General features: G+C 57.1%; 45 protein-coding genes and 2 pseudogenes (1 of these 47 only partly in view). 32 read left to right on the forward strand and 15 right to left on the reverse strand.

Features of this window, described 5'->3' with window-relative positions:
• Together ACSG06_RS21790 and ACSG06_RS21795 are read left to right on the forward strand one after the other, a co-directional pair.
• A protein-coding gene (locus tag ACSG06_RS21790) for a hypothetical protein (RefSeq protein ID WP_257300914.1) crosses the window boundary here: on the forward strand, nucleotides 1-138 show its end. 162 nt of this gene lie to the left of the window's left edge; only the last 138 of its 300 coding nucleotides appear in the window; its start codon lies beyond the left edge, outside the window; it ends in the stop codon at nucleotides 136-138.
• A gap of 130 nt (nucleotides 139-268) precedes the next feature.
• The gene (locus tag ACSG06_RS21795; protein WP_081927556.1) at nucleotides 269-634 is read left to right on the forward strand and encodes a DUF7568 family protein; all 366 of its coding nucleotides are present in this window, start codon (nucleotides 269-271) and stop codon (nucleotides 632-634) included.
• 158 nt (nucleotides 635-792) lie between these two features.
• Here ACSG06_RS21795 and ACSG06_RS21800 read toward each other — a convergent pair whose 3' ends face one another.
• The gene (locus ACSG06_RS21800; protein WP_049987714.1) at nucleotides 793-1,413 is read right to left on the reverse strand and encodes an SDR family oxidoreductase; all 621 of its coding nucleotides are present in this window, start codon (nucleotides 1,411-1,413) and stop codon (nucleotides 793-795) included.
• A gap of 165 nt (nucleotides 1,414-1,578) precedes the next feature.
• On the opposite strand from ACSG06_RS21800, the gene ACSG06_RS21805 reads away from it, so the two are divergent.
• From ACSG06_RS21805 to ACSG06_RS21820, 4 genes and pseudogenes are all read left to right on the forward strand, one after another.
• Entirely contained in the window at nucleotides 1,579-1,998 is a 420-nt protein-coding gene (locus ACSG06_RS21805) for a hypothetical protein (protein ID WP_049987713.1), read from the forward strand.
• Between the two features lie 8 nt (nucleotides 1,999-2,006).
• A complete protein-coding gene (locus ACSG06_RS21810) occupies nucleotides 2,007-2,273 on the forward strand; it encodes a hypothetical protein (RefSeq protein ID WP_440992367.1) in 267 nt (88 codons plus the stop codon).
• 123 nt (nucleotides 2,274-2,396) lie between these two features.
• Nucleotides 2,397-2,888 (forward strand): annotated as a pseudogene (locus tag ACSG06_RS21815) (DUF6610 family protein); the annotation flags it as partial.
• Nucleotides 2,848-3,000: pseudogene (locus ACSG06_RS21820) on the forward strand (DJ-1/PfpI family protein); the annotation flags it as partial. The pseudogenes ACSG06_RS21815 and ACSG06_RS21820, both read left to right, overlap by 41 nt.
• Nucleotides 3,001-3,097: 97 nt before the next feature.
• Here the strand turns inward: ACSG06_RS21820 and ACSG06_RS21825 are convergent.
• Both ACSG06_RS21825 and ACSG06_RS21830 read right to left on the reverse strand, forming a co-directional pair.
• Nucleotides 3,098-3,403 (reverse strand): putative quinol monooxygenase, encoded by a 306-nt coding sequence (locus ACSG06_RS21825; RefSeq protein WP_004054295.1) that lies wholly within the window; start codon nucleotides 3,401-3,403, stop codon nucleotides 3,098-3,100.
• Nucleotides 3,404-3,518: 115 nt separating this feature from the next.
• The gene (locus ACSG06_RS21830; protein ID WP_049987710.1) at nucleotides 3,519-4,844 is read right to left on the reverse strand and encodes a hypothetical protein; all 1,326 of its coding nucleotides are present in this window, start codon (nucleotides 4,842-4,844) and stop codon (nucleotides 3,519-3,521) included.
• Nucleotides 4,845-5,056: 212 nt separating this feature from the next.
• Here ACSG06_RS21830 and ACSG06_RS21835 point away from each other — a divergent pair, with 212 nt between their 5' ends.
• Together ACSG06_RS21835 and ACSG06_RS21840 are read left to right on the forward strand one after the other, a co-directional pair.
• Nucleotides 5,057-5,404 (forward strand): DUF8013 domain-containing protein, encoded by a 348-nt coding sequence (locus ACSG06_RS21835; protein WP_440992368.1) that lies wholly within the window; start codon nucleotides 5,057-5,059, stop codon nucleotides 5,402-5,404.
• Nucleotides 5,405-5,812: 408 nt separating this feature from the next.
• Nucleotides 5,813-6,742, forward strand: a complete 930-nt coding sequence (locus ACSG06_RS21840) for an ArdC-like ssDNA-binding domain-containing protein (RefSeq protein WP_440992369.1) — start codon at nucleotides 5,813-5,815, stop codon at nucleotides 6,740-6,742.
• 124 nt (nucleotides 6,743-6,866) lie between these two features.
• Here the strand turns inward: ACSG06_RS21840 and ACSG06_RS21845 are convergent, their stop codons facing one another.
• The gene (locus tag ACSG06_RS21845) at nucleotides 6,867-7,562 is read right to left on the reverse strand and encodes a nucleotidyltransferase domain-containing protein (protein ID WP_222609076.1); all 696 of its coding nucleotides are present in this window, start codon (nucleotides 7,560-7,562) and stop codon (nucleotides 6,867-6,869) included.
• A complete protein-coding gene (locus tag ACSG06_RS21850; protein ID WP_138246855.1) occupies nucleotides 7,559-8,230 on the reverse strand; it encodes a helix-turn-helix domain-containing protein in 672 nt (223 codons plus the stop codon). Before ACSG06_RS21850 ends, ACSG06_RS21845 begins: the two co-directional genes overlap by 4 nt.
• A 228-nt stretch (nucleotides 8,231-8,458) precedes the next feature.
• On the opposite strand from ACSG06_RS21850, the gene ACSG06_RS21855 reads away from it, so the two are divergent.
• The 3 genes from ACSG06_RS21855 to ACSG06_RS21865 all read left to right on the forward strand — a co-directional run bounded on the left by ACSG06_RS21855 (nucleotide 8,459) and on the right by ACSG06_RS21865 (nucleotide 10,041).
• Nucleotides 8,459-9,280: a hypothetical protein gene (locus ACSG06_RS21855; RefSeq protein ID WP_440992370.1), complete on the forward strand. Its 822-nt coding sequence runs from the start codon at nucleotides 8,459-8,461 to the stop codon at nucleotides 9,278-9,280.
• Between the two features lie 74 nt (nucleotides 9,281-9,354).
• Entirely contained in the window at nucleotides 9,355-9,606 is a 252-nt protein-coding gene (locus tag ACSG06_RS21860; protein ID WP_135823146.1) for an AbrB/MazE/SpoVT family DNA-binding domain-containing protein, read from the forward strand.
• Nucleotides 9,607-10,041, forward strand: coding sequence for a PIN domain-containing protein (locus tag ACSG06_RS21865; protein WP_440992371.1), 435 nt, complete (start codon nucleotides 9,607-9,609; stop codon nucleotides 10,039-10,041). It abuts the gene before it with no gap.
• A 37-nt stretch (nucleotides 10,042-10,078) separates the two neighbouring features.
• Here ACSG06_RS21865 and ACSG06_RS21870 read toward each other — a convergent pair whose 3' ends face one another.
• A complete protein-coding gene (locus ACSG06_RS21870; protein WP_440992372.1) occupies nucleotides 10,079-11,002 on the reverse strand; it encodes a helix-turn-helix transcriptional regulator in 924 nt (307 codons plus the stop codon).
• Between the two features lie 138 nt (nucleotides 11,003-11,140).
• Here ACSG06_RS21870 and ACSG06_RS21875 point away from each other — a divergent pair, with 138 nt between their 5' ends.
• Nucleotides 11,141-11,464, forward strand: coding sequence for a DUF6788 family protein (locus tag ACSG06_RS21875; RefSeq protein ID WP_092893735.1), 324 nt, complete (start codon nucleotides 11,141-11,143; stop codon nucleotides 11,462-11,464).
• A 630-nt stretch (nucleotides 11,465-12,094) separates the two neighbouring features.
• Nucleotides 12,095-13,327 carry a DNA replication protein Orc4 gene (gene orc4 / locus ACSG06_RS21880; protein ID WP_049908454.1) on the forward strand — a complete coding sequence of 411 codons (1,233 nt, stop codon included), beginning with the start codon at nucleotides 12,095-12,097 and terminating at the stop codon, nucleotides 13,325-13,327.
• Between the two features lie 166 nt (nucleotides 13,328-13,493).
• Here orc4 and ACSG06_RS21885 read toward each other — a convergent pair whose 3' ends face one another.
• The 4 genes from ACSG06_RS21885 to ACSG06_RS21900 all read right to left on the reverse strand — a co-directional run bounded on the left by ACSG06_RS21885 (nucleotide 13,494) and on the right by ACSG06_RS21900 (nucleotide 17,293).
• Entirely contained in the window at nucleotides 13,494-15,662 is a 2,169-nt protein-coding gene (locus ACSG06_RS21885; RefSeq protein WP_440992373.1) for a type B DNA-directed DNA polymerase, read from the reverse strand.
• 2 nt (nucleotides 15,663-15,664) lie between these two features.
• Nucleotides 15,665-15,970: a DUF8156 family protein gene (locus ACSG06_RS21890; RefSeq protein WP_440992374.1), complete on the reverse strand. Its 306-nt coding sequence runs from the start codon at nucleotides 15,968-15,970 to the stop codon at nucleotides 15,665-15,667.
• Between the two features lie 2 nt (nucleotides 15,971-15,972).
• Nucleotides 15,973-16,923: a P-loop NTPase family protein gene (locus tag ACSG06_RS21895; protein WP_440992375.1), complete on the reverse strand. Its 951-nt coding sequence runs from the start codon at nucleotides 16,921-16,923 to the stop codon at nucleotides 15,973-15,975.
• A gap of 226 nt (nucleotides 16,924-17,149) precedes the next feature.
• Entirely contained in the window at nucleotides 17,150-17,293 is a 144-nt protein-coding gene (locus tag ACSG06_RS21900; protein ID WP_004514842.1) for a hypothetical protein, read from the reverse strand.
• A 38-nt stretch (nucleotides 17,294-17,331) separates the two neighbouring features.
• Here ACSG06_RS21900 and ACSG06_RS21905 point away from each other — a divergent pair, with 38 nt between their 5' ends.
• Both ACSG06_RS21905 and ACSG06_RS21910 read left to right on the forward strand, forming a co-directional pair.
• The gene (locus ACSG06_RS21905; protein WP_440992376.1) at nucleotides 17,332-18,648 is read left to right on the forward strand and encodes an RNA-guided endonuclease InsQ/TnpB family protein; all 1,317 of its coding nucleotides are present in this window, start codon (nucleotides 17,332-17,334) and stop codon (nucleotides 18,646-18,648) included.
• A gap of 312 nt (nucleotides 18,649-18,960) precedes the next feature.
• The gene (locus tag ACSG06_RS21910; protein WP_440992377.1) at nucleotides 18,961-19,647 is read left to right on the forward strand and encodes an SOS response-associated peptidase; all 687 of its coding nucleotides are present in this window, start codon (nucleotides 18,961-18,963) and stop codon (nucleotides 19,645-19,647) included.
• A gap of 18 nt (nucleotides 19,648-19,665) precedes the next feature.
• Here the strand turns inward: ACSG06_RS21910 and ACSG06_RS21915 are convergent, their stop codons facing one another.
• Complete coding sequence (locus tag ACSG06_RS21915) at nucleotides 19,666-20,694, reverse strand: Cdc6/Cdc18 family protein (RefSeq protein ID WP_440992378.1); 1,029 nt, start codon at nucleotides 20,692-20,694, stop codon at nucleotides 19,666-19,668.
• A 338-nt stretch (nucleotides 20,695-21,032) separates the two neighbouring features.
• Between ACSG06_RS21915 and ACSG06_RS21920 the strand changes: the two genes are divergently transcribed.
• The 9 genes from ACSG06_RS21920 to ACSG06_RS21960 all read left to right on the forward strand — a co-directional run bounded on the left by ACSG06_RS21920 (nucleotide 21,033) and on the right by ACSG06_RS21960 (nucleotide 31,584).
• Complete coding sequence (locus tag ACSG06_RS21920; protein ID WP_440992379.1) at nucleotides 21,033-21,458, forward strand: hypothetical protein; 426 nt, start codon at nucleotides 21,033-21,035, stop codon at nucleotides 21,456-21,458.
• 72 nt (nucleotides 21,459-21,530) lie between these two features.
• Nucleotides 21,531-23,012, forward strand: a complete 1,482-nt coding sequence (dndC, locus tag ACSG06_RS21925) for a DNA phosphorothioation system sulfurtransferase DndC (protein ID WP_440992380.1) — start codon at nucleotides 21,531-21,533, stop codon at nucleotides 23,010-23,012.
• A gap of 17 nt (nucleotides 23,013-23,029) precedes the next feature.
• Nucleotides 23,030-25,057, forward strand: a complete 2,028-nt coding sequence (dndD, locus tag ACSG06_RS21930; RefSeq protein ID WP_440992381.1) for a DNA sulfur modification protein DndD — start codon at nucleotides 23,030-23,032, stop codon at nucleotides 25,055-25,057.
• Nucleotides 25,054-25,467, forward strand: a complete 414-nt coding sequence (dndE, locus tag ACSG06_RS21935) for a DNA sulfur modification protein DndE (protein WP_103992759.1) — start codon at nucleotides 25,054-25,056, stop codon at nucleotides 25,465-25,467. The genes dndD and dndE overlap by 4 nt, the downstream gene beginning before the upstream one ends.
• On the forward strand, nucleotides 25,464-26,645 hold the full coding sequence (locus ACSG06_RS21940; RefSeq protein WP_440992382.1) for a cysteine desulfurase family protein: 1,182 nt from the start codon (nucleotides 25,464-25,466) through the stop codon (nucleotides 26,643-26,645). Before dndE ends, ACSG06_RS21940 begins: the two co-directional genes overlap by 4 nt.
• Before the next feature lie 26 nt (nucleotides 26,646-26,671).
• Nucleotides 26,672-28,831 (forward strand): DEAD/DEAH box helicase family protein, encoded by a 2,160-nt coding sequence (locus ACSG06_RS21945; protein ID WP_440992383.1) that lies wholly within the window; start codon nucleotides 26,672-26,674, stop codon nucleotides 28,829-28,831.
• Nucleotides 28,828-29,034, forward strand: coding sequence for a DNA modification system-associated small protein (locus tag ACSG06_RS21950; RefSeq protein WP_440992384.1), 207 nt, complete (start codon nucleotides 28,828-28,830; stop codon nucleotides 29,032-29,034). Before ACSG06_RS21945 ends, ACSG06_RS21950 begins: the two co-directional genes overlap by 4 nt.
• Nucleotides 29,035-29,038: 4 nt before the next feature.
• Nucleotides 29,039-31,102, forward strand: coding sequence for an AAA family ATPase (locus ACSG06_RS21955; protein WP_440992385.1), 2,064 nt, complete (start codon nucleotides 29,039-29,041; stop codon nucleotides 31,100-31,102).
• Entirely contained in the window at nucleotides 31,099-31,584 is a 486-nt protein-coding gene (locus ACSG06_RS21960) for a hypothetical protein (RefSeq protein WP_440992386.1), read from the forward strand. The genes ACSG06_RS21955 and ACSG06_RS21960 overlap by 4 nt, the downstream gene beginning before the upstream one ends.
• Nucleotides 31,585-31,590: 6 nt before the next feature.
• Here ACSG06_RS21960 and ACSG06_RS21965 read toward each other — a convergent pair whose 3' ends face one another.
• Nucleotides 31,591-32,634, reverse strand: a complete 1,044-nt coding sequence (locus ACSG06_RS21965) for a DUF5797 family protein (protein ID WP_440992387.1) — start codon at nucleotides 32,632-32,634, stop codon at nucleotides 31,591-31,593.
• 55 nt (nucleotides 32,635-32,689) lie between these two features.
• Here ACSG06_RS21965 and ACSG06_RS21970 point away from each other — a divergent pair, with 55 nt between their 5' ends.
• Nucleotides 32,690-33,037 carry a hypothetical protein gene (locus ACSG06_RS21970; RefSeq protein ID WP_440992388.1) on the forward strand — a complete coding sequence of 116 codons (348 nt, stop codon included), beginning with the start codon at nucleotides 32,690-32,692 and terminating at the stop codon, nucleotides 33,035-33,037.
• A 45-nt stretch (nucleotides 33,038-33,082) separates the two neighbouring features.
• The gene (locus ACSG06_RS21975; RefSeq protein ID WP_440992389.1) at nucleotides 33,083-33,484 is read left to right on the forward strand and encodes a hypothetical protein; all 402 of its coding nucleotides are present in this window, start codon (nucleotides 33,083-33,085) and stop codon (nucleotides 33,482-33,484) included.
• A gap of 48 nt (nucleotides 33,485-33,532) precedes the next feature.
• Here ACSG06_RS21975 and ACSG06_RS21980 read toward each other — a convergent pair whose 3' ends face one another.
• On the reverse strand, nucleotides 33,533-34,228 hold the full coding sequence (locus ACSG06_RS21980; protein ID WP_440992390.1) for a nucleotidyltransferase domain-containing protein: 696 nt from the start codon (nucleotides 34,226-34,228) through the stop codon (nucleotides 33,533-33,535).
• On the reverse strand, nucleotides 34,225-34,899 hold the full coding sequence (locus tag ACSG06_RS21985) for a helix-turn-helix domain-containing protein (RefSeq protein ID WP_440992391.1): 675 nt from the start codon (nucleotides 34,897-34,899) through the stop codon (nucleotides 34,225-34,227). Before ACSG06_RS21985 ends, ACSG06_RS21980 begins: the two co-directional genes overlap by 4 nt.
• Nucleotides 34,900-35,296: 397 nt before the next feature.
• On the opposite strand from ACSG06_RS21985, the gene ACSG06_RS21990 reads away from it, so the two are divergent.
• Together ACSG06_RS21990 and ACSG06_RS21995 are read left to right on the forward strand one after the other, a co-directional pair.
• Entirely contained in the window at nucleotides 35,297-36,115 is an 819-nt protein-coding gene (locus ACSG06_RS21990; protein WP_142987585.1) for a ParA family protein, read from the forward strand.
• A complete protein-coding gene (locus ACSG06_RS21995) occupies nucleotides 36,112-36,516 on the forward strand; it encodes a DUF8160 family protein (RefSeq protein WP_440992392.1) in 405 nt (134 codons plus the stop codon). The genes ACSG06_RS21990 and ACSG06_RS21995 overlap by 4 nt, the downstream gene beginning before the upstream one ends.
• Before the next feature lie 91 nt (nucleotides 36,517-36,607).
• Here the strand turns inward: ACSG06_RS21995 and ACSG06_RS22000 are convergent, their stop codons facing one another.
• Nucleotides 36,608-40,513, reverse strand: coding sequence for a PAS domain-containing protein (locus ACSG06_RS22000; protein WP_440992393.1), 3,906 nt, complete (start codon nucleotides 40,511-40,513; stop codon nucleotides 36,608-36,610).
• Between the two features lie 149 nt (nucleotides 40,514-40,662).
• On the opposite strand from ACSG06_RS22000, the gene ACSG06_RS22005 reads away from it, so the two are divergent.
• From ACSG06_RS22005 to ACSG06_RS22020, 4 genes are all read left to right on the forward strand, one after another.
• Nucleotides 40,663-41,034: a response regulator transcription factor gene (locus ACSG06_RS22005; RefSeq protein WP_440992394.1), complete on the forward strand. Its 372-nt coding sequence runs from the start codon at nucleotides 40,663-40,665 to the stop codon at nucleotides 41,032-41,034.
• A gap of 53 nt (nucleotides 41,035-41,087) precedes the next feature.
• A complete protein-coding gene (locus ACSG06_RS22010; RefSeq protein WP_440992395.1) occupies nucleotides 41,088-42,254 on the forward strand; it encodes a poly-gamma-glutamate biosynthesis protein PgsC/CapC in 1,167 nt (388 codons plus the stop codon).
• Nucleotides 42,251-43,891 (forward strand): Mur ligase family CapB protein, encoded by a 1,641-nt coding sequence (locus ACSG06_RS22015; RefSeq protein ID WP_440992396.1) that lies wholly within the window; start codon nucleotides 42,251-42,253, stop codon nucleotides 43,889-43,891. Before ACSG06_RS22010 ends, ACSG06_RS22015 begins: the two co-directional genes overlap by 4 nt.
• 79 nt (nucleotides 43,892-43,970) lie before the next feature.
• Entirely contained in the window at nucleotides 43,971-45,644 is a 1,674-nt protein-coding gene (locus ACSG06_RS22020) for a transposase (RefSeq protein WP_440992397.1), read from the forward strand.
• Nucleotides 45,645-45,834 lie beyond the last annotated feature (190 nt).

A 45,834-nucleotide genomic window follows, 5' to 3' on the forward strand; every position in this document is an offset into this window, starting at 1 on the left:
GAGTTCGGCGTCGACGACCGTCCGGAGGTAGAACAATCGTCCGAGAGTGATCAGTCGAACCTCTTCGCCGATACTACCGAGGATCAGCAGACGCTCGCCGGCGACGATGCATCCGATCGCTGTCTCTTCGAGGAGTAACCAACAACCAGTTCGTTCGACTGGCTGTGTTGGGTAAGTGATGGTGAGAAGCGAGATATCGACTCGCGAGACTAGTCAATCCCCGAATCAAGCGACTGCGAGCCTCCCGAACGCGGGGGCATCAGTACCCATGCCACGAATTACAAATTGGACGCGTGAGAGCCGTACCCCGAAGCTAGCGTATCGCAACACAGAGACCAACGCGCACGCGGTGTTTCACCGAGCGCCGGACTCGTATATCCACAAGTGGCGTGCCGCGATCCTCGTCGACGGCTACCCGGTGTGGTCGCGCGGATTCGAGACGAAAGAAGCTACCTCGCTTCGCGATGAACTCCGAAAGCGACCCCACCCTGAGTTACCTTGTCCAGAGTGTCTAATCGACGACGTCGTCGTCGGCCAGAAGAGTGCTGACGGCGCGAAAGTCCAACGGTGGTTCGAATGTCGAGAGTGCGGCTACGAAAGCCGGTCAGCAATCATCTACGGCCCTGAACGCTGAACGAGAGTTCGGAAGGACACGTGCTCGTTAGCGGAAGGTGTCATAGAATAGTCCCTCCAAGATGAATTTCGGGATGATGCCGATGCCGTTCGCTGTGAGGAAGTCGGCGACGTGTGCAGAGAGGCTGTCGCACCAGCGCCAGAGGAAGGCGAATCTGATCAAACGGTTTCGAGCGCGCTCTCGATTGGTTCGTCGCCTTCGATCATCTCGAAGGTCTTCCCGTAGGTGTTCTCCGTGTCGAGTGCGGTACCGAGCGTGCGGGCAACGTCGGCGCGGGTGACTTGGCCGCGTTCGACCCGACGGGCTGCCTCGATCCGCCCGGTTGCGGACTCGTTGGTCAACTCCCCTGGTCGGACGATCGTCTCCGTGAGTTCGCTTGCTTGGAGATGCTCATCAGCCGCCAGTTTGGCTTCGAGGTACGGCCGAAGCGCGTCGGGACTCTCCTCAGGGTTGTCGGCATTGATCGCACTGAGCATGACAAAGCGCGGGACACCGTGCTCTTCGGCTTCGTCGATTAGCCTGATTGCACCGTCTCGATCGACGCCTTCGACGTCCTCGCCACCAGACCCCGCCGCGAAGATGATCGCGTCGCTTCCGTCGACGGCGGTGGATACGTCCTCGGTGAGGTCCGCGACGACCACCTCGACGCCGAAGGCCTCCATCTCCGAGACCTGTGACTCCTCACGCACCATCGCTTGGACTGTGTGATCGCGTTCGCTCAGCACCTCAGTGATATGCTGGCCGACCCCGCCGTGTGATCCTGCGATGAGTACGTTCATGGCGTCGTAACGGACGTGCGATAGCGCCAAAAGAATTCGTACTCGGGGAAGCTCCTGATCCGGTAGAGCGGTCATCAGAGACCACCACCGGCCCTTCACGAGGTAGTTTTTGAGCGCCCGAGAGGGGCGCGGGCGCAGGCGAATGTGCCCCCAGAGGTGACCAGAATGGACGATACAACCCAGACGATAGCGTACCGGCTGACGATCACCGTCGACGGCGTCGAGCTACCCGTCGATGAGGAAATGCGCCATGCACTCCTGGACGATCTTCGCGTAGCAGTCCGTGACCGAATCGGGGAGCGCCACGGCGTCGAAGTGGACCAGGACGACATCACCATCGCGACGGGGTATCGCTACGCGCAGGTGCCAGCAGAGTGTCCGCTCTGCAGCGAGCGTCTCGATCTCCTGAGTGTCCATCTGAACAACGAGAACGGCGCGTACGCGAGCGCGAAGTGTTCCGATGAAGACTGCGAGTGGAGCGGCGACGCCGTCTATCGAATCATCGACCTCGAAGGCGGCGAGAGCAACGCCATCGAGAGCAGCGTCCTGACCGGCGATATCACGCCGAGCTACGACCCTTACTGATGAATTCAATGGAAGACACGCCCACATTCACGCGTATCGAACCGATCTGCCCTCGCGACGGCTGCGACTCGCAGCTTGGTATTGGGAAACCCGTCTATGCAGGCGAGCAGACCGACATCGCCTACGCCGACGTCTGGTGTCAGAACGAGGAATGTTCGTTCACTGCCTGCGCGCAGTTTGCACTCGTCGATCTGCTTCACGAAGAGGCAGACTCACAGACGAGTCTCGTCCACGCCGGAGAGATCGAACCACTTGAGGCACGATATCAGCGGTGAGTTAACCAACATCAGGAACGGTCATCTGATGTTGTTGGTTAAGGTTGGCGTCTGCTGCTGGTTTTTTCTCGCCCCGAGAGCGGGCGCGGGGCGATCAACCCTGCATCCTCTGGGTGATTCGAGATGGCACTCACAGCGAGTACGACCAGCAGCATCGCCGACGAAATTACGGCAGCCCGGCAAGCCAACCACGTAGCGTTCCTTCACCGCGTTCCCTTCGCGCTTGACGCATTCCGACTCGGCTTTCTCACGGGCTTTCGTGAGGACTGTACCTACCAACAACAGCAGTACACGGACTTTGAGTTGCCAGTCGGGATGCTCGACAACGACTTTCGCAATCCCGACCTTGATCGGTACGTCGAGCGTTTCTTCGAGTACGAACCACAGGTCGGCGTGATCGGTGACGCCTACGACGTCGACGAGGTCAACGAATACGTTGCTGCCGCTCGCGAGATTCAGGGAAGCTATCCAGCGGCTGACCTCGTGATCGTCCCGAAGTGCCGTGCGGCGATTCACGCGATCCCTGATGACCTCGTCGTCGGCTACTCGCGCGGCTACGCTGATCGACTCGCCCACGAGTTCTCCGACCCTGTGGACTGGCGCGGGCGGCGAGTGGGTCAACGAGAAAGTCGTCGTCGACGAGGGACTGGTGACCAGCCGCAAGCCCGACGACATCCCCGCCTTCTGTGATAAAATCATCGAGGAGTTCGAGGAAGGTCGCCACTAACGGCGCGGTAGCGCGAAAGGGTCCATCGCCACGTCCGGCGTTCGTGAACGAGATGTGAGATTCGTCTTTGCTGCTTCTGTCTGTCCAATTTCAGATGTTAGGGGAGTTTGGCCTCCAGTACGTCGACTTCTTCTATCTCCGGCGGTTCTGCGAACAGCTCGTCCGCGTTTTCCTCCAAGGCAGCAGCGATTTCGCCCGAGAGATGCGCTTCCCGACCGGATTCATCCGGAAAGGTGTCGAAGATGCCGAACGTCGAATCGTCCATGCGGAGCGCGAACCACGTGGTGGTGTCCGGTTCTTCCTCGGCCATCGGCAGTGCCGAACGGAGGAATTCCTCGACATCGGATTCTTTGCCGGACTGTGCTTGGAGTCGAACGAGGAGGGCGACGTTTGCGTCGGTCATACCCAGTCCGTAGGTAGGTGCGCAACTCACATAACTATTTATGCTAGACGCTCAGGTGCTGAGGAGTACTCGGGTGAAACGCAGAGCCTTACCCGCTGCTTCCTCCTTCCGATTCTTACGCCGCCTGAGTTACGTGATCTTCTTTCCGGGGCGGTAGCGGCTGTGTCGAGGACTCACCCAACACCTGCTCAAAGCTAAATGAGCCGTGGCGGTGAGCGAAGCTCTCCGCCGGCTCGCCGTTTGTGAACGTCGACATCGATTCACGCAGCGCCAACAACGATGTACGCGCGCGTGCCGCATGGCACCGCGCGTACGGGACTCCAAGGCCGTATTTCAGCCGCCAGTTCCCCCCTTCGATTGCATTCGTACTCACTGGCCCATTGAACTCTTCTTCGTCCTCGTCCCAGAACGATGGGTGCTCCTCACGGAGTGTCGCCACTATCTCCTCGTACGCAGTCTCGTACTCGTCTTCGAGATACTCCCGCAACTCCTCTAACTCGCCCGCCTCGTGCAGTTCGGACACGCGCTCGTCGCTGCGAGCGCGTGTCCGGAGCTTGTGGACGAGACACTTCACCCGATCCGGCAAGATGTCGTTGTAGCAGTCGTTGTCGTCGGTGAGCCAATAATCCACACCCAAGAGCGGGAAGACGAGCGCGAGCGCCAGCGCTCGCGCGAAGGCGGTGTTCCGACACTGGAGTCCGGCGAAACAACCCAGCTGAGTCAGATAGGAACATCCGACAGTGAACCCTTCCGGCCACTTCTTCGGGTTTTCTCCCTCCTGTTTCCGGCGCATATTTTCCTCGTAGAGGTCTTTCTTTGCGCCCTTCTTCGCCGGATAGGTCTCGTCGGCGACCCCGACGAGACCGTCGATGTCCTCGGCAGCGAGTTCGTCGGCGAACTCGGTTTTGAGTTCGTCAACGGTGCTGACACCGAACAACAGCGAGAGGAAGTTCATCGAGAGGATGCAGCCGGCAATCGTGACGCTGTGCTGCTCGGCGACTTCGTCGCCGAACAGCTCGGCATAGCGTTGGATCGTATCGCGGTCAACCTGGAGACCGTACTGATTCTGAAGAATCCGTTCGCACGCGTGGAACGGATTCTTCGCCGCATGGAACAGGCAGAGATCAACGACTGGTTTGGCGTATTCACAGTCCTCGTAGAACAGCTCCCCGATATCGCCATCGTAGGAATGTCTGCACTCGGAGCACTGATACCGCTGAATCTCGACAGTGATCTCGTCGAAGCCATCCTCGGTGATGAGGATGGCGAAGAGCCGATCCGTTCGGTAGCCGTTCTTCCAGACCGTGGTTTCACCGCACTTCGGACAGGGCCGCGGGTCTCCGACCCGCTGGCCCTGAAACCCGCGAAACCAACTCTGAAACGCATGAATTAGACCGAGTGGTACGAGGCTGTTCAGCGTCTTTTCTTCGGTTTCGTGCATGAGTAGTGGCCAGTAAGAGAGGGTGGTATTTCACTCCCGTTGCAGACACCACCCCAAGAGGGGCACGAGCGTATTCTATGACAGGGTGCGACGGAGTCACTCCGTAACCCTGAGCGGATTCTTCCTGCCGGTGTGACGCCGTCGTCCAGTTTTTCGAGCCCCCGAAGAGGGCGAAGGCTCGATAACGAGTCTTCAGACTGAGGTGAATTCCCGTGAGTCAACAACAACGTGTGAACGACGTCTCGATCGATGCGATTCCAGTCGATATCACGAACACACAATCCGGCGAGGTCGAGCCCGCCGAAGTTCCCGAGGAGATCCGGTCAATCACTCGCGGACTCGCAAGTGAGCAGCCGCCGACGAACCCGCTCGTCGTCTTGAAAGCGGCTCGCTGGTGGTACATCCACGGGAAGGGCGGGACTGATCCCGCGTTCCAGTGGGCCACCGAGTGGGCGCGACACCTCGCGACCGACACGCCCAGCGACGTGGAGCAGTTCGATGAGTTCCTCGAGTACCTCGTCGCGGTCGGCTTCGCTGACGAGAAGACAGCGCTTCGATAACCGATCCCCCATTCACACTGTGGGGTGTTTGACCGGAGACTATCTCGAACAGAAACGAGTCTGACCGCAACCTGTTCAGATAGAATAACATTCACTTAGAATTGGTAGCACACAACGTCTTCTCCACCACAGGTCGGACACGTTTCGGCGTCTTCGGAAAGGGTCGTTCCGCAGTGTCGGCACTCATACAGGGTAGACGGGCTGGACGTGCGAGTCCCAACGACCCCGCGGAGCGTTTCGACGAGACCCATTCTCCCGGTGATTGTGTCGCACTGGTTGTTAATCCCAGCCTCCGATAGCAACCCCGACATAAACCCCGCAGTCGCGCCGTCGTTTATTGTGCGCCCCCGAGGGGTGCGGCGCGTCCTGACCTGACGCAGCGCCGTCGTACTCGACGTGATGCAATCCATGTTGACTGCCAGTGAGACGTCGGTCTCGTTCGAGGAAACCGACACACGGAACAACGAGATGCACAGCACCATCGAAGACTGGATCGACGAGCTCGTCGTTGATGTCGACGAGGCGAAAGCCAGCCAGCAATTCCAGGAGTGGCTCGACGTTCAGTCCCGGTTCCATGACTACTCACATCGCAACACACTCCTGATCAAGCTCCAGTGTCCCGAGGCGACCCGCGTTGCGGGCTACAATACCTGGCGAAATGAGTTCGACCGGCACGTCCAAGAAGGTGAACAGGCGATCTGGATCTGGGCACCCATTATTACGAAGCAGTGCCCAGAGTGCGAGAATTCACCGAGTTACCACGAGCAAAGCGACTGTGACTACGACGAGACATCGCCCGAGGAGTGGTCGAAAGGACTGGTTGGATTCAAACCAACGGCAGTCTTCGATGTGTCTCAAACCGAGGGCGAACCGCTCCCCGAGCTGGAAACCGAGGCCACAGGTAACGCCGACGACCTGGTGCCAGCACTCCTCGATGCGGCAACTACTCTCGATATCGACGTCCGTGTCGTCGACGCTGCCGAGTGGGAGCATGGCGACGCGAAAGGCGTCTGCAAACACCGGACTCTCCACGAGGGCCAGCCCGTCGTCGAAGCGAAAGCCCGCTCAAATCAGGCCGATCTCGCGGTGACGCTGATTCACGAGTATGCCCACGCGCTGCTCCATTTCGAGGGCGACGACGAGCCCGAACGCGCAAAACGCGAGGTCGAAGCGGAAGCCGTTGCGTACATCGTCGGGCGGTATTTCAACCTGGATACGAGCGGGTCAGCGTTCTATCTTGCCGCGTGGCAGGACGACGATGCGGAGAGCATTCAGGAGCGGCTCGGGCGGATCAGTTCGACCGCTCAGGAGATTATCGACACAATTGTAGAGGGCTGAACACCCCCTCCCCGGCTGTTAACCAACGCCTTGGGGTACTAGCCCACTCTGTTGGTTAATTCGTCCGGCGTCCGACCTTGCGTGTTTCGATCGGTCCCAAGACATACCCCACCGACAGTCGATGTTATAGTTCAGAATCGATTCGGCGCTGCTGGTCACGAAGGAACTCAACGACGGCATCGATATCCTGTTCGGGAACCGTTTGCTGTTCGAAGACTCCTTTGAATGCATCCGCGAAATCCTCCGACGTGAGGCGGTCGAGGACAGTCTCGATGCGACCAGCGAGCTTCTCGGACTCCCCGCGATGCAGATGAGTCGCGATCCGGTCAAAATCCGCGCCAGCAGCAAGCACTACCAGATCCCGGGAATCCGCCTTGCGGCCACTGTGAAGTTTCACGGCAAACAGCAACTCCCGTTCCGGAATCCTGGCTGTTACCGGGCGCCCGGTTCGCAGTTCCTCGGTGACAGAGTACTGGGCCAGATAGCGATACGACCACTCAGCTTCCGTCTGGCGACAGCCCAGCGCGTCCACCATCGCGTCGAACCGAACCGGATTCCCGATATCTTTCGTAAACCGGATAGTCCGGCCCTCGTAGAGTTCGTTTCGCTCGACATCGGCCGTTTTCTCGTAGCCGCGGTCGGTGAGAAGGTCCGTGTAGTCGTCGACCGCTTGGGCCGGAATGACGACGTCGACGTCCGTGGTGAAGCGTTGATTGAACGCCGCGATCGCCCACCCACCGACGAGCACGTACGGCAGGTCAGCGTCGATGACTGCCTCCAGCGTATCCAGTAGTTCGTCTTCGCGTTCACCGAGGCTCATGCATTGAGACGCGGATCCTCGTGGGACGCGTCGATATCGCGGTCGTACTCGTCGGCGATCATCTCCAACGCCGGCTCGTAGTTCACCCGGTACTCCAACATGTGCTCGATTGCCTCATCCAACGGAATAACCGGATTGCCGTCAACCCACTCGCGAGTGATCTCCCCACTCGTCGGGAACAACACGTACGAGACGGCCGCGTCGGAGTCGGTCGCGTCCGGCCGCTCTTCGATCCGGCTCGGAATCCCGAACTCATCAAAGAACGCTGTCCACCGTTCGACGTCCTGGTCGGCGACCTGGATGAAGATCGGATAATCGTCGTGGCCGCGAGCGATCTGATAGCCGCCGTGGGTCCAGACGTAGACGCCGTCGATTTTCGTGTACGCAAAGGGCATCCCGGCGAAGTGTGGAATGACGTAGCCGTCGTCGATCGAAGGGGGAACAGCGCGAGAGATGGCCGCGACGAGGTCGTAGTAGCGATCCCTGACAGCGTAATTCTCGATGTAGATGCCGTCCTCACGCCGGATGAAGCCTGCGTCCTCCAACCGCTCGATCCAGTCGTAGACCCACGAGTAGGAGCCGTCGATCTTCTGGGCGATTCGCCGGATCGAGTCACCCGGCCGGGCCGCGACCATGATCTTCGCCGCGGTCTCGTCGACGTACTCCATCATCGTTAGTTATCGGTATCGCATCTAACGGTATTAGTCTTGTCCCCCGTATTCCCTATGACGTTATCGCTATACAGATATACTATTCTTAGCTCCGGTAGTCCGATCCGGCTCAGCATTCGAGCAGAGAGCGGTTAACCAACAGAGGATACGATTGATCGGTATTTGTTGGTTAAGTTTTTCAGCGCCCGCCGAGGGGCGGAGGCGCACTTCCGTCTCCACCGACCCATGACCGACCAATATCTAACGACCGTTCTCGACGAGGCAGAGCGAGTCGCAGAGCACCACGAGCAGGTCGCCCAACCTTCAGACAATCCGAATCACGAGTATCTCCGGTACGCCGTCCTTCGGCTGCTCGAAGACGAGGCTGACGAGACATCGGTGGAGATACCGCAGATCGACGGCCTGACCGTTGGATACGGGGAGGATAAGGCGATGTGCGAGAGCTGGGACGACGACGTCGAGTGGTGGGAGACGGTTCCGCCGCAGGCGGAATGTACTCGCTTTCGGATGTTCTACCCCGACAAGCACGAGGCTGTTCCGCGAGTCATCGTCGATGTGATGGCAGCACTCGGGGCGTGGCGTGTCTGGACTGGGAGCGCAGCCGCGTGCGGCTCCTATGACCATCGCGAGCGCCGCGAGGTCCATTACCTCTGGCCGGAAGGCCATCCGGTGGAGGAAGTGCTCCACGAGCGGCTCAGTGGCCCTGCGGAAGCCGTCGCTCCCGACGGTGGCCGAACGGGCGACGTTCGCGACCGACTGGTCGTCGACGAGAACCCAAAGTCACAGGACGATCTCGAGCCCCGAACGAAGCGTGCTGTCGCCGAAGCGATGGACGTTTCGCTCCTCTCGAAAGGTGGCCGCTACGAAGTTCAGTCCGCGTCCAGAAACCGGTACGAAGTCGACGTCATCGACAAGTCGTGTACCTGCCCTGACTGGCTGCAGCGCTCACCCGAAGGCGGCTGTAAGCATCTGCGTCGCGTCGATCACGAGATAAAACAGGGTCGTGTTCCACGTCCGGATGGGCGCCTTCCAGCACCCTCGAACTAGAACGATATCTTCTGGAGCGCGTGGTAGTGTGGCGGCACACTAGACTTTTTACGGCCGGTCACCTACCGTGAGGTATGAGCAGCGACAGAATCGACGCCGAAAGCAAGGTGTCTGGAAACCAGGCAAACATCCCCGCCCGGATTCGGCGTGAACTCAATATCGATGATGGCGATCAGCTCCGCTGGCAGCTCGAGGATGACGGGAGCATCCGAGTCCAAGTGATCCAACAGCAAACGGGCACGTTCGCCGACTTCGACGGCTACGCTGGTGAGGAGCCGACCGATGTCACGAGCGAGCACGACGCCTGGGGCGTCGACGTCGAGTAAATGCCGCGGGCACTCATCGATACGACAGTCCTCTTTGCCGCCGCATACCGGCGAGATGGATCCCACGATGCCGCGCTCCCGGTGCTCCACGGCATCGACGACGGAACGCTCCCGGAAGCAGTCGTCCTCGACTACGTGCTCGCGGAAACGCTCAACGGCCTCACGACCCACGCCGGCCACGACGCAGCCGTCGATCTCTTCGATCGCATTGAAGAAAACGCCCGCTTCCACATCGACTCCCTCACCACCGATGCCCTCGCGACCGGGAAGGCACTCTTTCGTCAACACGAACCCCTCTCCTTCGTCGATGCCTGCATTGTGGCGTATATGCAAACCGAGGGGCTTGGCTACCTGTATGCGTTTGACGACGATTTTGACGCTGTCGAGGATGTCTATCGACTCGATACAGCAACGAATCCCTACGATCCGAACTGACGCTGGCAGACGGCACTGCTGCTGACGATGTTCGGTCTCAGGATAGTCGTACCTCGTAGTCAGCCGCCAGCTCCTGGAACTCGTCCCACTCCGGAAGCTGGTCATCTGCGACCTCACCGTGCGTCTCAAGGTAGCGGAGCAAGGCGTCGATTTCGTTTTCAAGGTCGTATTTCGCTGCCTGCTCTCGGAGATTCTCCTCGTCGACGTCGACGTGGCTGAGCAGGAGGAGACAGTACGAACGGTGGCGACTGCCGTCGTCGATTAACAGCGTGTGACAGCAGAGTGCCGCCGGCGAGACTGCGTCGAGGTCTTCGGAGTAGACGTAGTAGCGGTGGCCGGTAAGCAGGAACTGGAGGTCGAAGGCCGCGAATCGAGCGAGGCCGGTTTCGTGGAACCCCTCTGCGTCAATCTCCGTCTCGGCCTGCGCGAGGAATTCGTCGTAGTCCTCCCAGAGAATCGTCCCCTTCGGGGCGACGGCTTCGAGGCGTTGACGATGCAGATGGTGTGCGAGTTCACGGGCGAACTCGTGGAGGCGGTCGAAGTCGGCGTTGAACTCGTAGCGGCCATCGGCCGTCCCGACGAGCCCACGGTCGCGAAACCGCTTGAGGACGCGGTTGACCGTGTTGCGGTAGTTGTCGCTCCGGTTGGCAATCTCGGAGACGGTTCGCGGCTGGTCAAGGTAATACAGCACTTCGAGTGCCTTGCCGGTCAGCAGTTCGGGGAAGTCGATGTGGGAGTGCTGGCGGACGAGGTCCTGATAGAGCTCGACGGCACGAGCGTCCGACGGGACGACTCGTTTTCGCCGCCCGTCGCGTTCCGTGTAGACGAGTCCCTTTTCGACGAGGTCGGCGACGGCACGAGAGAGGTAGCTCTCGCTGTGGTCGAGCTTCGTCGCGAGCTCTGAGATCGTGTCGCCACGGTCGACCGTGGCGAGGACCTCCAGTTCGATGCGCCGGAGCACGGTGTAACATAGTACGAAACTTGTGTATAAAGAAGTTTCGAGTAGTGTTACAGTCAGCAGGCACGAGAGTCATCTCCATCGTCTTAACCAACAAAACTATGGATCCGTGGGACGTGTTGGTTAACACGAGAGTAGCCGATGTCCTACGAACCCCCGACCCCACCGGCGAACCTCCCGACGGAGATCGTCAACACGCTCAACGAGTCGGACCCAGAGCAGCTCCGAGACGTTGCGACGTACGCTGAAGCGCTCGCCGAGCACAAGGAACGAGAGGCCCGTCTCGAGGAGTCGGCAGATCAAGAAGAGGTCGAAGAGCGACCGGACGATCTCCCGGACGACGTCCCTGCAAAAGCGACGATCACGATCAAGGAAATCAACGACAATCGCTACTACTACTGGCAGTGGCGGGAGGGAGAGAAGATTCGTTCTCAGTACAAGGGTCCGGTCAACCCGGACGAGTAAAACTCGATGATGGAGGACACCCACCCCACGTTTCCGTCGTAACTGGATGTTGGTGGAGGGGGTGACGCTGATTTCGAAGGGACCACACCCCCCGCGTTTCCGTCGTTTCTCCACGACGGCGTAGGGAGAGACTACGATAGTGCTATGCAGCCACTAATTCTGTTGACCTAGAACCAATCTAGAGATGAACTAACTTCTGCAACACATAGATTAAAGTAGTATAGCTGAGAAACGTTCATTAAGTGTACTTCGACCAAAGAGGGGGCGAAGTACTTCGCCCCCTCAGATGAAACGATCCTTTCCAGCTGCGTCTGTAGGCGGCCAGTATTGGACGGCTAGGCCGCTCTCGTCTTTGGTATCTCGTCGTGGACGTCTTCTTCGAGTCCCCTCCCCACCTGTTCGGTGATTACGACGGAAACGTGGGGTGTGTGGGTTCGGGATTCGACAACAACGCGCCGCTTCCGTCTGCGGGTTTCCTCTCTCACGTCGGAAACGCGGCTATATTGTCAGCAATCCAATTCCACCGAATGACAGCATTTTCCGGCTGATATCGGACAAGGAACGTCGGAAACGTGGGGTGGCGTTCTCCACTAGATTTATACTCCCCCCGCTCACACCGTGTGATATTCAATGACGCCCGACTCTTCACCCAGTTCTGTCGACGATCCACTCTTTGAATCCGGGCATCGCATCTTCGCGAACAAGGATCTCCTGAAAATCGGTCACGTGCCGGAGGCTGACCGGATCGTCGGTCGCGACGAGGAAATCTCGAAGCTCGCGAAACGTCTCAACGGTGCTGTCCACGGGTACTCCCCGGAAAACGTGATGATCTACGGGAAAACTGGGACCGGTAAATCTCTCGTTTCAAAACACGTCTGCCAACGAGCTCAGAATGCCGCTCAGGATGGCGTCGAGATTGGAACCGCGTATATCGACTGTGCTGAAGACAACACGGAGACTCAAGCAATCTCCTCACTGGCCGCGAAGCTGAACGATGAATCTTCGACTGGAATCTCCGTCCCACATACCGGCCTCAGTACGTCGAAATACTACAAACTCCTCTGGAAGACGCTCGACGCTCAATTTGATTCTGTGATCATCATCCTCGACGAGATCGATCTGATGAACGACGACAGCGTGTTGATGAAGCTCTCGCGCGCTGAGGAGGCGGGGAAAATCGACTGTAGCGTCGGCGTCATCGCGATCAGCAACAAGATCCAGTACGTCGACAACGTGAACGAGCGCGTGAAAAGCAGCTTCCAGCACAAGGAGCTGTTCTTCAAGCCATACGACGCCAACCAGCTCCGGGAGATTATGTTCAACCGTGAGGACGCCTTCCAGGACGGCGTCCTTTCCGAGGACGTGATTCCACTCTCGGCGGCCTTCGCCGCGCAGGAACACGGCGACGCTCGGAAGGCGATCGACATTCTTCGCCACGCCGGCGAGGTCGCCTACGAGGCCGGGGCAGAGCAAGTGACGGAGGAACACGTTCGCCAGGCACAGCAGCACGCCGAAAAGGACCGGTTCAGAGAACTCGTGAACGGCGCACCCACGCAGGCGAAGGCGGCGTTGCTGGCGCTCACGGAACTGAGTGTCAACAGCAACGACGATGCGTTCCTCACGAGCCGGGTGTACGACCAGTACGAACGCATCTGCAACCATCTCGATATGGATATCCTCTCCGTCCGCCGGTTCCGCGACATCCTGAAAGAGCAAGCCTTCCTCGGGGTTGTCGAAATCGAGAAGATCAACAAGGGGAGTGCGGGCGGCATCCACCTCCAGAACCGACTCATCGAAGATCCCCAGGTCGTCCGCGAAACGATCCTCGAGGACAGCCGGATGCAGGACTGGACTCGCGAGTAGTGACCCCCTACTACTGAGTGGGTGCGGACGACGGAAATCTGGGGTGGGGCGTGAGGAAACGACGGAAACGAGGGGGGTCGAAAATTACGTCGGAAACGTGGGGGGTCGAAAATTACGTCGGAAACGTGGGGTTGGATCGAAACGACGGAAACCAGGGGTGGGTCCACTACAACAGTTCGTTGGAGGCTCCGAACGAGGTCAAAACGGCGTCCCTCTCACCGGAGAGCTCCCGGCGAATGTCGGATCGGTCCCACCCGAGCGGTGACAGCACGCTCTCGACCGCTCTGATCAGATGCGTCTCGTAGTACGAGGCGTCGTAGGTCTCGATCTCCTCGTGGGCGAGGGCGACCCGGTCTCGCGAGGATTTGTCGTCGTCGACGACCACGTACTCGATATCCTGGCCCGGGTGGACTGCTAGGTTCTGCTCGCGGGCTCGCTTCAAGGCGGCCACGTTCTGTGTATTCTGTGAGTAGCCTTCCAGGGGCTTGGAGACACGGTTCCGCTCAACGAGCCGCTCTACTTCTACGTTGCCCGCCTGTAGTTCGCCGATTGCTCGTTCGAGCCGTCCGAGTACCGCGTCCGGTGACCGCGTGGCATCGAGCTGGTCGAGACAGTCCCGCTGGACGTCCTCGATGAACGGCGGGGTCGAGCGCTGCCGGGCTTCGATGCCTCTGACCTTGAAGTCGTCGTCGCCGGCGACCTTTCCGAAGTACTTCGTCAGCGCGCCGGCGTCGCTCTCGCGCTGCGGGACGAACGCCACCCAGTCGTAGTGGGCTTCGTGTTCGAGCCGGATTTCGACCTCTTCCGTGATTGCCGTCGCGAGCGTCTCGAGGTCCTCACGGTCATCGTCGTCGACGTCGGGGTCCGGCGTCACCCAGATGGAGTCGACGATGCCGTGGACGACGCGCCAGCCGCCCGCTTCCAGCCGCTGTTTCGCCGTCAGCAGAATCTCACGAGCGAATGCATTAATCGCCTCGTGGCACTCGATGCGGCCGAACTTCGCGTTGCTGAACCCTTGATAGCCGAAGCAGGCGACGAGGATCCACTTCAGTGCGCCCGACCGCCCCTCGAGTTCCGCCAGTCGGTCCTCGTCGAGGTTGTCTCGATCCTTTTCGCGACGGATGGCCGCCTTGATCTCGTCGCGAGCGTCGATGATCGGCTGCAGCACGTCGACGAGGTAGCCCCGGTCGTCGCAGATCGAGTATCCGAGGCCGGGGACGTCGTCGCGGTCGCTGTGGCAGTCACACCGGATAACGTCCGGCGAGACGTTCCGGGTACAGATGATGTTCGGGTACAACGAGGAGAAGTCGAGTTCATGGACGTTCTCGTGAAGCCCGACCTCGGGCGCAAAGATGAAGCCGCCGCGGTCGGCATCGTGGAGCGTCCCCATCGGCTTGTAGAACTCGTGACGCCAGGAGTTCCACGGCACGAGGACGCCGCGGTCGTGGGCCTCACAGATCTGGATCGCCGTGAGGACGTTCCCGATCGACGCCCACGCAAGTTCCTGGACGGGCTTTTTCGAGCGCGACACGAGGTCGAGGACGCCGTCGAGGTTCGTCTCTCCGTAGAAGAACGTGTTCGACTCGTCGATGATCGCCCGGCCGGGGACGTTGTACCGCGCCGGCGAGTGACCGACGCGACCGTAGCTTGAGTACGTCGATCGGCTCGCAAGCTGCTGGTAGTCGACGTCCGGCCACCGACTCAGCGAGAAGTCGTCGACGCCGGCGTCCGTCGCCATCTCGTACAGGGTCGGGACGATCTCGCTCGTCGAGCAGACTAGGACGTCCGGATCGTGTGCGTCAAGCGCCCCCTGGACGGCGGTCAGGAGATCCGTCGGCGAGCCGGTGACGGTGTCGCCGGCGACAGACAACTCCCCATAGACGTCGTCGCTCGTTTCGGTCACCGGAACACCGAGCCGGAGCGTCGACAGCTCGCTCGCCGGCGTCGGATCGGCGCCGGTCTCCAGACAGTACCGGAACTCTCGCGAGAAGTCGACGTTGAAACAGGCGAGATCCCCGACTGGATAGTCCGACAACTGGCGTGCCTGCCGGGCGAGGGGGGTGACGCGGTCGATGTGGGCGACGTCGACCGCGAGAACGGCCTCCTCGTCTCGTCGAAACCCGGGCCGTCGCGCTACCGTCTCGGTCGCGACGACGTCCGGGTGCTGGTCGAACACCGACTGGAGTGTTGTGAGGTCGAGGTCAGTCTCTGGATCGCGGCCGGCGACGTAGAAGCGCGAGGTGTAGTCATCGCGCTCGGTCGCGACGGCGCCGTCGGCAGTTGCCTCCCACTCTAGGACGCGGCCGTCGTCTAGGAAGTCGATACTGAACGGCATCGTCACGGGTTCGCGTCCGGTGGGGCACTCTCCTGGTCATCGCGTGCTGCGACCGCGGCTTCGAGCTCCTCGAGGCGTTCCTCGTGGTCGTCGAGTCGCTCCTCCTGTTCGAGATCGATACTGAGTAGCGCCGGCAGCAGCGGATTCTGGTGGTTCAACAGCCCGCTCGCGTCGGCGTGCTTGCGGGCGTACTCGAACAGCCGGTCGAAACGTGGTTGGTCGCGACGCCGCAGTGCCCGGCGGAACTCCGCCCACCGCTCTTCGATGGCCCGGAGCGCATCCCGGTACGTTGGGTTTGTGCGTCCCATCGCTATCGGCCTCCTGTCCCGGTCGCCGTCCACGCATCGAGTAAGGGGTCCGTGGTGGTCGCCACCGTCTCACCGTCAGCAGTGACGCCCGTTCCGACGCCTTCCGGAGTCGGCGTCGACGGCGTCGGCGTTGTCGGTTCCACGCCGACCTGCGTGGCGCGTGCCGCGAGCAGCTGCCGCCAGTACGCGAACGTCGTCTGGTAGTACGCGCCGTCGTCGACGGGATAGACGAGCGTCTCGAAGTCCTCGCCGATGACCCGTGGGCCCATCCGCGTCTGCTCGCACTCTAGGTGGTGGTCGGCGACCGTCGCGACTGGTTCGGTGAATTCGTTTCGTTCGTTTCGCGTAACGAGCACCGGAATATCGTACCCCTTGGCGTAGGTCGCTAACCGGGCGAGAGTTCGAGCCTGAAGGGTTTTCGCGTGGGCCTCGCCGAGGGTATCGTCGGCGCGATACTGGGCGTCGACGGCCGGTGCGACGATGAGTGCGGGCGTGTGGGGCGACGTGTCCTCGTCACGACCTGGCGCCCTTTGACCGGCCGGCCCGGCATCGGTGGTGGATATCTGGATCGACTTGTTCACTGCCGGTGGGAGATCACAGACGGCGCCGTAGTGCTGGTAGGCGGTGAATCCGCGTGCGACGTGGATTCGGTTGAGCAACCGTTGACTGGGGGCTATCTGCGTCAGCGTGGCCGTCGTCGCGTGTCCGTTTGCGTCAGTCCAGAAAGCGGGCCCGTCGTGCAAGAGGAGATGATCGAGTACCAATGACTGAAGGATCGGAACACCCCGACCACCGTCGACATCGAGGAGCGTGATACCGTCCTCAAGGGAGGGAAGCAGCATTCCGTCCGTCGCGGGGTCGGCTTGATTAGCCAGATTCTGGTTGCGGTCAGCGCTCCGTTTTGGCTGGTCTACCGCCAATCGGTTCGACGTCGATGTGGAGCGGTCGGGCATACTCCAATAGATGGCCACGTACCAGATAAGCCGCGGCGTGTCGCTTCCGCATTTCCAAGAAATGACTGGATAATGCGGTAAATTGGACTCAGGCGCTGGATTTTGGCGATCGTCCGAAGGTTTCCGAGAAGGCTTCCAGAATGACCTTGGTTCGGATGATTCGTAGCGAGAGGGCCCATCCTTTCAGGCTGGGTCTGAGCGACAACACGGACCGACAATCCAGGTGCTACGGCTTGTCTGGATGTTCCACCGCCTCTAGACCGGCTTCGATAATCTCTTGATAGGCTTCTTCGAGGTCCTTGTCCTCTTGTTCGGCGTAGTCTTTCACCCGCCCATTCAGTGTGTGCGAGATGTCGATGTTCGGTCGCATCGTTTATGTCCAAAAGACATTTAGACATTCAAGAACAAATGTCTGTTGTCGTGAGGCGAACCAATACGTTCGCGGTGCGACCGCTCTCCGAGCAGGATGAGCAACTGCTCCGCGAGCTGTTGGACGCCTCCGCCAGCCTGTGGAACGAACTGAACTACGAGCGCCGCCAGAACTTCTTCGACGGCGACTCCGTATGGGATACTGCCGACTACCGCAAACAGTACGTCGGTGTCCTCGGCTCCGCTACTGCCCAACAAGTCATCCGTAAGAACAGCGAGGCGTGGCGGTCGTTCTTCGCCGCCTGCGAAGATGGCGAGGACACAGCCCCTCCCGGTTACTGGGGCAACGAGGAGGCCGGTAGAGAGTTGCGGACGTACATCCGTAATGACTCCTACACCATCGAAACTGGTGAACGGAGTCGCCTCGAAATCCCGGTCGGCCAAGACCTGAAAGAGGAGTACGGACTTGGTTACTACGACCGCCTACGGCTCGAAGTCTGTGGCGCTCCCAAGTGGGACGGCGAACAGGGCCGATTGGAACTGTACTTCGACGAGATCGACGACACGTTCAGAGCCATTCAGCCTGTCACTGTCCCGGATTCTCGACAGGATTCACCACTAGCCGACGAATCGGCTGCTCTGGATGTAGGCGCGAACAACCTCGTCGCCTGTACCACCACCACCGGCCAGCAGTATCTCTACGAGGGACGCGACCTGTTCGCCCGCTTCCGTGAAACCACCGAAGAAATCGCGAGGCTCCAATCGAAACTCCAAGAGGGCCGAAACAGCAGTCAGCGGATTCGATCCCTGTACCGCAAGCGAACGCGCCGCCGCGACCACGCCCAAGACGCTCTCGTGCGGAATTTGATCGAGCGACTATACGACGAAGGTGTCGATACGGTGTACGTCGGCGACCTTACGGACGTGCTGGTGGACTACTGGAGCGCGGAAGTGAACGAGAAAACCCACCAGTTCTGGGCGTATCGCTCGTTCATCGATCGTCTCGCCACGACCGCCGAGGAGTACGGTATCACGGTCGAAGTCCGCTCAGAAGCATACACGACGGCGGAGTGTCCAGTGTGTGGCGAACGAGAGAAGACGGAGCGGGACGGCGACGTGTTCCGCTGTTCGTGTGGCTACGAGGGGCACGCCGACCTCGGTGCGTCACGGACATTCCTCGAACGACAGGCTGGCGTGAATCTGGACGTCGGGTCAATGGCACGGCCTGTGCGCCTCAAGTGGGACGACCACATCTGGTCGGAGTTCTCACGCTCTCCCGAGAGGGCCAGTCCCAACGAGGAGCGCACAAACCGGAGTACCCGCACGGGGAAACTTGCCTCCGTGGGTGCGGCATAGCCAATATCCCTATCGGAGGAATCTCATTCCTTCAGGAATGGGAGGATGTCAATGGGCGCGATCTGGGCGAGTTTACTAGTTGTCCACAGTCTCGATACGCTTCGCCGTGGTGCTTCCGCGGTTCAGGAAAGCAACGAGATAGATGGCAGCCCGATCTCGGTCGTCGTGTTTTGCGGACGATTGACTATCTCCGCTGGCGCTCAGTTAACCAACACATCGGATTTTCCGGGGCTGTTTGTTGGTTAAGAACATCGGCGCTGACGCGATTCCTGTGCGACCACGTTGAAGATGCTTCCTTCCGAACTCCTCGGTATGTGTGGCCGGAACTCGCTCTTCATCGACCAGGCCGACCTCGAGGCCCGCTTCGATGCCGAGGTCGTCGCGGACGGCGGGTACACACCCCGATACAACATCGCACCTGGTGACGACCTCCACATCATCACGAACGAGGCTTCTGACGAGATTGACGCCTACCACTGGGGGTTGATTCCGTTCTGGGCGGACGAGCCCGAGGAGGGCATCATCAACGCTCGCTCCGAGACTGCCGACGAGAAACGCGTCTTCGAGCGGGCGTGGAAATCACGTCCCTGCCTCGTCCCCTCGTCAGGGTTCTACGAGTGGAAATCGCCGAACGGCGGGTCGAAGCAGCCCTACCGGATTTACCGGGAGGACGACCCCGCATTCGCGATGGCTGGGCTCTGGGACATCTGGGAGGGCGACGACGAGACGATCTCGTGCGTCACGATTCTCACGACGAAGCCGAACGACCTGATGAACTCAATCCACGACCGGATGCCGGTCGTCCTCCCAAAGGACGCTGAGTTCGACTGGCTCGCCGCAGACCCGGACACTCGCAAGGAACTGTGCCAGCCGTATCCGAAGGACGATCTGGACGCCTACGAGATTTCGACGCGAGTCAACAACCCCGGCAGCGACGATCCCCAGGTCATCGAGCCGCTAGACCACGAGCAATCGGGCCTCGGCGAGTTCAGTTCCTGATAGCTGACGGGGTCACGGTCACTGCATCGGCGACGCCGCCGCTGAATCGACGAGCGAGTACTCTCGGTCCCGACTCGTCCCCTCCGCCTCGAGAAGGTTGTACTGCTCCATTTTCGAGAGGTACGTGCGGATTGTCCGCTTCGTCCGCGGATCATCGACGTCCTCGGAATAGCGCTCGTGAATCTCGCTCGGCCCGACCGGGCCGTGCTCGCGAACGATGTCGTAGACGACGTGCTGGTGCGGCGTGAGCGAATCGATGCTCTTCTGCTTAATCTGGGCCCGAGCATCCTCGGCGGCGTCCAGGAGAATATCGTCGGTGATGCGCTCGTGGTTCTCGCGATCGGCCTTGCCGGCGGCTGTTCGGAGGATGCCGATTGCGAGGCGGGCGTCGCCGGCGGCCGCGTCGGCGATCCGGTAGAGCTGGTCGTCGGTGATGACGTCCTCATCGAGGCCCCACTTCGCCCGCGCACTCAGAATGTCGTACAGCTGCTCGTCGTGGTACTTGTCCATCCGGACGTGTTCACTCGAACGGAGCCGACTCACGAGCCGGTCGTCGACGCGGCTGAACAGCTCCTCCTCCTTGTTCGCGATGCAGATGATCGCAAACTGCGGGAGGCTGTGGAGGTCGTAGATGACGCTGGGGTCCTCCAGTTGGTCGACCTCGTCGAGAATGACGACGGTTCGCGGGCCGTCGTGCTGCTGGAGGCGGTCGACGAGTTCGTCGTGCGGCGTCGATTGTCGGTGGATGTCGATGGTCGCGCCGAGGTCGTCGAGGATCTGGTAGAGCGTGCGGAACCGCGTGTAGTTGCGCCAGCAGTTGACGTAGGTGGTCTCGACGTCGAGGACCTCTTCCCGGAGTCGTTCGGTGACGAACTGCGAGATGCAGGTCTTGCCGGCGCCGCTGGGTCCAGTGACGATGGCCGTGTCGGCGGGTTCTCCGTTCGTGATGGGCTCGAGAACGCTGGAGAGGTGGTTGACTTCGGCGTCGCGATGCTCAACTTCCCGAGGGACGAACCCGGCGCGGAGAACGCGAGCATCGCGGATCATCGTTGCTTGATAGACTGGTTTTCTGGCTAGTCATAAAAGCGTAACCGGGGTGTTTCCGGAAAAGACTCTACTGAAGCTTGCTGTTTGCGAGAGATTAGTCTTCTAATGCCTCCTCGCCTGAGTATCAGGGTTTCGCTATCGTATAATCCCGGAAATGGATTTTTCAGCAACTAACCCGCACGAAAACCAACCGATTTATGGAACTATAAGCTGAATCCCTTCCTATCCCATAGCGGATTCACCGTACTACTTTCCTGGGATTTCACTTTCACTTCGTTTAGATGAACTATTAGAGAGTAGACGTGCAACACTCGGTTACGATAGCCCTGAATCCAGCTATGCCCACCTTCGACGTAGAACAGGATCAGATCACTGCATTTGAGTTCGACCAGACGTTCCTGTTCAAACAGTACTTCGATAAAGATGACCTCTTCCAGCAACTTGAAGGATACTATAATCCTGACAAATACAGGTTCGAAGTGCCGGAAGAGGAGCTTTCGGAGGTAAGACAAATATTGGACAGCTTCTTCTACGAGCTGGAAGTCGCTGACCAACCACGGAAATACTGTGTCGTCCAAAACAAGGAGGTAGATTCATCAGACATACTGAGAAACTCAGTAGCACATCAACGCAGAGGGAGCTACGATATCTTCCTACTAAAGGACGAAATATCAGTTCGGCAAGCAATCGAGAAAGGCGCGACGTCACCCGAAAAAACAGACCTCAGCATGGAGAGCATACAATGGATAATCGACGGATCGTAGCGGAACCGGTGGGTACTGCAACGGTAGATACAAGTGCCTTCCACATGGCTACCATACATAAGAGACTAAGTAATGAGTACTGACAATCTCGACGTTTCAAATACGGGTCAGGAGAAAGGTGAGTCCGTATTCGACAGTCGCTCTCTCGAGGATATCTATGAGGAAATCCGGGAAGCCTATCTCGCGGACGAGCGTCCTTGGGTAATCGGGTACAGCGGCGGTAAAGACTCAACCACCGCCCTACAACTCATCTGGTACGCTATCAAGGAAATTCCAGATGAGCAGCAAACTAAACCTATACACGTCATCTCTAGCGACACACTCGTTGAAACTCCCAAGATTGTAAACCATATCACTAGTACTCTTGAAAACATCAACGAATACGCCGAGAAAGAAGATCTTCCTTTCGAAGCCCACAAAGTAACCCCGAAGGTCGACGACTCCTTCTGGGTCAACCTCATCGGCCGAGGCTACCCAGCACCTAACCAGACCTTCCGCTGGTGTACCGAACGCCTGAAAATCGACCCCGCGGACCGCTTCATCGAGAACAAAGTCTCAGAACACGGTGAAGTAATCGTCGTCCTCGGTGTGCGGAAAGCGGAAAGTGCAACGAGAGAGCAGGTCATGGAGCTGCACAGTATCGACGGCAGCATCCTCTCCCGCCACAACAAATTCGCCAACGCCTTCGTCTACACACCAATCGAAGACTGGATCGTCGACGACGTCTGGTCCTACCTCCTCCAAGTCGAATGTCCCTGGGGCAAGGAAAACCGCGACCTCGCAGCACTCTACCAGGAAGCCGACGACGAATGCCCGATGGTCATCGACACAAAAACACCGTCCTGCGGTAACAGCCGATTCGGTTGCTGGACCTGCACCGTCGTCTCCGAAGACAAGGCGATGCAGAACATGATCGACGAAGGTGATGAGTGGATGGAACCACTCCTCGAGTTCCGAGACTTCCTGAAATCTACCCAAGACCCTGACGAGAAACCAAAATACAGGCAGGTCAAAGGCCGGCAACACGGCTACGTCAAAACCAAAACCAATGGCGACAACGGGATTATCCCCCGAGCCCACAAGTTTGAGTTCTGCAAAGACCTACTGAGAAAGCTGCTGGAAACCCAGAAAGAGGTCAACGAACAGATCCCAGGCGACGAAGAGATGGACCTGATCCGAGATGAGGAACTACGGGAAATCCGCCGAATCTGGAGAGAGGAACGAGCAGACTGGGAAGACTCCGTCCCCAAAATCTACAGAGAGGCGATGGAAGAGGACATCGGCTGGGTCCAAGACGACTACGGAGCCTTCGGAGAAACCGAAGCCAAACTGCTCAAAGAAATCGCAGACAAGCACGACGTTCCTCCAGAACTCGTTCAGCGCCTCCTGGACACCGAGCTTCAGCACCACGGGATGAAACGCCGGGCCTCCATCTACAACGAGATTGACAAAGTCATGAGAGAGGACTGGCGTCCCATGGAAGAAATCGTAGCTGACATCGAAGGCGAAGAGAACATCGAAAAGTGGCAGTACACATCTGAGTCGCAGACCTGATCCCTCACCTCTAATCAATGAAACTGACAAAGCTGGTCATCAACGATTTCGGACCATATCGCGGCAGAAACGAGTTCCAACTTTCTACCTCACAGGAATCCCCGATCATCCTTTTCGGCGGTTCAAACGGAGCCGGGAAAACCACCCTGTTCCGAGGAATCCAGATCTGTCTACACGGTCGAAGCGCGTTAGGTCGACGAGTCAGCGAATCGGACTACAAAGAACACATCAGAGGGAAACTCCACGAATACTCGGACCACTCTGCTGATGAAGCATCGATCCGCCTCGAATTTGAGTACGCCTACATGGGCGAGGTGGACCACTACAGCGTGGAACGATCGTGGCGTGACCGTGGCAAGAGCATCGTCGAGAACCTTGAGGTACGGCGAAACGGGAAACTCCCGTCCGACCTTGACAAAGACCAGTGGGAAGACTTCCTGAAAGAGCTGATCCCGCCAGGAGTATCCCAGCTATTCTTCTTCGACGGAGAGAAAGTCCAAGAACTGGCTACCGCTATCGAAGATGACGAAAGCTTCGAGGACTCACTCTTCTCCCTGCTCGGCCTCGATCTCGTTGATCGACTTGACGCTGACCTCTCCATCTACCGCTCCAGAAAACTCGACGAAAGCGGTCTCGAAGGCCTCAAGGAAGAGATCAAAGAGCTCCGTGAAGAAAAAGAAGAACTGGAAAACCGCCGTCAAGAGCTGAAAGATGAAAAAGAGGACAAAGAAGACCGCCTTGCTGAGCTGGAAACAGAGATTGACAGCAAGGAAGCAGATATCGCCCAAGAGGGTGGTGCCTACGCTGACAAACGTGAAGAGTTGAAAGAACGTAGAGCAGAGCTCAACGCCAAAATCGAGAATGTCGAAGAGGACATCCGTGAAATCGCCACCGATGCATACCCCTTCGCATTAGCACCTGGCCTCTGCAAAAGCGTGGTTAACCGGTTGAAGGAAGAAAGCGAGAAGCAGGAAACTGCTGCCGCCCGCGAACGACTGGACAGCGAACTTGATGAAGCACTGAATGGCGAAGTCTTCAGTGACCTTGACGTTCCTGACGATCAAGCTGAAGAGATCAAGACGCGACTTCAGTCAGAGATCAAGAACCGGTTCCAAGTCGACGATGAGGACACTCAACTGCTCCACCAGTTCTCTGAATCCCAGCGCCGGGAGATGTACGGTGTCGTCGATCAAGCGCTGAACGAGGTACCTGAAAACCTCGGCTCCAAATCCGGTGAACTTGAGAGTATGGTTCGAGAGCTGCAGGATATCGAATCACAGCTCGGACGTGCTCCCGAAGAAGAGGACATCTCCCCTCTAATCGAAGAACTGAACGAGCTGATAGAAGAGAAAGAATCGCTCAAATCCGATCTCGAGGATATCGAAGAGGAACTGAGCACACTCGAAACCCGGACCTCCCGTCTTGGGAACCAGATCGACAACAAACTTGACCGTAAGGAGGACGAGGAAACCATTTCAGAGCGGGCTGACCTTGCCTCCAACGTTCAGAATGTTCTGAGCGAATACCGGGAAGACCTGGCTAAGGAAAAACTCCGGAATCTGGAGGACGCCCTTACTGAACGATATCTTGCCCTGTCGAACAAGAGCGACTTCTACGAAGGTATCGAGGTCGACGAAGAAGAACTCAATATCCAGGTCAAAACCAAACACGGGAACCACAAACCCCAGTCAGAACTCTCCGCCGGCGAACGCCAGATCTTCGCAACTGCTCTGCTCTGGGCACTGGCAGAGATCTCTGGCAGACCGCTTCCCTTCATCGTCGACACTCCGCTCGGACGCCTCGACAAAGCACACCGAGAAAACCTCGTGGAGAACTTCTTCCCGGAAGCAGCACACCAAGTCCTGGTCTTCTCCACCGACACGGAAATCGACGACGAATACTACGATCAGCTGAACGACGACGTTACTCAGGCCTACCACCTGGACTACAATCAGGAAGAAGGCTACACGTCCGTCAGTCGGGGTTACTTCTGGTCAAGCCCTGACCAAGCCGAGGAAATCGACTTAGAAGGTGTTCCCCAATGAGCAAAGAGTTCAATCGGATCCAGATCGGGACAGACGCCACGAATCGGCTACGAATGCTGAAAGGGAATACCGGACTCACACCGAACTACCTCTGCAGAATCGGCCTGTGCTACTCCCTGAACGAACCACGGCCGCCAAACCCACAGGAATACGATAACGACGGTCAGACGTTCAACCGGTACACCCTGCTGGGAGAACACGACGCCCTCTACATGGCCCTCCTGAAAGAGCGACTGATCCAGGAGGACAAAGACCCAGAGGAAGATCTCTACGACGAGTTCGTAGCCCACCTGAACCGGGGAGTGATCCGTGTCCACGGAAACATCAGCGACCTCAGCGACTTCCAAGCCCTAATCCCCAATAGCTTGAAAGAAGATACCGACGTGGAACCGGATAGTGGGCTACCATGACTCCGGCTCTTGACGACGCGGTCTACCTCGATCATCACGCCACTACACCGGTAGATGAGGGGGTAGCCGAAGAGATGACGCCGTACCTCACGGAGAACTTCGGAAACCCAGCCAGCGACGATCACCTCTACGGAGCCAAAGCAAAGGAAGGCGTCGAACAGGCAAGGGAACAGATCTCGGAGGTGCTCAACTGCCGTAAGGAAGAAATCATCTTCACAAGCGGCGCAACAGAGTCCGACAACTTAGCCATCAAGGGCGTCGCTGACTATGCTGAGAGAAAAGACAAAGGCAACCACCTCATCACCGGAGAAACCGAGCACGAAGCCGTACTCGAAGCCTGTGAGGTGTTAGAAGAACGGGGCTTCGACGTTACCTACCTACCCGTCGACGAGAACGGACTGATCGACCCTGATGACGTGGAAGAGGCCATCCGCGATGACACACTCCTGATCTCGATAATGGCCGCCAACAACGAGATCGGAACTATCGCACCTCTCAAAGAAATCGGGGAAATCGCCAAAGACAACGAGGTCTTCTTCCACACTGACGCAGTCCAAGCAGTAGGCTACGTCCCCATCGACGTCGAAGAAATGGGGATCGACCTGATGTCGATCTCTGCCCACAAAATCTACGGACCAAAAGGCATCGGAGCACTCTACGTCCGCCGACGCAACCCCAAGGTCAAACTCGATCCACTCCTCCACGGAGGTGGCCACGAACGAGGCTGGCGTTCCGGCACCCTGAACGTCCCCTCCATCGTCGGACTTGGGAAGGCTGTGCAGTTGGCCGACAAAGAGATGGAGGAACGCCGTCAGCACGTCGACGAACTCACGTCCTACATGTGGGAGCGTTTCGACAGCGAACTCGACGACGTCGTGCTCAACGGTCACCCGGAGAAACGGATCCCCAACAACCTGAACGTCAGCTTCCTCGGCGTCGAAAACAAAGCTCTCGTTCAGAACCTACAACCAGAGCTAGCAGTCTCAGCCGGATCCGCCTGTACAACCGGCAAGGTCGAAGCCTCCCACGTACTCCAAGCCATCGGCGGAGACGAAGAACGCTGGCACTCCGCAGTCAGATTCGGACTCGGCAAAGACAACACCCGGGAAGAAATCGAATCTGCCACAGATCAGGTTATTCAGAGTGTCTCCCGCCTGCGGAAGCTACAAATAAGCTGACAAACATTCCTCCAAACAACCAAGCAATGGCTGACGGAACAACCTCTGAGCAGACCGAAGAAGAAAATCAAGGTCTCAGAACCCTTTCCCTCCAAAACAGCTACCGGTCAGGTAACGACGACATCCTGAACGACTTCTACATCCCCTGCCTGAGAAACGCGAACCAGTACGACCGAGCAGCAGGCTACTTCGACAGCAAATCACTGGTCCTCGCCGCCCAAGGAATATCCAAACTGGTTCTGAACGACGGCAAAATGCGGCTGATCGTCAGCCCCCGTCTCAAACCCGAAGATATCGAAGTACTGGAACAAGCATCCGAACCAGAAACCGATCTCGACGAAGAAGAAGTCATAGAAAACGCTCTCCACCGAGGGCTTTCAGCCGAACAATTCGAGGACTACCTGAAACGGGATCGTTTCAAATGCCTCGCCTGGATGCTCGAAGAAGAAATGCTGGAAATCCGTATCGCCTACATGACCGATGCGGATGATCTCAACCCGTTCAGCCACTACCACGAGAAACTCGGTGTCTTCTCAGACGACCACGGTAACCAGGTGGCCTTCTTCGGCTCCATCAACGAGACCGAGTTAGCGTGGACAGACAACTTCGAATCGTTCGACGTCTACACCAACTGGTGGCCCGGCCTCGATATGCGGACCTCGGAGAAACAGGAATCCTTCAACAAACTCTGGAACAACGAGGAATCCCGAGTAACCGTCAAAGAACTACCTGACGCAGTAGAATCCGGGCTGAAAGAGCACAGTCCAGAAACCGTCGAGGGCCGCCCAGACCTTGAGCTGTTCAACAAGGACGACACCGGGGAAAGCGAAGAGGAGGAGGAAATCCCGCTGTGGGAGCACCAAGAACAATCCATAGACGAATGGATCGCAAACGACTATCACGGTATCTTCGCATTAGCCACTGGCACTGGGAAGACCAGAGCTGCAATAGCAGCCGCCAACCTTGATGCCGACAATAGAGTCACCCTCGTCGTTGTCCCCACTACCACTCTACTCAATCAATGGAAAGAGGACATCGAAGAGCTGATCGAAGATGCCGAAATCCTCGTCTGCAGCGGGGAAACAGACTGGCGACAGGAGATGCTAGGCCTGGTCAATCCGTACCGAACCGAAAGCACGGATGTAATCCACGACCGACCTAAGCAGTTCATCCTGACGACAATCCACACAGCGGTCGGAGACGCATTCCGGAGCTTCCTCCGAGGAGTCCCTCCCAACCGGCTGCAAATAGTCGCTGACGAAGTCCACCGATACGGGGCAGACACCTTCAGCCAGCTCTTCGAAATAGATGCAGGGCGACGTATCGGGCTCTCCGCAACGCCTGAACGCAGGTTCGACGACACCGGCAACCGGAAGATTATGAACTACTTCGACGACATCATCTTCCGGTTCGAAACCGCCGAAGCCATCGAGAACAACTACCTATCCAGCTACGACTACTACCCCATAATCTGCGATCTCAACGATGAAGAATACGAGAAGTACAAAAGCTACAGCCAGCGAATCGGCCAAGTCACAAGCGAACTCAACAGCGACAACCCAAGCAAGCCAGTTCAAAAACTTAGAGAGAAACAAGAACGACTCTCTCGAGACAGGGCCAAGATTCTGAAAAAGGCAGAGAACAAGCCCCACCGGTTCGGGCGCTTCCTCGAAACTTACCACCCTACACCTGCCATCATCTTCTGCGAGGACAATCAGCAGGTCGACCAAATCAAAGACCAGCTGAACCGGAAGAAGGGAGAAGACTCCTACGCAGTGTTCGTCTCCGATATGGACGAAGACAAGAAAGCCAGTGCCTTCTACCAGTTCAACAACGGGATGGTAGACTACCTGCTGGCAATTAACTGCCTAGATGAAGGGGTTGACGTACCCGACTGCCCGACAGCCATCATCATCGCCAGTTCAAGTAATGAGAGACAATTCATTCAACGACGGGGACGTGTCCTTCGAAAAAGTGAAGATAAATCGAAGGCATCGGTCTATGACATGATCACGTTGCCTGGCCTCATCGCAGAGCAAGGTAACAACACGGCCAGGGAATTTGTGAAAAAGGAACTCCACCGAAGCCGGGTTCTTATGGACTCTGCCGACAACCAAGAAGAAATCCGGCAGGAGCTTCGAGAACAGCTTGAACCGTACGGACTGGGGCACTTAGCACTAATATGAGTACAGACAACGAAGAAATCGACCCGGAGATTGAGAAGCTAATCGCTGAACAGGCTGACGAGAGAAATATCCCAGAAGATTTACTGAAAGAGATCTACGTCCTCGAAAAAGAAATGGTGACGATGGACCGGAGGGCGGGACTTCCATCGGAATTAAGACAGATACTGGAGAACTACGTCGATAACGGATGGAGCATGGAATAACGCCATGAAGGTCAAAAAAGCGATCATCAAGAACTTCATGCCCTTCTACAAGGAGGTCCCCGTTGACCTCCAAACTAGCAGTGACTCTCCTCTAATCCTGATGGGTGGGAAAAACGACCGAGGTAAAACTGCTTTTTTTACCGCCATGCGCTTCTGTCTGTACGGGTTCGAGGGCGGTAACGCAGAGAAATCAGAGAAACGACGGCAAGCAATCAACCGGAAAGCTGCAAAAGAGGGATTAGGAGAAGCCAGCGTCACTCTCGAATTCACCCATAACCAGAACGTCTACGAAATCGAGAGGGTAATCGAGTTCGACCAAGTCGACGACCCTGATGAACGGGAATGGAACTCCTGCTACGTCAACGTCAAAAAGCCCAGCGTCAGCGAAGGCAAAGAAACTGTAATCGACCAGGCACCGAACGAAGACCCTGCCAAGAAGTACAACCGGTTCATCAACGGCATTCTCCCAGAAAGCGCCTCAGATTTCTTCTTCTTCGACGGCGAAGAACTTGACCGATACGCCGGATCCTACAACGACTCCGAAGCGGACGTCCGAGAAGCAATCGAAACCGTTCTCGGGATCCGGGAGATCCAAAACGCGATTCACGACCTCAGGGACGATGGAAAGGACTACTACCAGGATGAATGGAAGGACAAAGCAGAGGACGTAGAAGAGCTGCAAGACCTTTCAGAGGATATCAGTAGCGTCCAGAGCGACATCGAGGCGAAGAAGACTGAGAAAGATTCAGCCCAAACCGAGCTTCGCCAGAAGGAGAAACGCCGTCGCCAAATCGAGGATGATCTAGCAGAAGCCTCTGGTGTAGCCGGCAAGCAGGACCGAGTTAACGAAATCAAAGAGGAAATCGAGGGCACGAGCCAGGACAAAGGTCTGCAGGAGAAGCTGGATGATAAGCGTGGAGAGCGCCGTGAACTCCACTCCCGTCTCGGCCCGTTGATGATAGGTATCGGTGCAAAACACGCCATCGATAACTACGACGTTTCCATCGTCTCCGGAATGGAGGACACCATCGAGTACCTCCTCGACCGGGACAACTGCCTCTGCGGAGCCGATATAGATGAAGATGCAGAGGAAACATTAGAACACACCCTTGAGCAGCTGCAGAACGACGAGATGAGCACCATCTCAGAACTCCAAGGATTCGCCTCTGACCACTTGGAGTGCCTCACCTCCGGGGACTACCCTGAAAACCTGAACGTCAGCCAGGCCAAGAGCGAGTACGTCTCTATCCAAGAGGATATTGAGGGTCTGGAAGAGGATATCAGCGACCTCGAAGACGAAAAAGAGACTCTGGAAGGAGAGATCGAGGAAGCGACAGTCACTGCAGAAGAAGCCGAGTCGCTACGAGATACGAAAGAAACTCTCGACGAAGAGATCGGCGGGTTGAAGACTACCATCGAGGACCTGGAGGAAGATATAGAGGAACTTGAGGAAGAGAAACGGGAGTTGGAGCAGACAGTCAACTCGATGGAGGCAGCGGACGACGAAGAACAGCGCTACCGTACACTGATGAAGCTCTCTGACGAGTGCGCTGATGCCTGGGAAGAAATCCGCGACAGGTACGTTGAAACTCAGCGTGAAAGCGTCGAGAAACACGCCTCCAAGATCTTCCAGGAACTCACCAACAAGAACGACGTCTACGAAGGCCTGACCATCAGCAAGGACTACGAACTCGACGTCAAGACCATCTCTGGGGACCGGGATATCGAAGAACAGAACCCCAGTAAAGGTGCTCGCCAGATCATCGCCTACTCCTTCATCGCTGGACTGAACAAATTCACTGCCCGGGAAGCACCCGTTGTCATCGACACGCCAATCGGCAGACTCGACCCGGAACACAAGGAGAACCTGATCGACTACTTCCCCAACTTCCGCGATCAAGTGGTCATCCTCTACCAACCCGGTGAACTCGACGAAGAGGACATCGAACAAATGGGAGATAACGTTTCCAGCCACCTGGAGATCCATCAGCGGGAAGACGACCCCGAGTCCTCTGAAGTCAGCAGTATTGAATCTGAAACCGAGCTCAAACGGGTGCTTGCCAAATGAGTACTACCACCTCCAGACGGCTCAAAACAGCCCGGTTCGATATCTACCGGAATATGGTACTGCGGACCGCCCGCAAAGACGACAACGTCGAAGTAACCGACGCGAACGACTACCCCTTCGACACTAACTACGAACTATTCACAGCGGGCCTGGTCCTCGGATTTCTACGAGACAACCCCCGTACAGAGTCCGAAGGCAGCTACTCCCAAGACTTCATCCAGGTGAACCGGGTCGGCGGTTCCTCAGAAAACGAATACCGAGAAGGGATCGAGTTCATCTACAAACTCATCGAACTCGAACACAGCGACGAAGACCCTGATGACAGCGAACTCTGGGAACTAGCTCTGCAGTACGCAGATGCCGGCGTAGAAGCAATCGACCAAGACATCAGTTTGAAAGACGAGTTCGACATCCTCGCTTTCATCGACGAAGCTGATGGGAAATGGGAAGGCCGTTTAGAGGACGTTCTCGTTGACCAGTAAGAGCGGCTATCCCAGAATATCGTCCAGCCGGTCGTTAACCATGTTATCGAACTCCTCTGACGAATCTTCTTCCTCTTCCTGCTCCTTGCTCCACTCCTGAAAACGTTCCTTAGCCTCAGTCCAGCTTCCGAAGTACCGGGCCGCCATCGTAGAACTGTATCGCCCGTACTCATTCATCTGAGGGGCAGTCATGTCCTCTCCCACCTCGTCAGCTACTCTCTGCATATCCTCCAGCAACTGCTCCTCTTTATCAATACCTGCAACATCCAGTGCATCATCCCAAGACCCGAACTGCTCCTGATAATCATGGGCAGTGAATGCCCCTGACCCGTTCATATCCGCAGGATACGGAATCCCCTCAACCTCCTCGTCAACCCACTGCAGCTCCTCAATCAGTTCTGCCTCCGAAGGCCCACTTGGTTCAGATTCCGACTCCTCTTCCTCAGTTTGAGATTCCCCTTTCTGCTCTTTCTTAGCATCTCTTGCTGCCGTGTAGTCGTCCTTCGTTACTGAGTCCGGAACGACACCCGCCTCCTGGCAAGCCTCGAACAAGCCTCCGAACTCTTCGCGGAACCTGTCGGGAGAATATTTTGAATGTGCCTCGATTTCTTCCTCGTCCGGTAGATGGCCGAGGCTCTGCGCTACCGAAACTAAATCCATCAATAGGTCTCGGTTGCGGATGTTCTCTGACACATCCTCGGAACTGCCTGACTCTTCTGTCACGTACTGGTTCAGACCACTATTTTCACGGACAAAATCTTTCGCCTCTTTTGTCACGCGGATGTAGCTGTTGTCCCCCCTGTAATAGAACGGATTCAGCTCCGATTCCAGATACTGGTGAACCTCACTTCCCGAAGCCATATCCCACTGATTCTTCAGTTTAGCGTTGCTGGTGGGCTCAAGACGGACAAGATCTAACAGCCGATCATACTCCTCATCGGAGAGATCGCTAAGCTTCTCTTGGATATTGGCTTTCAGATCAGGTCCAAACTGGAAACGCCCTGTATCTTCATCATAACTCATTAAGTCCTTGTTATTCGAGGGCGGCATACTATCTCGTTACCTTCCATTTTACGGCGGGGTGTATCGTGTGTTGCGGTAAGGAATGGGAGGACTGACCGACCGACTGCTCTGGCGGATCTACTGGTTCCTCTTCGAATGGAATCTCAACGCGGTCAAATGGAAGGCAGTAATCGTCGGTGCCACGATCTGGATAGCCGACACCCTGTTTTTCACCGGGTTGATCTCCAGCATCGGGGTCGGCATCTTCCTTGGTTTCATCGTGTTAGCCCATATCGTCCCATCCATTCCGACCGCTATCGGAGCAGCTGACAAAGCCAACTTCATTAATCTCACAGATGAGCAGTCGGTGGTACGGCGCTTCTTCGCATTGATATTTAGCGATGTCACAGAATATATTGAGATGCTACTTGACTATCTTCTCGGAGACTAATCTTCCCAAAATCCTTCACTGAGCACAAAAGTACTCTTAACTAAGATGCCAGGAGACCACTGCGGTATCTTCCAGAAGATCGACCCAGAAAGCGGTAGATGCAGATTTAACGTCCCTGACTGCGTTGACAAAGCAGCTTCTTCTGCAATCACCGGGACAGCACTTTCAGGTCCGAAAGGAGGTGCTTTGGCAGGCGGTCTCAGATTCACTGTCTGCAAAACGATTGAGAGCATCGAAACAGGCACGCCGAATCAGCACCAGTCCTTTTCCTCCACTCGGAACCGGAACCAGTCCGACTCTGCTCCACAACTCCCAGTCAACAACGAGCCCTACTACCAAGATCCAGATCCTATCTTGGACAACGAGTTCGACGTCTGGCGAACTGAAGAAGAATTTGTAACCGTCGAGGACGTTGAACACGTCTTCACGGCCGACTTTGATCTCTAAACTAATTAAGGCACGCTGAACACCGACTCGTCGAAATCCCGACCCGATTCAGCTCAGGTGGTCAATCTGTGCAGACAGATACTCTTGGAGAGCGGTGACCGTTTCTTCTGAGACAGCTGAGGCCCCGAAGTCACTCCGAAATCCGTGCTTGAGTTCGTCGCTCTCCAAGATATCCAGTCCACGCTCAAGTTGCTCCCGTAGGGCATTGTCGTCCCCTCGCCGCAGATGGGGCGTGACAGCGTTGAGGTCGATCTCTTCAGCCACTGCCAGGACGTCTCGGAGGTCCGTTTCTCGGCCACTGTGGAGCTTTGCCGCCACGAGGACGGCCCCATCGATGACTCTGGCCGTCGTCGTCACTGTGCCCCCGCTCACCTCCTGTTGGTGGCTGTGGTCGTACAGGTAGTCGAACGACCACTGTGCCTCCGTCTGGCGACACCCGAGTCCGTTTACCAGGAGATCGAAGCCGATCGGCTGCTGCGGCGTGAGCCGCTTCTCGTACTCGATTACTTCGGTGTCGTAGAACCATTTCTTGGCGTGACTGTCCGTTTCCTCGAATCCCTGCTGTTCGAGGAACTCGACGAAGTCAGCCTTGGAGTCCGGTGCGACGACGATATCGAGGTCCGTGGAGAAGCGAGCATTGAACGCTGAGACAGCGTACCCGCCAACAAGAACGTACTCGTGACCCTGTTGGGTGAGCTCCTCGAGCAGTTCGATGAGCGCGTCACTTCGGTTGTTGAAGCTCATGGCTGTGCCCGTTCCGTCTCTCGATACGTGACGCCGAGGTCGAGGTCCTCGTACATCCGGTCGAGCATCGCCAGCGCCGACTGGAACTGGGCGTAGTTCTCGCGCATATATTCGATCGTCTCTGCTCTCGGGATAACCGGGTACCCCTCGACGTGTTCAATGTCGAGTGAGGGGCGTGGCTCGAGGACGATATGCAGCGCCCCGTCTATCTCGTCTTGGGGCTGCCGCTCGAATGCGGTGGGGAGGTCAAACGAGTCGAAAAATGTCTCCCAGGCGTCGACGTCATGCTCACGAACAGCGAGGAACAGTGGATAGTCGTCGGGCTCGCGACCGACCTGGTAGCCGCCCTGGGTCCACACGTAGACGGCGTCGATCCGTGTGAACGCGAACGGCCAGTCACCGAATTGTGGGATGACGTACGTTTCCTCGATGGAGGGTGGACTGACGCCAGCGCTGGCAGCGACGAGCTCTCGTGCTGCGTCTCTCACGCGTTCGTCGACGACTGAGAGGCCGTCGTCATAGGTGACGTAGCCTGCGTCTTCGAGTCGGTTAACGGCCTGTCTCACTGTCTCGTACGGCGTGTGGAGGTGCTGGGCGACACGACGGATGGAGTCACCACTCTCGATCGCGAGGATGACCTGCGCCGCGGTGTCATCGAGTACCTCGTACATCTGGTGGTTACCAATAATCCGGTAACAGTTAAAAGTCTTACTCGAATGGCCATGAAGCCACTATCTCTCCATACTCTCGAAGGTAGTCCTGATTCCCGCTGAAAACACGTGGAACGACTATAACGAATTCAACGAACAAAATGAACAGAACGAGAAAAACGAATGAATTGAACGCATTCTGAGGAACGAACTGGCACCCTCTACTCGATGAACAAAACGAAGAAAACGAACGTAACGAACAGAACGAATGAGTTGATGGCAACGAGTGCGTTTGCTTCAACGAGTGTAACGAACAGTTGGTTTTAACACCGTAGTAATCCTCTCACCGAGTGAAACACCCTCACCGAACGCACCGAACTAAACGACCAAAACGAACACAACGAGAGAAACGAAGATAATGACCGACACCAATACCGCACGAATCACGGTGGCGAATCAGAAGGGAGGCGCGGGGAAGACAACCGACGTCATTCATACTGGCGGCGCACTCGCTGCCCGAGGCCACGACGTCCTCCTGGTCGACATCGACTACCACGGAGGGCTCACCTGCTCGCTTGGCTACAACGATCTGTACTACGATACCGACCGCACAACGCTGTTCGACGTCCTCGACTTCGATCAGATGGAGTCGGTGAACGACATCATCGTCGAGCACGAGGAATTCGACATCCTCCCCGCCAGTGAGAAGCTCGCGAACAACAAGAACATCCAGACGTTGCTTGAGGCGCCGAAGAGTCGCGAGCGGTTGGAGATGACTCTCGACGAGCTCGACAAGGACTACGACTACATCATTGTCGACACACCGCCATCACTGAACGTCCTCACCGACAACGCCCTCGTCGCGACCGGCAACGTCGTCATCCCCGTCATTCCCGAGAAGCTCAACGCCAACAGCCTCCAAATTTTCGCAAAGCAACTGAGCTCCCTCGAACAGGCGTACGGAGACATCAATCGGCTCGCGATTGTCTGTAACCGTGTCGAGCAGAACGCCGAGCACCGCGACACCATCGAGGAGATCAAGTCGGCGTACTCCCTTCCAGTGTTCGAGATCCCGAAGCGGACCGACCTCTCTCAGTCGATTGGCGAGGGTGTGTCCGTCTTCGGCTTCGGCAAGGAGAACCAGCGCGTCGAGGATGCACGCGACCTGTTCAACGAGATCGCCGACCTGTTCGACGAGACATTCGAGAAGACCGCACCTGAGGAGGTGAAAGCATGAGCGACGGCTGGGGTGATGCTTCCGGCATCGAGGGCAACTACGAAGAGGAGGACGACGAGGCTGATTCCAGCGAAACGAGTGAGGTGAGTGAAACGGTGGAAACTAGTTCATCGACCGAAACGACCGAATCGAATTCAACGAATGAAACGAACGAAACGAGCAAAACGAAGACGAACATCAAGGACGAGTGGAACGGGCGGACGATCTACATTCCCGACGATGTCCTCGACGAGATGGAAGATACGTACCTCGAGTCCCAGCTGAAGCTCCGCAAGGCTGGCCAAGACGAGTTCAAAAAGAACCGCCACTTCTACCCGCTACTCGTCCAGTTCGGTATTGAGGCACTCTCTGAGGCGGATGCCGAGGAAATCCAGGCTCGGCTCTCGGAACTCGGCGACTAATGACCTCGCGCAGATCGGGGTCCGACAATAGTTGAGACTGGTTCTCTCAATGCATAGGCCGCAGGCACGGTTTGCTCACTGACAACGGGTACTATTTCGACCGCTTGAACTCAAACCGTGCCCCGCCATTGCTTCCGTCTGTCACCGAAACCGTCCAACCGTGCGCCTTCGCGATGTCGGCCACAATCGAGAGGCCGAACCCGGTTCCCCCCTCGCTGGACGTGACGCCGTGTTTGAACACGTCGTCTTGCTTCTCCTGGGGAATCCCGCTGCCGGTATCCTCAACGTAGAATCCATCGTCTCCGTCTAGTCCACCCACGGTCACCGTGACGTCGGCACCACCGTGCTCGATTGCATTTCGGAAGAGATTCTCGAAGAGTTGGGTCAGCCGCCCTGCATCCCCGGTGACTGTCGGAATTCCATCTGCGACTGCAAGCGTTGCCTCCTCCGTGTCGACGTATCCCCACGCTTCCGTCGTAATACTCTCGAGGTCGATCTCTTCTGCATCCTCGATCGTCGTCTCCCCACGTACCAGCGTCAGGAGGTCCTCGATGAGTCGTTCAATTCGGTCGTGTGCGGATTCTACTTTTTCAAAGTGCTCCACCTTCCCGGTCTCCTCCGCGATTTCGAGGAACCCCATTGCGACAGAGAGCGGGTTTCGAAGGTCGTGGGCAACGACGCTCGCGAACTGGTCGAGTCGTTCGTTCTGTCGGTGTAGTTCTTCCTCCCTGCTCGCTCGTGCGAGTGCTGCCTCGACAGTCGCACCGAGAATCCGGAACAGGTCGACGTCCGTCTCAGAAAAGACCTGCGTGGAAACTGACCCCGTCGACAAGAGCCCATACTCACCTAGTGGGACGAGAATCTCACTCCGTATCTCTGTGTTCGGGTTGTGGGGTTGCCCCTCAGCTTGGATATCATCATATACCTGGGTTTCTCCGGACTCAAACACGTCCCAAGCGAGACTGTCTCCAGGAGTGAACCGGGGAGACTCGCCAAACAGGTCTCGTGCTTCGGACGTTTCCGTAATTGGGACGAGCACGTTCTCTCGGTCGTCGTACTCCCAAATTCCGGTGACATCGAGGTCGAGTATCTCGGCCGCGGTATCGACGGCAATTGCTCCGATTTCGTCGCTCGATTCAGCGCCGCTAAGCTGCTGTGCGGTATTCTGAAGCGATCGAAGGCGAGTTTCTAAGTCTTTCTGTTCGGTGATGTCCTCTAACACGGCAAGGATGCTCGTGACTTCCCCGTCGGCGTCTGTAATCGGAGCGACCGACAAGAGCAGGTCCAGTTCGTCCCCGTCTTTTGTCTCCCGCCGTATCTCCTTCGCCCGAATGCGCTTGCCGCTCAGAGCGCGCTGCTTGTGTGATGCAAACTCTTCCTGCTGGTCGTCCGGAACCATCGGATTGAATTCACCAAGCACCTCTTCGCGCGACCAGCCGAACATATTTTCAGCCGCGTCGTTCCAGCGGACGACGGTTCCGTCGGTGTCTATCTCCATAACGGTGAGTGGCATGGCCTCGATGAGTGATTCCGGTCGCTGGTTCGTCGCCTCAAGTTCACGCTCCCATTCGACCTGCTCGGTAACGTTTCGAGCGATACCCACGACTCGAACGGTCTCGCCGTCGACGACGACTGGCGCGAGGCTGGTCTCCCAGAACCGAGCATCCTCTCCGATGTCGAGCTCTTCACGATACGAAATCGGTGCACGCTGCTCGACACAGCGAGTGTAGTTAGCCTCGAGTTCAGCACCCTGCTCGTCGCCGAACACCTCTCGGGGTGTCTTGCCGCGGACCTCCTCAGTTGTAAGTCCGGTCTGCGTCTCGTATCCGGGACTGAGTCTGGCGAACTTGAATGAAGGGTCCTCACCAGCGGTATCGACATCGAGCAAGAATATCGCGTCTCCGGATGTCTCAAGCAACGCCTCGTATTCCTCCGCGAGCTCTCGATGCTCACGGCGTTCCGCTTCTCGCTCCGTGATGTCCTGAAAAACACCCCGAAGTACTGCGTCGCCCCGTGGTGTGTCCTCAACGTACTCTCCCCACGCCTGAACGTCACGCACCTCGCCGTCGGGTCGAACGATTCGGAGGTCGAGGTCGTACGGTTCCCCGTCTTCGATTGCCTGGTCGACCGCTGCGGTAATCGTCTCTCTGTCGTCGGGGTGGTAGAACTCGATCGCGTCGTCGAGGGTTGGCTCGTAGTCCTCGTCGACACCTTGGATCTGGCGGACCCCGTCAGACCAGGTGAGTTCGCCGCTCGATGGGACGAATTCCCAGATACCGATGTTTGCGATGTCCTGAACGCGGTCGAAGAGGAACCCCTGACGTTCGAGTTCGTCACGGTCACGACGACGCGAGAGTTCGGTACTCACGAGCTGTGCGACCAGCTCGACGAACGTTCGTTCGAGCGTTCCGAACGGCGCGACTCGCGTCGTTGGACTCGAGAAATTGACGGTTCCGTAACGCGTGCCATCGACGACGAGTGGCACGCCGATGTACGATTCTAACTCGAACTCACGGTAGGCAGGATGCGTCTCTTTCCCGTCGCTAACGGCGTCGACGAACGAACAGACCGAATCCGTGCCGACGACTTCAGCACAGTACGTCGATTCGAGATCGAACTGATCGCCAGCTTCGATATCAGCCTCTGGTGCGTGAACTGCTTCGACCGTGTAGTCGCTGTCCTGAATCCGCGAGACGATACCAATTTCGAGTCCGAGCGTCTGGCAACCGACTTCCAGTAGATTCTGGAGGCGTGACTCGGCCGAGACATCGCTCTCTGCCATGACCGCCTGGAGGTCCTGGAGTGCGTCCCGCTCTCGTTCCAGTTGCCGCTTTACCTCGCTTTGTTCGCTCACGTCTCGAGCGACAACGAGCACCTGCTTACGCTCTCGACTCTGGAACGGCGTTACCCGGACGTCGAGCGTTCGTTCACTAGCCCCGGCCACAACGTCGAGCTGTAGGTCTGTATCGTACAACCCGGTCGACCCACCATCGCTCTCGATCTCGTCGAGCGTCGATTCGACTGCCTGGGAGAATCGCGATGCATCGGAATCGCTAACGCGGTCACCGACGACCGATTCGAGCTGTTGGCCGATAGTCTGGGCCGACTGATCCCCTACGAGCAACCGCTTCGCAGCCGTATTCGCGAACTCGATATCACCCTGCTCGCCGAGGACGAACACGACGTCGTGGATGTTCTCCAGAATCGCGCCACTGCGTTCTAGCTCCAGTTCCCGTTCTCGCTCGGCAGTAATTTTGCGTGAAAAGACGGTCAGCCCGTCCTCGTCCGGGAACGCTCGCACTTCGACCCAGTAGCCGAACAGCTCTCCCAGCCGCTGTTCGAACGATACCGGTTCACCAGTCTCCATCGCCGTTCGATACTTGTCTTCGAGTTCCGTCCCGACGATCGACGGGAACTCTTCCCAGATGGTTTCTCCGACAACCGCGTCCGGGTCACGTTCGACTCGCTCGGCCATCTTCTCGTTTATATACTCGATGCGCCAGTCGCTATCGACGGCGTAAATCGCGTCAGTCGCGCGTTCGAGCGTTCGTCTGAAGCGCCGTTTCGTCTGCTCGGCCTCCGTGTGCTTGCGAGCAGCCCTCGTGAGTGTCCGGATGCGGGCCGCGAGCAGTGTGAAGTTATCACGCTCCGACCGGACTGGGATGTAGTCCGAGACGCCGGCACGAGTCGCTTCGCTCGCGATCTCCTCACTCCCCTGTCCAGTAAAGAGGATTATCGGGATATCATCGTTCTGCTGGCGAATCGACTCCGTAAGCCCGATGCCGTTCGAATCGTCGAGCGAGTACGCCGTTACGATACAATCGATCCGGTCCGCAGCAAGATTGCGCAGTGCTTCGTCGATACCGTCGGCAGGTATATAGTCGATCTCGGTACTCGTTTGTTGGAGCTTGGTTTGAACCAACTCCGCGAACGCGGGATCGGAGTTCACGTAGAGGACGCGGATAGGATCGTCGAGTTCGTCAGTAGTACCGAGCACAGTTACAGAGATTTAACTCCCTAACTGGTTAAACATTTCCTGCGAGACACTCCGGGGAGCTATCAAGCTCTCTAATGACCAGACAAGTGCAATTCTCGGGGGTCGGTATGTCGGTCAATTTAAGGAAAAGGGACGGATATTCCACTAGTATGCCTGCGGAAATTCTGGCTGCTGACGACGACGAAGATATCAGAGAAATGATCGATGTTAGTCTCAGTGGGGATTTTGACGTCGAGACTGTAAAAGATGGCCGAGAGGCATGGGAGTACTTAGAACAGTCCCCGGGTTCACTACCGAAAGCGGTCATTCTCGACGTCATGATGCCAGAGATGGACGGGTTTTCGGTTCTGGATCGCATCCGGGAGAACGACGAGATGCAGGATATGCCGGTTATTATGCTGACGTCTCGGAGCCGGGAAGAGGACATCGTTCGAGCACTCGAGGCGGGCGCGGACGACTTCCTTGCCAAGCCATTCAATAAATCCGAGCTTTACGGACGGATACAGCAAACTCTCGAGTAAGCAACCGTCCTGAATTGAAACAGTAAAGATGCACAAGCCGATAGATACTCACAATGTGGGTAGCCACCCTAGTCGCTGTTATCGGCCTTCTTAGCGTTGGTATTATCACCCAATTTACTGGGTATCGTATGGGCGGATCGATTACTGTCCCTGTTCTTGCTGTATATACGCTCAAGAACTTCGTCATGCTCCCGGTCTTTCTGTCGAGCGCTGCAGCCGCTTTTGTCGGCCTGTGGATCTTACGTCGCCGAACGTTACTTTTCGGTCGTGACGAACTTGTCGCAGCAATGGTTATCGGAACGATTGTTCCAGTGATCACGCTCTTTTTTGTTCTCCAGCTAGGCATCGACGTGGGGGTAATCGCGTTTCTGGGCAGTATTCTCCCCGGACTAGCAGCCTACAATTACCATCGAATCAAGCCGGAATATCGTCGAAACGATATTCTGTCAAGCGTCGGGTTATTCATTGCCCTCACTACGCTGGGCTGGATACTGGTTTCCAATGGATTTGCGCGTCAATTTGGCACGCTGACACCCCCGATCCTCTTCTCTTCGACTGCAGACGTCGCTAGTTTCAAAGGTGTTGCAGTGTCACTCGATCCCGAATCTGTCATACTCCCTCGAGAAATCGTGGCCGGACTGTTCGCTGGTGGGCTCGTTCTCTCTGAACGGCTCCGGGATCGGTTCGGTGTTCGTGTCGGGATCGTCGGTGCGGTCCTCCTCGCGATTTATGCGCTAGCGAGCTATTGGCTCGTGATTCTGTACGTCATTTTGCTTGCGCTATCGTTCGGCTTCATCCAGTTGTCGAACTACCTCACACTCCGGTACGGACGAGTCCTTCTCGGAGTGACTGTCGCAGTCGCGATCTTCGCTACAGTATCGCTGACGTTTGTCTTACCGATTGAGCGAGGACTGTCGGCGTTCTTTACTGCGATTTTGGCAGGTGTCGGGGCGTACAACGCGCATGCGTCAGCACCATTCGAGCGCCGCCTCGTCGTCCCACTACAGATCGTGGTCTTTGTCCCCGCTTTGATCGTCGCTCGACTGTTCAGTGCTCCCCAACCTCGTGGGTTTCCACAGGAGCTGACGTTGCCTGTCCTGGGGATTGCAGCGGTTCTCTGGGTGGCTGCCCTGGGTGTCGCGTACTGGTATACTGTGTCACCCCCGGGTGAAGATGAGGTTCTCTCTGCGTCGGTTCTCTCTGAAGGGGGTGAAACATGAGTCGGACTGCCTTCGAGATCTACGGCCGTGGGTTCGGCTGGTCGTGGCGTCTTAGGGGCCCAGCGGAGGTACTAGCAACCGGCAGCCGCCACTACGACACATCCCGAGCAGCACGCGATGCAATTGACATTGTTCGCGCCGCTGTTGCAGAACTATCGGGGAACCAAGAGTCCTTCCCAGACACCGATGTCGACGCGCCCGACATAATCGTCAAACAAGAGGCCACACCGTCAGGAGAGCTTCCGGAGGAACGAAACAACTGGGTCTGGCGGCTCCAAACTGCAAACGGGGTACTGGGACATAGTGCCGATCGCTTCCCGACGGAAATGGCAGCACAGTCCGCGGCGGACCAGTTCCTCGACTATGCGGCGGGGGCGCTCCCGATGTTCTTGGTTGGGGCAGAGTACGAGTGGAAGACTGGCCCGAAGCCAATCGAAGTCGGCTCGTCGAGTTTAACAGGGCTGGTTAGTGAAGCAACGAGAGGTATTCGACATCGTAAGGTCCTCGATCAGATCGATACCCAGATTGTCGTCTCGGGGACTCGCGGTAAATCCTCAACCACCCAACGGCTCGACGACGTCTTCAACCGCCGAGGGTACGACACGCTCACGAAGATCACCGGCAACCATCCACTACTGATCCACAACGGCGAGGTCCATCCTATCGAACGACGGGGGCCTCGAACGACGCTCTACGAGAATATCAGTCTCATCGCTGAGTTCGTCCCCGAACTCGATGCGTACGAGCCGGACGACGTCGCTATCTTCGAGAATCAGGGTATCACAGAATACACGACCCGGCTGTTCAACCAGCGTCTGACCGATCCGGACATCATCGTGTTAACAAACGTCCGTCAGGACCACACAGATACCCTTGGAAAGACCAGGACAGACCTTGCACGTTCGTTTGCGCGGTCGGTCCCAGCGGGAACACACGTTGTGAGCGGCGAGCAACACCCGGTGTTGCACGAATATATGCAAAAAGAGATCGAACGCCGCGGAGGGACTATCGAGCAGGTTGATATTCTCGACGAACACGAAGGGCTAATCGGTTCTGAAACGATCCACGCAGTCAATGCGGTGTTAGATGTTGTTGGCGAACCGCCACTTCCAGCCGAGGAGATCGAATCGTTCCTCAGTGCGATCCAACCAACGTGGATAGAACTTGAAGACGGACTCATCTTCAACGCTGCCGAGGTGAACGACGTCGAAAGTACTGAGATGGTTCGACGGGTGCTCGTCGATGACGAATGTATCACCCCGTTCGTGTACCTCCGAAGAGACCGGCGGGGGCGTACAGCGTCATTTGCTCAATATATCGAGTTGCTATTCGAGCGAGAGTTAATCGATGAAGCTCACATCGGTGGGGCTAACACACGCGCATTCGCCGAAAACGTCGATGTTCCAACCAAGTGCCACAGTCAAAATGCGGACCCGGAGCAGGTTCTAACTGAACTGTTCACCGATGGCCGACCGGTCATCCTCATGGGTAACACGGTGGACGAGTTTATGCGTGAGATGCAGGCGTCGATTGAACAACGAGTGAAAGAGAAAAGACAGGCTGCCTCGGCAAGCGAAGCTGTTGACATTTCTGAACAGGGGAGCGCGGAAGCGACTAAACCAAAAGATCACGAATAAAACGTCAGCTTCTGTAAGAAGCGGGCCTTTTCGTTAGATGTAGACGTGTTCTTGAGGGGGCCAGAACGATTGTACGGTAGTGCCCATTACTACTGAATCTCGGAGAACCGTCTTTCGACAAATTGCACGACTGTCGTACGTTGAGTGGCCAGCGTACGATTCGACACCGTTGTACGACCGCACCTCACTTACCGGATTAGAGTCGGATGTCCGGATCGTCTCAGGAGCTTGGTTCACGCACCATGAGCACATCTCTGTTGAGCAGTTCGTCTCCGAACTTCCGCTAGCCTACTTCCAATTCGAGGCCCACGACTGCTACGAGAGTCCAACACACTACGAGATGGACACCCTGTTTCGCGTGTTCGTTCTGAAAGAACTTCTCGGATGGGAGCACGAAACAGCACTCTACGAGTACCTCGAAAGTCATCCGGAACTTTGCGAGCGGCTTGGGCTGGAGACAGTGCCTGACCAATCGACACTCTGGCGCAGTTGGCACACACGCTTCACTGATGAGTTTCGCGAGACGGTCCAGAAAGCGGCTCGAACGATTCTCATCAAAGCGCAGAACGCCGACGTCACCGTCCCCCGCGAACCGGAGCAGATTCTCCCAGCTCGTGATGACGTGGACGAATCGGTTCCAGACGACCGAGCCATTCTGGACAACGCCGATAGAGTCACCGAGCACGTCAGTCGCGTCGTCTTCCCGGCATTTTCGCTGGATCGTGGCGACAGCTGTGAGATCCACGAGAACGCCTACTGGGACTTACAAACGTACCTCGGACTTCGCGAGCGGCTGGCTGCAAACGAAGGTGCTCGTAGTTTCCTCTACGAGTCGACTCGGGATCGGACACCGCTGGGGCACGCCCATCGCGAGCAGATTCGGGACCTCTCGATTGACCAAGTCCGGGGGATGTACCGGCAGGCCATCACTCGGCTCCTGAACGAAGTTGCGGAGACAGAGCAGTTCTTTCGAGCGGGAGTTGTCGCAATCGATATTACCGAAGCTGACCCGTTCACCGGCGATAGAACGGGCTACGAAGACGAGATCATCGGGACGAAAGAGAAGACTGACGAGTACGCCTATCAGTGGGCGACGGTCCAGTTAGTCGGCAATGCCGTTCCGCTCGTGCTTGACGCACGACCGGTTCGACGAGGAGAGTCACGCAAGGAAATCGTCGAGGACTTGCTGGATTCGGCTGAGGACCTCGTTCACGTCGATAACGTGCTGATGGACCGGGAGTTCGATAGCCAGCACGTTCTGGAGATGATCAGCCAGCGCGGGCTCTCATACGTCGTCCCGAAACGGATGCAGACCAGCGAGAAAGCCCAGGCCAAGCGATTGCTCCAGCGCGATCAAGACCGGTATGAAACCGACCGGAAGCTCCACCTTGGCAAGAACGAGTGGCACGAGACGACGCTAATCTACCGCCGGAAAGAGGAATCCGAGCACGACGATCACCGGCAGTATTCGGTGTTCATGACGAATCGGGGGAGCGGACACCTTACGGAGTACGGCTACCGGTGGGAAATCGAGTGCGGCTACAGATCGATCAAACGGTTCATGGCTGCCACCACGTCGAAGGATTTCGGGCTGCGATTCTTCTACTTCGCGTTCGCGTGTCTGCTGTACTCGATCTGGCGGGCTGTCGATCTGCTCGTGCAGGTTGAGTTGACTGGTGAGTACGAGCACTCGCCGATGGTGACGGCAGATAACACACTGACACTGCTGAAGAAGGAGACTGGAATCGGATAGAGAGACACTCAGTCTGGGTTAGCGCGCTGTCTGAGTGGCTACACTGTTGGATGTCTCGAAAATTCGCCCTTACGGTTGGAAATATGACAAGAATGCCGCTTGGAGAGAGCATTGAGGTAGTTTCTGCTGACTAACTCGGCAAAATCCACGCATTACAGCCCTGCTATACCTGTTGTAGTCTCAACTTCCA

Origin of the sequence: Haloarchaeobius baliensis, assembly GCF_052060055.1 — an archaeon.
Lineage (GTDB): Archaea > Halobacteriota > Halobacteria > Halobacteriales > Natrialbaceae > Haloarchaeobius > Haloarchaeobius baliensis.

What these genes read in the sequence shown, in the direction of transcription:
- ACSG06_RS21795 (WP_081927556.1), top strand. Translation starts at nt 269, where the DNA reads ATGCCACGAATTACAAATTGGACGCGTGAGAGCCGTACCCCGAAGCTA.
- ACSG06_RS21800 (WP_049987714.1), bottom strand. Translation starts at nt 1,413, where the DNA reads ATGAACGTACTCATCGCAGGATCACACGGCGGGGTCGGCCAGCATATC.
- ACSG06_RS21805 (WP_049987713.1), top strand. Translation starts at nt 1,579, where the DNA reads ATGGACGATACAACCCAGACGATAGCGTACCGGCTGACGATCACCGTC.
- ACSG06_RS21810 (WP_440992367.1), top strand. Translation starts at nt 2,007, where the DNA reads ATGGAAGACACGCCCACATTCACGCGTATCGAACCGATCTGCCCTCGC.
- ACSG06_RS21825 (WP_004054295.1), bottom strand. Translation starts at nt 3,403, where the DNA reads ATGACCGACGCAAACGTCGCCCTCCTCGTTCGACTCCAAGCACAGTCC.
- ACSG06_RS21830 (WP_049987710.1), bottom strand. Translation starts at nt 4,844, where the DNA reads ATGCACGAAACCGAAGAAAAGACGCTGAACAGCCTCGTACCACTCGGT.
- ACSG06_RS21840 (WP_440992369.1), top strand. Translation starts at nt 5,813, where the DNA reads ATGTTGACTGCCAGTGAGACGTCGGTCTCGTTCGAGGAAACCGACACA.
- ACSG06_RS21845 (WP_222609076.1), bottom strand. Translation starts at nt 7,562, where the DNA reads ATGAGCCTCGGTGAACGCGAAGACGAACTACTGGATACGCTGGAGGCA.
- ACSG06_RS21850 (WP_138246855.1), bottom strand. Translation starts at nt 8,230, where the DNA reads ATGGAGTACGTCGACGAGACCGCGGCGAAGATCATGGTCGCGGCCCGG.
- ACSG06_RS21855 (WP_440992370.1), top strand. Translation starts at nt 8,459, where the DNA reads ATGACCGACCAATATCTAACGACCGTTCTCGACGAGGCAGAGCGAGTC.
- ACSG06_RS21860 (WP_135823146.1), top strand. Translation starts at nt 9,355, where the DNA reads ATGAGCAGCGACAGAATCGACGCCGAAAGCAAGGTGTCTGGAAACCAG.
- ACSG06_RS21865 (WP_440992371.1), top strand. Translation starts at nt 9,607, where the DNA reads ATGCCGCGGGCACTCATCGATACGACAGTCCTCTTTGCCGCCGCATAC.
- ACSG06_RS21875 (WP_092893735.1), top strand. Translation starts at nt 11,141, where the DNA reads ATGTCCTACGAACCCCCGACCCCACCGGCGAACCTCCCGACGGAGATC.
- orc4 (WP_049908454.1), top strand. Translation starts at nt 12,095, where the DNA reads ATGACGCCCGACTCTTCACCCAGTTCTGTCGACGATCCACTCTTTGAA.
- ACSG06_RS21885 (WP_440992373.1), bottom strand. Translation starts at nt 15,662, where the DNA reads ATGCCGTTCAGTATCGACTTCCTAGACGACGGCCGCGTCCTAGAGTGG.
- ACSG06_RS21890 (WP_440992374.1), bottom strand. Translation starts at nt 15,970, where the DNA reads ATGGGACGCACAAACCCAACGTACCGGGATGCGCTCCGGGCCATCGAA.
- ACSG06_RS21895 (WP_440992375.1), bottom strand. Translation starts at nt 16,923, where the DNA reads ATGCCCGACCGCTCCACATCGACGTCGAACCGATTGGCGGTAGACCAG.
- ACSG06_RS21900 (WP_004514842.1), bottom strand. Translation starts at nt 17,293, where the DNA reads ATGCGACCGAACATCGACATCTCGCACACACTGAATGGGCGGGTGAAA.
- ACSG06_RS21905 (WP_440992376.1), top strand. Translation starts at nt 17,332, where the DNA reads ATGTCTGTTGTCGTGAGGCGAACCAATACGTTCGCGGTGCGACCGCTC.
- ACSG06_RS21910 (WP_440992377.1), top strand. Translation starts at nt 18,961, where the DNA reads ATGTGTGGCCGGAACTCGCTCTTCATCGACCAGGCCGACCTCGAGGCC.
- ACSG06_RS21915 (WP_440992378.1), bottom strand. Translation starts at nt 20,694, where the DNA reads ATGATCCGCGATGCTCGCGTTCTCCGCGCCGGGTTCGTCCCTCGGGAA.
- ACSG06_RS21920 (WP_440992379.1), top strand. Translation starts at nt 21,033, where the DNA reads ATGCCCACCTTCGACGTAGAACAGGATCAGATCACTGCATTTGAGTTC.
- dndC (WP_440992380.1), top strand. Translation starts at nt 21,531, where the DNA reads ATGAGTACTGACAATCTCGACGTTTCAAATACGGGTCAGGAGAAAGGT.
- dndD (WP_440992381.1), top strand. Translation starts at nt 23,030, where the DNA reads ATGAAACTGACAAAGCTGGTCATCAACGATTTCGGACCATATCGCGGC.
- dndE (WP_103992759.1), top strand. Translation starts at nt 25,054, where the DNA reads ATGAGCAAAGAGTTCAATCGGATCCAGATCGGGACAGACGCCACGAAT.
- ACSG06_RS21940 (WP_440992382.1), top strand. Translation starts at nt 25,464, where the DNA reads ATGACTCCGGCTCTTGACGACGCGGTCTACCTCGATCATCACGCCACT.
- ACSG06_RS21945 (WP_440992383.1), top strand. Translation starts at nt 26,672, where the DNA reads ATGGCTGACGGAACAACCTCTGAGCAGACCGAAGAAGAAAATCAAGGT.
- ACSG06_RS21950 (WP_440992384.1), top strand. Translation starts at nt 28,828, where the DNA reads ATGAGTACAGACAACGAAGAAATCGACCCGGAGATTGAGAAGCTAATC.
- ACSG06_RS21955 (WP_440992385.1), top strand. Translation starts at nt 29,039, where the DNA reads ATGAAGGTCAAAAAAGCGATCATCAAGAACTTCATGCCCTTCTACAAG.
- ACSG06_RS21960 (WP_440992386.1), top strand. Translation starts at nt 31,099, where the DNA reads ATGAGTACTACCACCTCCAGACGGCTCAAAACAGCCCGGTTCGATATC.
- ACSG06_RS21965 (WP_440992387.1), bottom strand. Translation starts at nt 32,634, where the DNA reads ATGCCGCCCTCGAATAACAAGGACTTAATGAGTTATGATGAAGATACA.
- ACSG06_RS21970 (WP_440992388.1), top strand. Translation starts at nt 32,690, where the DNA reads ATGGGAGGACTGACCGACCGACTGCTCTGGCGGATCTACTGGTTCCTC.
- ACSG06_RS21975 (WP_440992389.1), top strand. Translation starts at nt 33,083, where the DNA reads ATGCCAGGAGACCACTGCGGTATCTTCCAGAAGATCGACCCAGAAAGC.
- ACSG06_RS21980 (WP_440992390.1), bottom strand. Translation starts at nt 34,228, where the DNA reads ATGAGCTTCAACAACCGAAGTGACGCGCTCATCGAACTGCTCGAGGAG.
- ACSG06_RS21985 (WP_440992391.1), bottom strand. Translation starts at nt 34,899, where the DNA reads ATGTACGAGGTACTCGATGACACCGCGGCGCAGGTCATCCTCGCGATC.
- ACSG06_RS21990 (WP_142987585.1), top strand. Translation starts at nt 35,297, where the DNA reads ATGACCGACACCAATACCGCACGAATCACGGTGGCGAATCAGAAGGGA.
- ACSG06_RS21995 (WP_440992392.1), top strand. Translation starts at nt 36,112, where the DNA reads ATGAGCGACGGCTGGGGTGATGCTTCCGGCATCGAGGGCAACTACGAA.
- ACSG06_RS22005 (WP_440992394.1), top strand. Translation starts at nt 40,663, where the DNA reads ATGCCTGCGGAAATTCTGGCTGCTGACGACGACGAAGATATCAGAGAA.
- ACSG06_RS22010 (WP_440992395.1), top strand. Translation starts at nt 41,088, where the DNA reads ATGTGGGTAGCCACCCTAGTCGCTGTTATCGGCCTTCTTAGCGTTGGT.
- ACSG06_RS22015 (WP_440992396.1), top strand. Translation starts at nt 42,251, where the DNA reads ATGAGTCGGACTGCCTTCGAGATCTACGGCCGTGGGTTCGGCTGGTCG.